A 55,598-nucleotide genomic window follows, 5' to 3' on the forward strand; every position below is an offset into this window, starting at 1 on the left:
TTGACCTGCAGCGAGACGGCTTCGTTGAACTGGAATGCCGGCCCGCCGTTGAGGCCGGTGAAGGTCTGGCCGTCGAGCTCGAAGGACACCGTCATCACCGAGCCTTCGGGGCGACCGTGGAACTCGAACCCGGCCTTGCCGTAATGGGTGAGGGCGATGATGCGCGAGTGCTCGAAGATCGAGCAGTAGAACTGCGCGGCGGCTTCGGCCTGTTGGTCGAACCACAGGCAGGGGGTGATGCGGTGGAGGTGCGGCATGACGATTCTCCTCGGCGGTGGGATCACGCTTGAGCAAGCGTAGTCAGCCCAGGGGCGTCTGGGGCTGCCGTAGATCGACAAAGCCGCTCGTCCTGGCCGCGAGACGGCTCAGGGGCGCATGCCCTGTTCGGCCGCCCAGGCGCTGGCCATGTCGATGAAGGCCCGCAGTTTCGGCTGGCTCTGGGTGCGTCCGGGAAAGTACAGGTACAAGCCCGAGCTCAGCGGCACGAACGGTTGCAGCACGCGCTCCAGGCGTCCGCTGGCCAGGTCGTCGGCCACCTCCAGGTCGCAGGCGTAGGCCAGCCCCTGTCCGGCTCGCGCGGCGGCGATCAGCAGGCCGCGGTCGTTGACCACCAGCGCGCCCTCGACGCCGACGGTGAAATCCCGCCCGTTGCGCCGGAACTCCCAGCGATGGGTCGTGCCCGAGGTGAGGAAGCGATAGCCGATGCCCTGGTGCCGGGGCAGCTCTTCCGGAGTCTGCGGCCTGCCGGCCCGGGCGAAATAGTCCGGAGAGCCGACGACCGACCAGGGCAGGTCCGACGTCAGGCGTACGGCGACCATGTCCTTTTCGATCGACTCGCCCAGGCGGATGCCGGCATCGAAGCCGGCGCTGACCAGGTCGACCGTGGCATCGTCCAGGGAAATCTCCAGGCGCACATCCGGGTAGGCCGCGCGAAAACGCGGGATCAGCGGTTCGAGCAACAGGCTGCCGGACAGCCGCGGCGCGGTCAGGCGCAAGGTGCCCAGCGGCCGGTCGCGGTAGCTGCCGAGCAGTGCCAGGGCGTCGCCGATTTCATTGGCCGCCGGGCGCAGGCGGGCGAACAGGCTGCTGCCGGCTTCGGTCAGGGCCACGCGCCGCGTGGTGCGCTGGAACAACAGCACGCCGGTGCGCCGCTCGAGGGTTTTCACCGCCTGGCTGACAGCGGTCGGGGTGACCCCCAGTTGCGTGGCGGCAAGGGTGAAACTCTTGTGTTCGGCGACGGCGAGAAACTCGGTGAGGCCGTCGAAAGGGTCCTGGTTCATCGCCCGCTCATTATGAATTGGAAGTTCATAGTGCTTGTAACACGAGGCCGTTTTTCCGGGTAATGTTCCTGCGTACCTTGTGCAGCACCTACTCCTTACAAGGTATCGATCATGACGTCGCAAACAACTTTCAAACGTGTCTGGCTGATCACCGGGGCTTCCCGCGGCATCGGCGCGAAAATCACCGCCGCGGCCCTGGCCCATGGCGACGCGGTGGTGGCCACCGCACGCAACGCGCAATCGCTCGTCGAGCGTTTCGGCGCCCAGCCGGGCCTGCTGGCGGTGCCGCTGGACGTCACCGACGAGGCCCAGGCTCGCGATGCGGCGCAGATCGCCGTCGAACACTTCGGGCGCATCGACGTGCTGGTCAACAACGCCGGCTTCGGCCTGCTCGGCGCGGTGGAGGAAGCCAGTTCGGACGAGATCCGCCGGGTCTATGAAACCAACGTGTTCGGCCTGCTCAATGTCACGCGCGGGGTGCTGCCGCACATGCGCGCCGCGCGCCGCGGCCATGTGATCAATATCTCGTCGATCGGCGGTTATGTGTCGGGGCCGGGCTACGGCGTGTACTGCTCGACCAAGTTCGCCGTCGAAGGCCTGAGCGAAGCCCTGTACGCCGAACTGGCGCCCCTGGGGGTGAAGGTCACGGTGGTCGAGCCGGGGTATTTCCGCACCGACTTCCTGGACGGCAATTCCCTGGTGGAGTCGCCGGCCAGCATCGCCGACTACGCGACGACCGTCGGCGAAGTGCGCCAGCAGGCCAAGGCCTATAACCAGCAACAACCGGGCGACCCGGACAAGCTGGCACAGGCGCTGCTGGCCCTGGTCGAGGCCGGGCACGCGCCGCTGCGCCTGCCGCTGGGCAGCGACACCCTGGCGGCTATCGCGGCGAAGAACGCCTACGTCGAGCAGGAAACCGCGGCGTGGCGGGCGTTGTCGGCGTCCACCGATTTCTGAGGCCACGGTCGCGACCCGCGGCCCTGCGCGAGCAAAACGGTCCTGCCGCCCACGCCGGGCGGCAGGGGCGAGCCCTGGCCGGCTGTCGGAAGTTGCGGCAAGAAGCCATCAGGGAGGGGGTGCAGAGGGGATTCCAGGCCCGCGGCAGCTACGCTGAAGCCAGATCCCCCCAATGGAATGGAGTGCGAGTGCGATGTTTTCACCCGATAAACCCGTCCAGGCACCGAGCGAGGTGCCTCAAGCCGAGGCGGACGATCCGTCGCGGCAACTGTTGCGCGAGCACAACCGTCGGGCCGAGCAGGAGCTGGCCGCGGTCCAGGTCGCCAACCTCGATGAGCTGACCCTGCTACCCAACCGGCACGGCTTCGCGGTGCTGGCGGGGGACGCGCTGGCAATCTGCAAGGACCTGAACCTGCCGGCGACCCTGCTGCTGTTCGATCTCGACGACCTCTACCGGATTGGCCAGGCCTATGGCCTGGACGAAGGCGCCGCGGCCCTGCGCACCTTCGCCGACGGCCTGCGCATCGCCTTTCGCGAAAGCGACGTGGTCGGGCACCTGGAGTACCAGCGTTTCGCGGTGCTGCTGAGCGGTTCCGAGCGGGTCGAAAAACTGGCGATCATCGCGCGCCTGCAAGAGATTCTCCATGAGCGCACCCGCACCTCGCAGTGTGGCTACGACATCAGCTTCAGCATCGGCCAGGTCGAGTTCGATCCGCAGCAGCCGGCGGATGTGGACAGCTTGCTGGCGCAGCGCTGAACCGGGCCGATCGCGCGCCCCGGCCGGCTACTCCTCGGGGTTCGCTTGGCCTTCGAGCCTGCTGCGCAGCTGGGTGATTACCCGCAACGCGGTTTGAATCTCTTCGACCTCGAGCCCGGCCGACAGGTCGTTGACCAGCGGGGTATACAAGCCGATGGCCTGGTTGAACGCCGTCGTGCCCTTGTCTGTCAGCAGCACCAGCTGCGCGCGCCGGTGATGGGGGTTGGGCTGGAATGTCACCAGCCCTTCCTTCGCCAGGTCGTTGACGATGCGCTGGACGTTCTGCCGATTGGCTTCCAGGTCCCGGGCGAGCCAGGCGACCGGCTGCGGGCGCTCTGCCGCCGCGATCGCCCCCAGGATCTGCCAGCGGGCGCTGGTCAGGCCCAGGGGCGCGACAATCCGGTCGCCCCAGGCCAGCGTCAGGTTGCTGGCGCGGAACATGCTGAGAATGAAGTCGGTCAGGACGGCCCCGGCCGGGGTGGGTTCAGGTTCGTGCATAACGCCAATATCCAGGCAAATTGATTTTTACAGCCTAATTGACATCACGATGTCAATTAGGCAATTTAGTTTCGTCTTGAATCCTAACACCTGGAGTCTGCCATGCCTCTTCTTCGCCCTATGGACCCCGCCTTTCCGATCGAACGCCAGATCGCCCTCGACGCCTCATCGGTGATCCTGGTGAACCTCTTCACCCTGGACCCGGCCGACGAACCGGCATTTCTGCAAGCCTGGCAAGACGATGCCCGTTTCATGAAGCAGCAGCCGGGCTTCATCTCTACCCAGCTGCATCGCGCCCTCGGTGACAGCCCGACTTACCTCAATTACGCCGTCTGGGAGTCGAATGGGCATTTTCGCGCGGCGTTCACCCATCCTGAGTTCAGGGCCAAGCTCTCGACCTATCCGTCTTCGGCGGTTGCGTCCCCGCATCTGTTCCAGAAGGTCGCGGTGCCGGGCGTCTGCGTCGCCTAGACCGGGCAGCGGCAGCAAGCCGATGCCCGGTCCAGGTTGCGCTTATTGGCTGGCCGGCACCAGGAAGGCCGCTTCCAGCAACTGCCGGGTGTAGGGGTGCTGCGGCGCGGCGAAGATCCCTGGCGCGTCGCCCTGTTCCACCACCTGGCCGTGCTTGACCACCATCAACTGATGGCTCAGCGCCTTGACCACCGCCAGGTCGTGGCTGATGAACAGGTAGGTCAGGTTGTACTTGGCCTGCAGCTTGCGCAGCAGCTCCACCACCTGGCGCTGCACGGTGCGGTCGAGGGCCGAGGTCGGCTCGTCCAGCAGGATCAGCGCCGGTTTCAACACCAGGGCGCGGGCGATGGCGATGCGCTGGCGCTGGCCGCCGGAGAATTCGTGGGGGTAGCGGTGCCGGGTGTCCGGGTCCAGCCCCACTTCCTTGAGCGCCTCGACGATGGCCTGTTCCTGTTCCTCCGGCGTGCCGATCTTGTGGATGCGCAGGCCTTCGCCAACGATCTGGCTCACGCACATGCGCGGGCTGAGGCTGCCGAACGGGTCCTGGAACACCACCTGCATTTCCCGGCGCAGCGGCCGCACCTGCTGCTGGGTCAGGCGATCGAGTGGTTGGCCCTCGAAGTGGATCGCGCCTTTGCTGGCGATCAGCCGCAGGATCGCTAGGCCCAGGGTCGATTTGCCCGAGCCGCTTTCGCCGACGATGCCCAGGGTCTGGCCCTGGGGCAGGCTGAAGTTGATGCCGTCCACTGCTTTCACATGGTCGACGGTGTGGCGCAGCAGGCCTTTCTTGATCGGGAACCAGACCTTGAGGTCTTCGACCTGCAGCAACGGCGGGCCGACCCTGTTGTTCGCCGGGCCGCCGCTGGGTTCGGCCGCCAGCAGTTCGCGGGTGTAGGGGTGCTGCGGCGCCTGGAACAACTCTTCGCACGATGCCTGTTCGACGATGCGCCCGCGTTGCATCACGCAGACCCGATGGGCGATGCGCCGCACCAGATTGAGGTCGTGGCTGATCAGCAGCAGGGCCATGCCCAGGCGCGCTTGCAGCTCCTTGAGCAGCTCGAGGATTTTCAATTGCACGGTGACGTCGAGGGCGGTGGTCGGCTCGTCGGCGATCAACAGCTCCGGCTCGTTGGCCAGGGCCATGGCGATCATCACCCGCTGGCGCTGGCCGCCGGACAGCTCGTGGGGCAGGGCCTTGAGGCGCTTGTGCGGCTCGGGGATGCCCACCAGTTCCAGCAGTTCCAGGGTGCGCCGGGTGGCGACCTTGCCGGTCAGGCCCTTGTGCAGGCCCAGCACTTCGTTGATCTGCTTCTCGATGCTGTGCAGCGGGTTGAGCGAGGTCATCGGCTCCTGGAAGATCATCGCGATGCGGTTGCCGCGGATATGGCGGATGGTCTTCTCTTTCTGGGTCAGCAGGTCGTGGCCGGCGTACTGGATGGTCCCGGACGGATGGCGGGCCAGCGGGTAGGGCAAGAGGCGCAGGATCGAATGCGCGGTCACCGATTTGCCGGAACCGCTTTCGCCCACCAGGGCCAGGGTTTCGCCGCGCTTGATGTCGAAGCTGATGCCCTCGACCACCCGCTGCTGGTGTTCGCCGACGACAAACTCGACGGCGAGGTCGCGGACTTCGATCAGATTGTCCTGATTCATCTCATTTCCTCGGGTCGAAGGCGTCGCGAGCGGACTCGCCGATAAACACCAGCAGGCTCAACATGATCGCCAGCACGGCGAAGGCGCTGATGCCCAGCCAGGGTGCCTGCAGGTTGGATTTGCCCTGGGCCACCAGCTCGCCCAGGGACGGGCTGCCGGCCGGCAGGCCGAAGCCGAGGAAGTCGAGGGCGGTCAGGGTACCGATGGCGCCGGTGAGGATGAACGGCATGAAGGTCATGGTCGAGACCATGGCGTTGGGCAGGATGTGGCGGAACATGATCGCGCCGTTCTGCATCCCCAGGGCCCTGGCGGCGCGCACGTATTCCAGGTTGCGCCCGCGCAGGAACTCGGCGCGCACCACGTCCACCAGGCTCATCCAGGAGAACAGCAGCATGATCCCCAGCAGCCACCAGAAGTTCGGCTGCACGAAGCTGGCGAGGATGATCAGCAGGTAGAGCACCGGCAGCCCGGACCAGATCTCCAGGAAGCGCTGCCCGGCCAGGTCGACCCAGCCGCCATAGAAGCCCTGCAAGGCGCCGGCGATGACGCCGATGATCGAGCTGAGCACGGTCAGGGTCAGGGCGAACAGCACCGACACCCGGAAGCCGTAGATCACCCGCGCGAGCACGTCGCGGCCCTGGTCGTCGGTGCCCAGCAGGTTGTCCGCCGAGGGCGGCGCGGGGGCCGGGACTTTCAGGTCGTAGTTGATGCTCTGGTAGCCGAAGGGGATCGGCGCCCAGACCACCCAGGCGTCCTTGGCCGCCAGCAGTTCGCGGATATACGGGCTCTTGTAGTTGGCTTCCAGGGGGAATTCGCCGCCGAAGGTGGTTTCCGGGTAGCGCTTGAGCGCCGGGAAATACCAGCCGCCGTCGTAGTGCACCACCAGCGGCTTGTCGTTGGCGATCAACTCGGCGCCCAGGCTGGCGCCGAACAGCAACAGGAACAGCCACAGCGACCACCAGCCGCGCTTGTTGGCCTTGAACAGTTCGAAACGCCGGCGATTGAGGGGGGACAGGTTCATCTCAGTGCTCCCGGCTGTCGAAGTCGATACGTGGGTCGACCAGGGTGTAGGTCAGGTCGCCGATCAGTTTCACCACCAGCCCCAGCAGGGTGAAGATGAACAGGGTGCCGAATACCACCGGGTAGTCGCGGTTGATCGCCGCCTCGAAGCTCATCAGGCCCAGGCCATCGAGGGAGAAGATCACCTCCACCAGCAGGGAGCCGGTGAAGAAGATGCCGATGAAGGCCGAGGGGAAACCGGCGATCACCAGCAGCATGGCGTTGCGGAACACATGGCCGTACAGCACGCTGCGCCGGGTCAGGCCCTTGGCCTTGGCGGTGATCACGTACTGCTTGTTGATCTCGTCGAGGAAGCTGTTCTTGGTCAGCAAGGTCATGGTGGCGAAGTTGCCGATCACCAGGGCGGTCACCGGCAGGGCCAGGTGCCAGAAGTAGTCGAGGATCTTGCCGCTCCAGCTCAACTGGTCGAAGTCGTTGGAGGTCAGGCCACGTAGCGGGAACCAGTCGAAATAGCTGCCGCCGGCGAACATCACGATCAGCAGAATGGCGAACAGGAACGCCGGGATCGCGTAGCCGACGATGATCGCCGAACTGGTCCAGACGTCGAAGTGGCTGCCGTGGCGGGTGGCCTTGGCGATCCCCAGGGGGATCGACACCAGGTACATGATCAGGGTGCTCCACAGCCCCAGGGAGATCGACACCGGGAGTTTTTCGCGGATCAGGTCGACCACCTTGGCGTCGCGGAAGAAGCTGTCGCCGAAATCCAGAGTGGCGTAGTTCTTGACCATGATCCACAGGCGTTCCGGCGCCGACTTGTCGAAGCCGTACATCTTCTCGATTTCCTTGACCAGGGCCGGGTCCAGGCCCTGGGCGCCACGGTAGCTGGAACCTGCTACCGAGACCTCGGCGCCGCCGCCGGCAATCCGGCTGGTGGCGCCCTCGAAGCCTTCGAGCTTGGCGATCATCTGCTCCACGGGGCCGCCGGGCGCGGCCTGGATGATCACGAAGTTGATCAGCAGGATGCCGAACAGGGTGGGGACGATCAGCAGCAGGCGCCGCAGAATGTAAGCCAGCATCTTATTGCTCCACGCCGGCCGGGGCGGCCTGTTCATTAATGTCCAGGCTCACGGCCGGCTTGGCGTCGGGCTTGATCCACCAGGTCTGGGTGCCGATGTCGTACTTGGGCGAGACTGTCGGGTGGCCGATATGGTCCCAGTACGCCACGCGCCAGGTCTTGATGTGCCAGTTGGGAATCACGTAGTAGCCCCATTGCAGCACGCGGTCGAGGGCACGGGCGTGGGCCACCAGGCTGGTGCGCGAGTCGGCGTTGATCAGGCCTTCCACCAGGGCGTCGATGGTCGGGTCCTTGAGGCCGATGAAGTTGCGGCTGCCGGGGTTGTCGGCACTGGAGGACTGCCAGTATTCGCGCTGTTCGTTGCCCGGCGAGTTCGATTGCGGGAAGCCGCCGACCACCATGTCGAAGTCCCGCGAGCGCAGGCGGTTGATGTACTGGGAGACGTCGACCCGGCGGATCATCAGGTCGATCCCGAGGTCGGCGAGGTTGCGCTTGAAGGGCAGCAGCACGCGCTCGAACTCGGTCTGCGCGAGCAGGAACTCGATCACCACCGGCTTGCCCTGGGCGTCGACCATCTTGTCGTCGACGATGCGCCAGCCGGCCTCTTGCAGCAGTTGGTAGGCCTTGCGCTGCTGGTCGCGGATCATGCCGCTGCCGTCGCACATCGAGGGCTGGAAGGCTTCGCTGAAGACCGGGTCGGGGATCTTGCCGCGCAGCGGTTCGAGGATCTGCAATTCGTCGGCGTCGGGCAGGCCGGTGGCGGCCATTTCCGAGTTCTCGAAATAGCTGCGGGTGCGGGTGTAGGCGCCGTTGAACAGCTGCTTGTTGGTCCACTCGAAGTCCAGCAGCAGGCTCAGGGCCTTGCGCACGCGCACGTCCTGGAACAGCGGCCGGCGCAGGTTATAGACGAAGCCCTGCATGCCGGTGGGGTTGCCGTTGGGGATCTGTTCCTTGATCAGCCGGCCCTCGGCGACCGCGGGGATGTTGTAGGCGTTGGCCCAGTTTTTCGCGCTCATCTCCAGCCAGTAGTCGAACTGCCCGGCCTTGAGCGCTTCCAGGGCCACGGTGTTGTCGCGGAAGTAGTCGGTGGCCATGACGTCGAAGTTGAACTGGCCGCGGTTGAGCGGCAGGTCCTTGGCCCAGTAGTCCTTGACCCGTTCGTAGCGCACCGAGCGTCCGGCCTTCACCTGCGCCACCTTGTACGGGCCGCTGCCAAGGGGAACCTCCAGGTTGCCCTTGGAAAAATCGCGGTGTTCCCACCAGTGCTTGGGCAATACCGGGAGCTGGCCGAGAATCAGCGGCAGCTCGCGGTTGTTGCTGTGCTTGAACTTGAAAAGCACCTTGAGCGGGTCTTCGGCGATCACGTCCGCGACGTCGGCGTAGTAGCCGCGGTACATCGGCGCGCCGGCTTTCATCAGGGTCTGGAAACTGAACACCACGTCCTCGGCGCGCATTGGATGGCCGTCGTGGAAGCGGGCCTCGGGGCGCAGGTAGAAACGCACCCAGCTGTTGTCCGGGGCTTTCTCGATCTGCCCGGCGACCAGGCCGTATTCGGTGAAGGGTTCGTCCAGGCTCTGGCGCATCAGGGTGTCGTAGATCAGGCCGATGTTGTCCGCCGACACGCCTTTGTTGATGAACGGGTTGAGGCTGTCGAAGCTGCCGAAACCCGCTTCGCGAAAGGTGCCGCCCTTGGGCGCGTCCGGGTTCACGTAGTCGAAGTGCTTGAAGTTCGCCGGGTACTTCGGTGGTTCGTTATACAGGGTCAGGGCATGTTGCGGGGCGGCCTGGGCGAGGCAGGCGATTCCCGCCAGCAGCACGCCGCCGGCCCGCAGGAGCAGGGCACGCGAGAGCATCATTGGGCTTTCTCCAGGGACTTCAGCCACCAGGCGCCGAGGCCCAGTTGGTAGGGCGGCGTGGTGACGAAGGCGAACCGGTTGCGGTACGCCAGGCGGTGATAGTTGAGGTACCAGTTGGGGATGATGTAGTGCTGCCACAGCAGCACGCGATCCAGGGCCCGACCGGCGGCCAGTTGCTCGTCGCGGTTTTGCGCGGCGAGCAGTTGTTCCAGCAGGTGATCGACGATGGGGTTGGCGATGCCCGCATAGTTCTTGCTGCCCTTGACCCCGACCTGGCTGGAGTGGAAGTACTGCCATTGTTCCAGGCCCGGGCTCAGGGTCTGGTTGAGGGTCATGAGGATCATGTCGAAATCGAACTGGTCCAGGCGCTGCTTGTACTGCGCCCGGTCGACGGTGCGCAGGCGCGCGTCGATGCCGATGCTGGTCAGGTTCTCGATGTAGGGCTGGAGGATCCGTTCCAGGTTCGGGTTGACCAGCAGCAGCTCGAAGCGCAGCGGTTGCCCGGCGCTGTCGACCAGGCGCTGGCCGTTGAGCTTCCAGCCGGCTTCGGCCAGCAGGCCCAGGGCCCGGCGCAGGGTCGAGCGCGGAATGCCGCGGCCGTCGGTCTGCGGCAGGCTGAACGGCTGGGTGAACAGGCTGGCGGGCAATTGCTCGCGGTAGGGCGAGAGCAGCAGCCATTCATGGCCCACCGGCAGGCCGCTGGCGGCGAACTCGCTGTTGGGGTAGTAGCTGGTCGCTCGCTTGTAGGCGCCGCTGAACAGGGTGCGGTTGGTCCACTCGAAATCGAACATCAGGCCCAGGGCTTCGCGGACCTTGGCGTTGGCGAAGGTGCTGCGCCGGGTGTTCATGAACAGGCCCTGGGTCTGCGTGGGAATCTGGTGCGCCACCTGGGCCTTGATGATGTCGCCGCGATTGACCGCGGGAAAGGTGTAGCCGTTGGCCCAGTTCTTCGCCTGGTGTTCGATATAGATGTCGAACTCGCCGGCCTTGAACGCCTCGAAGGCCACGTCGCTGTCGTGGTAGAACTCCACCGCGACCTTGTTGAAGTTGTTGAAGCCGCGATTGACCGGCAGGTCCTTGCCCCAGTAGTCCTTGACCCGCTCGAACACCAGCGAGCGTCCCGGTTGCACCCGGGTGATGCGGTAAGGGCCGCTACCCAGCGGCGGCTCGAAGGTGGTGGCCTTGAAATCGCGGTCCTTCCAGTAGTGCTGCGGCAGCACCGGCAATTCGCCCAGGCGCAGGATCAGCAGCGGGTTGCCGGCGCGCTTGAACACAAAGCGAATGCGCAGTGGGCCGAGGATGTCGACCCGCTGCACTTCCTGCAGGTTGGTGCGGTATTGCGGATGGCCTTCCTTGAGCAGCAGCCGGTAGGAAAACGCCACGTCGTAGGCGGTGATCGGCTTGCCGTCGTGGAAGCGCGCCTCGGGGCGCAGGTTGAACACCACCCAGCTGCGGTCCTCGCTGTATTCGACGGAGCGGGCGATCAGCCCGTAGCTGGAGGTCGGCTCGTCGCCGGACGGCGCGTACTGGCCAGTGCCGACCATCAGCGGCTCGTTCAGCTCGTTGACCCCGTACTGCAGGAAGTTCGGCGTGGCCACCGGGCTGGTGCCCTTGAAGGTGTAGGGGTTGAGGGTGTCGAAGGTGCCGAACGCCATGACCCGCAAGGTCCCGCCTTTGGGCGCGGCGGGGTTGACCCAGTCGTAATGGGTGAATTTCGTGGGGTACTTGAGCGTGCCGAACTGCGCGTAACCATGACTTTCAGTGATCGTTGCGCTTGCGGGAAAGCTCAAGGCCAGACTGATGAGGGACAGGAGGAGGGGACGCATCAAGGCAGAGATCCGATCCAGGCGGCTTGGGCTTGTTGCTCGGTACAGTAACAGCTTGTATCGACAGGAAAAAGGCCGCCCCCGAGCGGCCAGCGCATTTGCCCGCGGTCGCCGCCCAAAGGTACAGCCAGCCGACCCGTTTGCGGGGATCTGGCGGGCCTCGGAGGGCCTGCGGCCCTGGCGCAGCCTGCGGCAGCGGCTACAAGGGAATCAGCCCATACACGGGAATTCAACGGCCACCCCAATCCCTGTAGCCGCTGCCGAAGGCTGCGCACGACCGGTACGGTCGCCAGGATCTGACGGACACAGGAGGACCTTGGGCCCTATCGCAGCCTGCGACGGCTACAGATAGGGCTTGGGGGGAATCAATGAGGCAGGTAGACGGTCAGCATCTGGCCGGGCTTGAGAGCCTGGCCGGCGCGGGGGTTCCAGCGCTTGAGGTGCTGCATCTCGACGTTGAAGCGCTTGGCCACCATGTACAGCGAATCGCCTTGCTTGACCTTGTACTGGGTCGACTTCTTGTCGGCGCTGGCGACCATGGTTTTCTTGCCGGACGCCTTGGCGTTGGTCTTGGTGCTGGCTTTGCGGGTGTCCTGCATGACCAGGGTCTGGCCGACCTTGAGGTTCTTGCCGCTGAGCTTGTTCCAGCGTTGCAGGTCCTTGACGTCGACCTTGTTGGCCTTGGCGATCTGCGACAGGTTGTCGCCGCGCTTGACCCGGTAGCTGCGCTTGGCCTGGGCCATTTCGCGGCTGTCGGCCCCCTCGAACACCGGCTTGAACGAACGCTGGCTGATGAGTTCTTCGGGTTTCATGGTCGACAGGCTGGCGCTCAGCAGTTGCGCCTTGGACGTCGGCACCAGCAGATGCTGGGGACCGTCGATGGTGGTGCGCTGCTTGAAGGCCGGGTTGAGCTGGAACAGCTCGTCTTCGTCGATATTGGCCACCGCGGCGACCTTGGACAGGTCCATGCGCTGGTTGATTTCGACGACCTGGAAATAAGGTTCGTTGGCGATCGGGTTGAGGTTCACGCCGTAGGCTTCGGGCGCCAGCACCACCTGGGACAGGGCCAGCAACTTGGGCACATAGGCTTGGGTTTCGGCCGGCAGCGGCAGGTTCCAGTAGTCGGTGGGCAGGCCGAGCTTCTCGTTGCGCTCGATGGCCCGGCTGACCGTGCCTTCGCCGGCGTTGTAGGCCGCCAGGGCCAGCAGCCAGTCGCCGTTGAACATGTCGTGCAGGCGGGTCAGGTAATCCATGGCCGCGGTGGTCGAGGCGGTGATATCGCGACGGCCATCGTAGAAACGGGTCTGGCGCAGGTTGAAGGAGCGGCCGGTGGACGGGATGAACTGCCAGAGGCCCACCGCGTCGGCCCGGGAATAGGCCATCGGGTTGTAGGCGCTCTCGATCACCGGCAGCAGGGCCAGCTCCAGCGGCATGTTGCGTTCTTCAAGACGTTCGACGATGTAGTGGATATAGAGGCTGCCGCGTTCGCTGGCGTTCTCGAGAAACGAGGGGTTGCTGGCGAACCACAGGCGCTGTTGCTCGATGCGCGGGTTGACGCCGATGCCGTCCTGCAACTGGAAACCTTCGCGCATGCGCGCCCAGACGTCCTGGGGCAATTGCGGGCTGGGCTTCTCGCTCAGCCAGATGGGTTTCTGCTTGATGCGGGCGTTGAAATTCTGGGTATGCGAAGCGTCGGTTTGCGGGACGTGGCTCGTGCTCTGACAGCCCGCCAGAGTGGCGGACACAGCCACCGCGATGGCTTGAGCCAACCGCGTCAATGCGTCTGAATTGATGGATTTACGAATAGATGACGACATTGGCTGGAAGTAAGTTCCGGGCAAAAATGTCGGGCGATTCTAGAAAGCGCACCCGACGCGGTCAACCATTCAGAATTTTCGTATCAGACCCACCCCTGCTTAGAACGTATCTTTCCAGGCCCGCAACGCCGCAAAAACCGCACTCTGAGCCCGGTTATCGAGGCCGCTCCGTTCGTCCGCTTTTTGTTTAACGGATGTTTCGCCCGTGCGCAGGAACGGGTTGGTGAGTTTTTCCAGGGCCAGGGTCGAGGGCAGGGTCATGCGCCCGTTTTCCCGCAGTTCGCTGACTTTGCGCAGGCGTTCGGCGATGTCAACGTTGTCCGGTTCCACCGCCTGGGCGAAACGCAGGTTGCTCAGGGTGTATTCGTGGGTGCAGTACACCAGGGTGTCTTCGGGCAGGGCCGCCAGTCGGCTCAGCGAGTGGTGCATCTGTTCCGGCGTGCCCTCGAACAGGCGCCCGCAGCCGGCGGCGAACAGGGTGTCGCCACAGAACAGCAGGCCATGATGGTAGTAGGCGATATGGCCCAGGGTGTGCCCGGGCACCGCGTAGACGTCGAAGTCCCAGCCCAGGATGTTGGCCCGGTCGTTGTCGCTCAGCGCCACGTCGCGCCCCGGGATGTTTTCGTTGGCCGGGCCCCAGACCTTGGCGCCGCTGGCTTTTTTCAGCCGTTCGACACCGCCGACATGGTCGTGGTGGTGATGGGTCACCAGGATATCGCTCAGTACCCAGCCCGGGTGCCGGGCGAGCCAGGCTTCCACCGGCGCGGCGTCACCCGGGTCGACCACCGCGCAACGCTGATTGCGATGATCCTGTAACAACCAGATGTAGTTATCGGTGAACGCGGGCAGGGCACTGATCTGTATCATCGTTGGAGTCGCCAAGCGGAAAACATTGGCGCATCTTAGAACTTCTTGGCGGGTTGGAGAATGCAATGACCGATAAAGCGTTCGCTCAGGCCGATCCTGACTGGCTGGACCTGATCAGTTCGGCCCGTGAGTGGCTGTCCGGCCCCCTGGGGCAATTTCTCCTGGACGAAGAGCGGCGCATGCTCGACGACGAGCTGGGGCGTTTCTTCGGCGGTTACCTGGTGCATTACGGCCCGTCGGCGCAGACCCCGCCGGCAGCACCCCAGGTGCAGCGCAACGTTCGCCTGGGCGCGCCGCTGCCCGGCGTCGAGATCGTCTGCGAGGAACAGGCCTGGCCGCTCAGCGAGCATGCCGCCGATGTGGTGGTGTTGCAGCATGGCCTGGATTTCTGCCTGTCGCCCCACGGCCTGCTGCGCGAAGCCGCCAGCGCCGTACGGCCCGGCGGGCACCTGCTGATCGTCGGCATCAACCCCTGGAGCAGTTGGGGCCTGCGCCACGTGTTCGCCCACGACGCCTTGGGCAAGGCGCGTTGCATCTCCCCGTCGCGGGTCGCCGACTGGCTGAACCTGCTGGGCTTCGCGCTGGAGAAACGCCGCTTCGGGTGCTATCGTCCGCCGCTCGCTTCGGCGGCCTGGCAGGCGCGGCTCGCTGGCTGGGAGCGCAAGGCCGGCGACTGGCAACTGTCTGGCGGCGGCTTTTATCTGCTGGTGGCGCGCAAGATCGTGGTCGGCCTGCGCCCTGTGCGCCAGGTGCGCCGCGAACCGATGGGCAAGCTGGTGCCGTTGCCGATGGCCAAGGTCAACCGCCGGCACAGCGATCCTCCTCTTTAAATCAGTCGGGCCGAGCGGCCCGGCTTCGGTGTTGCCGATCGGCGATCGGCAAGCCACAGGTATTTTCGATTGGAAGTCTGGCATGAGCGATAGCGTAGAAATCTTCACCGACGGCGCCTGCAAGGGCAATCCTGGCCCGGGGGGCTGGGGCGCACTGCTGGTATTCAAGGGTGTGGAGAAGGAACTCTGGGGCGGCGAAGCCAACACCACCAACAACCGCATGGAGCTGATGGCGGCGATCCGTGGCCTGGAGGAGCTCAAGCGTGAGTGCCAGGTGCTGCTGGTCACCGACTCGCAGTATGTGATGAAGGGCATCAACGAGTGGATGGCCAACTGGAAAAAGCGCGGCTGGAAAACCGCGGCCAAGGAACCGGTGAAGAACGCCGACCTGTGGCAGCAGCTCGACGAGCAGGTCAACCGCCACCAGGTCACCTGGAAATGGGTGCGTGGCCATACCGGGCACCACGGTAACGAACGGGCCGACCAACTGGCCAACCGTGGCGTCGACGAAGTGCGCGGCTACAAGCAGGCTTGATGCCGCGCGGGGTACTTCGCGCCCGTCGTCAGTTGCAACGCAGCGGCCGTTCGAGCCGCTGCTTCACGTCCCGCATGGCGCGGGGCGAATCCACCAGCACCGCATCCATCTTCAGGCAGGCGGCGGCCCGGTAATCCTCGGCGCTGTTGACGCCGATCGCCAGCATCCCGACCTTGCCCGCGGACTGGAAACAGTCCACCGCCGCGGGCGTCCACAGCCTTGCGTCAACCTTGGAGCGGGCTTCGCCCAGGGTGAAGGTTTCGACCAGTTGCACCGGGCGCCGGTACTCGAAGGCCACCCACGTGCCCGGCGCGGGCGGCGCCGCGCAGTCATGGGCGAGGGCGACGCCGGCCAGCCGGTCGCGGGTGCCGTCCCTGGACTCGAACAGGCGGGCCTTGGGGTACTGCGCGAACGCCTGCTGATAACTGGCATCGGTGGAGTAGATCAGCACCCGGTTCCAGGCGTGCAGCCGCTCCAGCAACTGGGCGACGGCTTGGGCCTGGGGGCCGGCCGGCAGGGCCTTCATGTCGAGAATCACCGGCACGTTCTCGGGGATCGCCGCCAGCGCCTGTTGCAGCGATGGAATGGGCAGCGCCTGGGCGCGATAGGGAAAACTCACCTGGCCATCGGCCGCCGTGTGCTTGAAGTTCCAGCCGGCATTCAACTGTTGCAACTGCGCCAGGGTTTTCTCGCTGACCGTGCCGGATTGTCCGGTGTTGGCGCTGAGGTCGGCCGGGCGATAGAGCACCGGCACGCCGTCGCGGCTCAGTTGCACCGTGAGCCAGAGCATGTCGACCTGGTTGCGCAGGGCATTGTCGATGGCCAGCAGGGTGTTCTCCGGAAAGTCCGCGGCGCCGCCGCGATGGGCGACGATCAGCGGCGGCTGCCCAGCGTCGGGGCCGGTCGCGGGAAGGGAAGAGCAACCACTGATGAAGGCCGCGGCCAGCAGCAGTGGGATGATCTGTCGAGTTTCGGGCATGAGAGGCGATCTCCAAAGGTCCGGGGCTGGGCGGCGCCAATGCTGGCTCGCCCGAGTGGGCCGTACGGTAGCGCAATGGCCGCCGTTATTTAAACAAACGCGTCATGGGCGGGGCGAGTTAGCGCGGACGTAAGAAAGGCCGGCTCAAAGCGTGAGGATGGCACTGGCCAGTTGCAGGTCTGAGTAGGGCGCCGCCTCGAATCGCTGGCGAATATGCCGTAGGGCGGTCTCCAGTTGGGCGCCGCGAATATCACCGGCGCTGGCAACGAAGGCGGCAGCATCGGTCTTGGCCGCGAGCACCCGCTTGTCGTCCTTGAACGAACCGCTGAGGTTGGCGGTGTTGCGGGTCGAGCTGAGGGTCAGGCTCATGCCGATATCGGTACTGATCACCAGGCTCGTGGCCTGGCCGACGGAGGCCAGCAGGCAAGCGCAGAGCAGCAACGGCAGGCGGGTTTTTCGGGGTGTCATGACAGGGGCGGTCCGCTGGAAGTATCGCCGGGCACCCTAGCAACCCGCCGCGCGGCGAACTTTATGAGCTTTGCTAATGATTGTTAAAAACTGCACACGCAGGCGGCGCCGATCCGGCAGGCGCGTCATGTCGCGACGAGCGTGCTAAAATCCCGCGCTTTGAAACACTTCCAGCGTTGAGAACTGACCCTGATGGCCAACAGATCTGTTGTACTCGATACCGAAACCACCGGCATGCCGGTGACCGACGGCCACCGGATCATTGAAATCGGTTGCGTCGAGTTGATCGGACGGCGCCTGACCGGTCGGCATTTCCACGTCTACCTGCAACCGGATCGCGAGAGCGACGAGGGTGCGATCGGCGTCCACGGCATCACCAACGAATTCCTGGTGGGCAAGCCGCGCTTCGCCGAAGTCGCCGACGAGTTCTTCGAGTTCATCGAGGGTGCGCGGCTGATCATCCATAACGCGGCGTTCGACGTTGGCTTCATCAACAACGAATTCGCCCTGATGGGCCAGCACGACCGCGCCGACATCACCCAGCACTGCAGCATCCTCGACACCCTGTTGATGGCCCGGGAACGCCACCCTGGCCAGCGCAACAGCCTCGATGCCTTGTGCAAGCGCTACGATGTCGACAACTCCGGCCGCGAACTGCACGGCGCCTTGCTCGACTCGGAGATTCTCGCCGACGTCTACCTGACCATGACCGGCGGCCAGACCAGCCTGTCGCTGGCCGGCAACGACTCGGACGGCGGCGACGGCATGGGCAGCCGCGCGGGCGTTATCCGGCGCTTGTCGGCAGAGCGTCAGCCGGGGCGAATCCTGCGGGCCAGCGAGGCCGAGCTGGCCGAGCATCTGTCGCGGCTGGAAGTGATCGCCAAGTCCGCCGGCGCTCCGGCGCTCTGGACCCAACTGCTCGAAGCAGAGGCCCAGCAGTCGTAGTTGTCCGTGGGCGACCTTTTGTTACAGGAGGTCGTTGGCGGGGTTCCGCGCCGGCTCCCGAGCTTCTACCCTGAGATGATTGGCGGACGTTTGTCCGCCGCCTCAGGATGCCTGCCCCATGTATAAAGACCTGAAGTTTCCCGTCCTTATCGTGCACCGCGACATCAAGGCCGATACCGTTGCCGGCGACCGGGTGCGGGGGATCGCCAGGGAGCTGGAGCAGGAAGGCTTCAGTATCTTTTCCGCGGTGGACTACGCCGAGGGGCGCCTGGTGGCCTCTACCCATCACGGCCTGGCGTGTATGTTGATCGCCGCCGAAGGCGCCGGGGAAAACACCCATCTGCTGCAGAACATGGTGGAGCTGATCCGCTTGGCGCGGCTGCGCGCGCCGAACCTGCCGATCTTCGCCCTGGGCGAACAGGTGACCCTGGAAAACGCCCCGGCCGACGCCATGAGCGAGCTCAACCAACTGCGCGGCATTCTTTATCTGTTCGAGGACACGGTGCCGTTCCTGGCGCGGCAGGTGGCACGGGCCGCGCGCAATTACCTCGATGGCCTGTTGCCGCCTTTTTTCAAGGCGCTGGTGCAGCACACCGCTGACTCCAACTATTCCTGGCACACCCCGGGGCACGGCGGGGGCGTGGCGTATCACAAGAGTCCGGTGGGGCAGGCGTTCCACCAGTTCTTCGGCGAGAACACCCTGCGTTCGGACTTGTCGGTGTCGGTACCGGAACTCGGTTCGCTGCTCGACCACACCGGGCCCCTGGCGGAAGCCGAGGCCCGGGCGGCGCGCAATTTCGGCGCCGACCACACCTTCTTCGTGATCAACGGCACCTCGACCGCCAACAAGATCGTCTGGCATTCCATGGTCGGTCGCGACGACCTGGTGCTGGTGGATCGCAACTGCCACAAGTCGGTCCTGCACTCGATCATCATGACCGGCGCCATCCCGCTGTTCCTCTGTCCGGAGCGCAACGAGCTGGGGATCATCGGCCCGATCCCCTTGAGCGAATTCAGCCGCGAGTCGATCCAGGCCAAGATCGAGGCGAACCCGTTAACCCAGGGCCGGCCGCCCAAGGTCAAGCTGGCGGTGGTCACCAACTCGACCTACGACGGCCTGTGCTACAACGCCGAACTGATCAAGCAGAGCCTGGGCAACAGCGTCGAGGTGCTGCACTTCGACGAAGCCTGGTACGCCTACGCAGCCTTTCACGAGTTCTTCGAGGGGCGCTACGGCATGGGCACTTCGCGCAGCGCCGACAGCCCGCTGGTGTTCACCACCCATTCGACCCACAAGCTGCTGGCGGCCTTCAGCCAGGCCTCGATGATCCATGTGCAGGACGGCGGCGCGCGGCAACTGGACCGCGACCGCTTCAACGAAGCTTTCATGATGCACATCTCCACCTCGCCGCAGTACAGCATCATCGCCTCGCTCGATGTGGCCTCGGCGATGATGGAAGGGCCGGCGGGGCGTTCGCTGTTGCAGGAGATGTTCGACGAGGCCCTGAGTTTTCGCCGGGCCCTGGCCAACCTGCGCCAGCACATTGCCGCCGACGACTGGTGGTTTTCCGTCTGGCAGCCGCCGCGGGTCGAAGGGATCGAGCAGGTCCGCACCGAGGACTGGCTGCTCGAGCCCGAAGGCGAATGGCACGGCTTTGCCGGGGTCACCGACGACTATGTGCTGCTGGACCCGATCAAAGTCACGCTGGTGATGCCCGGGCTCACGGCCGGCGGTGCCCTGAGCGAGCGCGGGATACCGGCGGCGGTGGTCAGCAAGTTTCTCTGGGAGCGCGGCCTGGTGGTGGAAAAGACCGGCTTGTATTCGTTCCTGGTGCTGTTTTCCATGGGTATCACCAAAGGCAAATGGAGCACGCTGCTCACCGAGTTATTGGAGTTCAAGCGCAACTACGACGCCAACGCCAGCCTGGCCGCCTGCCTGCCGAGCATCGCCCGGCAGGACACGGTGCGTTACCAGGGCATGGGCCTGCGCGATCTGTGCGATCAGTTGCACGCCTGTTACCGCAGCAATGCCACGGCCAAGCACCTCAAGCGCATGTACACGGTGCTGCCCGAGGTGGCGATGAAGCCCGCCGACGCCTACGATCATCTGGTGCGGGGCGAGGTCGAGGCGGTGTCCATCGACGCCCTGCCCGGGCGGGTGGCGGCGGTGATGCTGGTGCCTTATCCGCCGGGTATTCCGTTGATCATGCCGGGCGAGCGCTTCACCGAGTCGAGCCGCTCGATCATCGATTACCTGGCGTTTGCCCGTACGTTCGATAGCAGCTTTCCCGGCTTTGTCGCGGATGTGCATGGATTGCAGCATGAAGATGAAGGCAATGGACGGCACTACACCGTCGATTGCGTCAAGGTATGAGGACGGTTTCCGCTATGCAGCCAATGATCAACCCCCAATACCCCGGCCTGTCGGTGCGGGTGGCCGACGGTGGTTTCGCCGCTTATGTCTGGAGCAGCGATTTCAGCTTCGAGGTCAACGCCTATGCCCAGGTCGAGAGCGGGCAGGTGGTGGCCCAGTGGCCATTGCGGCACGTCACGCCGTACCGCAAGTGCTACTGCATTGACCCCGAGGAGTTCGCCAGCTATCGCGATGCCGCCGACAGCGCGGTGTTCATGGCGTACCTGGACGACGAGCCGGTCGGCCATCTGGTGGTCAGCACCAACTGGAACGGTTTCGCCCATATCGACGAGCTGGCGGTACACGCGCCGGCGCGGCGCCACGGGGTGGCCAGGGCGCTGCTGGATGTGGCGCAGTTCTGGAGCCGGAAGAAAAAACTGCCGGGCATCATGCTCGAGACCCAGAACAACAACCTGGGTGCCTGCCGACTGTACGAGCGCTGTGGCTATGTGGTCGGCGGCGTCGATCACCTGCGTTACCGCGGGATCGACCCGACGACCGCCGAGGTGGCGATTTTCTGGTATCGATTGTTTGCCGACGAGCTGGCCCGGGAAACCGCGGACTAGCCGGCGAGCATGCCTTCGGCCTTTTCCGTGAGGGTTTGCAGCAGGGCTTCCAGGGTGGGCGACGGGACGTCGCCGGTGCGGGTCAGGGCGTAGAGCGTGACCGGGATCGGCGGCGAGAGCGGGCAAACATCGAGGCCGCTGTCACGGGCGCCGAGGGCGGTGAAGGGGTCGACGATGGCCAGGCCTTCGCCGGCCTCGACCATGCTGCGCATCATCTGGTGGGTCTGCACCCGGGTGTGGATGGTCGGGCTGGGGCGCAGGTTCTGCAGCTTGCCGTCGAGGGTCACGCTCAGCGGGTCCTGGCCTTCCAGGCCGACCATCGCCTGGCCCGCCAGGTCCGTCAGGGAAATGTACTTCTGTTTCGGTTGCAGCCAGCCATGGGGCGCCAGCAGTTGCAGCTTGCCCTGGGCCAGCGCCGCGCACTGGATATCGGGATGGTCGGGGTTGTGCAGGCTCAGGCCCAGCTCGCATTCGCGCAGCAGCAGGCTCTTGACCATGTCGCGGGTGCCCTGGCTGGCGAGGTTGCATGGGGTGTCGGGAAAGCGCCGGCGCAAGGCGGCGATGCTCTGCGGCAGCAGGCGCTGGGCCAGGGGCGGGGTGCCGATGATGCGCAGCGGCGGCGCCTGGTATTGCTTCAGGCTGTCGGCCAAGCGTTGCAGCGGCTCGAAGGCGTCATAGACGCTGGTGATCGCCGGCTGCAGCTCCCGCGCTTCGCGGGTGGCTTGCAGGCGGCCGCGAACGCTGGCGAACAGCATGAAACCCAGTTGCCCCTCGGCGTCGCGCAGGATAGCTTCCACTTCGGCCACCGGCAATTGCAGCAGCTCGGCAGCGGTGCCCAGGTGGGCGGTTTGCAGGAGCGCCTGAATCACTTCGATATGACGTAAACGCATGCTTGAAGTCCATGTCCAGCCGGTGAGGGATTCACGCTGAATCCTAACTCAAGTCGGTTCATCTGACTTCTGCCCATGACGGCACGTTACGAAGGAATGGCCTCGGGTTCGCGAACGAGGGTGATGCCCGACTGCACGAGCAAAAATTGGTTGTCGTCCAGCTTGTTGACGCGGTCGCCAATGGCCAGGCGGTAGGTGGTGACAGGCTCCGAGCCGGCGATGCCCTCTGGCGAGGGGATGGATTCCTGGAATTCATGCACCGAATAGACACGGCCTTCCGCGTCCCTTGCATGAAATTGTCCGACGAGTACTGCTGCCATCTTTAGAGCCTCTGGAGGTAAAACACTCAATTCGCGGTGCTGTAGACCGTATAGGGACGAACTAAGTTTAGCGACGTGAAAAAAATAGTCTGCCCCCCTGATCGCTGCCGTGGCGAGCCTGTAGATCTCGCGGATTTTCCTTCGCTTGGGGTGGCTGGAGGCGGGGTGGATCATCTATAACTAGCAGCTTCCTCAACCAGAAGTCGGGAATTCACTATGAGCAATGTCTACACCGTTGCAGTGCTGGTCGGCAGCTTGAGAAAGGCCTCGATCAACCGGAAAGTGGCGCTGGCCCTGGCGGAACTGGCGCCGGCCAACCTGAAGCTGAAGATCGTCGAGATCGGCGACCTGCCGCTCTACAACGAAGACATTGACGTGGACCCGCCGGCCGCCTACCAGGCGTTTCGCGAGCAGGTGAAAGCCGCCGACGCGGTGCTGTTCGTGACCCCGGAATACAACCGCTCGGTGCCCGCACCGTTGAAGAATGCCATCGACGTCGGCTCGCGCCCCTATGGCCAGAGCGCCTGGAGCGGCAAGCCGGGGGCGGTGATCAGCGTATCCCCGGGCGCTATCGGCGGCTTCGGCGCCAACCATCACCTGCGCCAGTCGCTGGTGTTCCTCAATGTGCCGTGCATGCAGCAGCCGGAAGCCTACCTGGGCGGCGCCGGTTCGGCCTTCGACGAGGCGGGCAAGCTGTCCGAGTCGGTCAAGCCGTTCCTGCAAGGCTTTATCAACGCCTACGGCCAGTGGGTCGAGCAGCACAAGAAACGCTGATTGCCACGCCACGGGAGTTGGTGCGCCGGCTCCCGCGACCGCCAGCGCAATCGCGGGCCTTTCCCTTCAATGTCACCTTGGGCGAGCGTAGCGGCGCAAGGTATCCTGAGCGCCCGCAGCGCCGGTCGCCTCGATGGTCGAGTGTGCCGCGCCGCTGAGTCCTTCCCCAATGTTCCCCGCTCAAGGCTGCCTGGCATGCTCACCGCTTCACTGATTTTCCTGCTGACCATTACCCTGGTGATCTGGCAGCCCAAGGGCCTCGGCGTGGGCTGGAGCGCGGTGTTCGGCGCGGTCCTGGCGCTGTTGTTCGGGGTGGTGCAATGGACGGATATTCCGGTGGTCTGGCAGATCATCTGGAACGCCACCGGCACCTTTGTGGCCTTGATCATCATCAGCTTGCTGCTCGACGAGGCCGGCTTTTTTGCCTGGGCCGCCCTGCATGTGGCGCGCTGGGGACGGGGCAGCGGTCGCCGGCTGTTTGCCTTCATGGTGCTGCTCGGCGCGCTGGTGTCGGCGCTGTTCGCCAACGACGGCGCGGCGCTGATCCTGACCCCGATCGTGATTTCCATGCTCCTGGCGCTGCAGTTCTCCCGGGCCGCGACCCTGGCGTTCGTCATGGGCGCCGGGTTCATCGCCGATACCGCGAGCCTGCCGCTGGTGGTGTCGAACCTGGTGAACATCGTCTCCGCGGACTTCTTCCATATCGGCTTCAACCAGTATGCGGCGGTGATGCTGCCGGTGAACCTGGTCAGCGTGGCCGCGACCCTGGCGGTGTTGCTGTGGTTCTTCCGCCGCGACATTCCGCGCACCTACAACCCCGAGGAACTGCAACCGCCGGCCAGCGCGATCCACGACAGGGCGACCTTTCTCGCCGGCTGGTGGGTGCTGGTGATCCTGCTGCTGGGCTGTTTCGCCCTGGAGCCGCTGGGCATTCCCATCAGCGCGATCTCGGCGGCGTGCGCGGCGTTGCTGCTGGGCATCGCCGCCCGGAGCCACAAGATCTCGACGCGCAAGGTGCTCAGGGAAGCGCCATGGCAGATCGTGATTTTCTCCCTGGGCATGTACCTGGTGGTGTACGGCCTGCGCAATGCCGGGCTGACCACCTACCTGGCCGGCTGGCTCGATCGCTTCGCCGACTACGGCATCTGGGGCGCGGCCATGGGCACCGGTCTGTTGACGGCCGTGTTGTCGTCGATCATGAACAACCTGCCGACGGTGCTGATCGGTGCCTTGTCCATCGACGCCAGCCAGGCCAGCGGGCTGGTCAAGGACGCGATGATCTACGCCAACGTAATCGGCAGCGACCTGGGGCCGAAGATCACCCCGATCGGCAGCCTGGCCACCTTGCTCTGGCTGCATGTGCTGGAGCGCAAGGGTATTCATATCGGCTGGGGCCGCTACTTCAAGGCTGGCATCGTACTGACCCTGCCGGTGCTGCTGGTGACCCTGGCGGCGCTGGCCGTGCGCTTGTCGGTGATGTGAAGGTTTCTGTAGGAGCCAGCGTGCTCGCGATGACGCCCTGAAGGCCGCCACCGAAACTTACCCCGTCCCCGGCACATTCGGCCACAGGTCCGCCACCAGGAACAGGCGTTCGGCCTCTTCCCAGTCGCCGGTGTGGGTTTGTGTCAGGCGTACCAGCAGTTGCGCCGGGGCGTGCGGGTCCAGGTCCTGCAGCCAGGCCTCTAGCTGCGGGGCGCTCCAGGTCTGTTCCGGCGGGTAACTGGCCGGTGCCAGCCAGGCCTGGCGTGGCAAGGGTTGCCAGCGCCCGGGCAGGCTTTGCGCGATAAAGGCCGGCCAGTCGCGCTGATGCAGCCAGCGCCCGTGCAGGTGCGCCGGGTGCGCGCCGCGAGGCGGTTGGGCGGTGCCGGGCCAGGGGTAGAGCAGGTAGCCGCCGAGCCACAGGTGCGCGCTGAAGTCCTGGATATCCAGGGCGGCGAGCACTTCCAGGCTGTCGGCCTGGGCCGAGATCGGCAACTGGTGTTCGTTCAGGTGCGCCAGCTTGCGGTCCAGGCGGTCGTGGCAGCCGGGGCCGAGCCATGACGCGGGGTCCGCGCCGTTGCCCTGCTGCGGGCCCAGGTAGAGCTTGATCGCCAGTTCCAGGTGATGAACCCCGTCGTGGTCGCGCAGCAGCATGTCCAGCTCGCCCAAGGTGTGGCCGGCGCGGCGGATCGGCAGGTTCGCCGCCAGCAGCTCGACGCCGGGCGCCTGCTGTACGGCAAATTGCCACAGGCGTTCGTAGTAGAGGCCCAGGCGCCGCGTCGGCCCGAGCGCCAGCCAGCGTTGCAGGGCGCGGCTGTCCTGGTCCTGCTGGCGCAGCCAGTGCGCCAGCAGGTGCGGCGTCTGCACCCAGTCGCTGCCGGCCAGCGGATGGCGTTGCGGCCAGGGCGTCTCGTCGAGCATCGGCGGCGCCAGGACGACCCAGGCCAGGTCGCGCACCTCGGGGCGGCGCAACTGGCGGGGGAGGTCGAGCAAGCCGGGAAACAGGATCATGTTGCGAGCATAGCGCCTAACGTCGCGGCTGAAAGGATTTTGTCTATGGCCGGCTTTCGCCCATAATCTCTGCTTTGCCCGTCCCAGAACCCCCGCAGGAGCCCCATGGAGCAATTTCGCAATATCGGCATTATCGGTCGCCTGGGCAGTTCCCAGGTGCTGGACACAGTTCGCCGACTGAAAAAGTTTCTGCTCGCCCGCCACCTGCACGTGATCCTCGAAGACACCATCGCCGAAGTCCTGCCTGGCCACGGCCTGCAAACCTCGTCGCGCAAGCTGCTGGGCGAAGTCTGCGACATGGTGATCGTGGTCGGCGGCGATGGCAGCCTGCTGGGCGCCGCTCGCGCCCTGGCGCGGCACAATATCCCGGTGCTGGGGATCAACCGCGGCAGCCTGGGTTTTCTCACCGACATCCGTCCGGACGAGCTGGAAGTCAAGGTCGCCGAAGTCCTCGACGGCCACTACCTGGTGGAAAACCGCTTCCTGCTGCAGGCCGAAGTACGCCGCCACGCCGAGGCCATCGGCCAGGGCGACGCGCTGAACGATGTGGTGCTGCACCCGGGCAAATCGACGCGGATGATCGAGTTCGAGATCTACATCGACGGCCAGTTCGTCTGCAGCCAGAAGGCCGACGGCCTGATCGTCGCCACGCCCACCGGTTCCACCGCCTACGCGCTGTCCGCCGGCGGGCCGATCATGCATCCCAAGCTCGACGCCATTGTGATTGTGCCGATGTACCCCCATACCTTGTCGGGAAGGCCGATCGTGGTCGATGGCAACAGCGAGCTGAAAATCGTCGTGTCCAAGGATTTGCAGATCTACCCGCAGGTTTCCTGCGACGGGCAGAACCACTTCACCTGCGCCCCCGGTGACACCATCACCGTCAGCAAGAAGGCGCAGAAACTGCGCCTGATCCATCCGCTGGACCACAATTATTATGAGGTCTGCCGGACCAAGCTCGGCTGGGGCAGCCGACTGGGCGGTGGAGGCGACTGATGCTAGATCCCGCGCGTAGCTACGACCTGATCGGTGACGTGCACGGATGCGCCCTGACCCTGGAACACTTGCTGGACCGGCTCGGTTACCACAAGCAGGGCGGCGTCTGGCGGCATCCGTCGCGCATGGCGGTGTTCCTCGGCGATATCATCGACCGCGGTCCGCGTATCCGTGAATCCCTGCATATCGTCCACGACATGGTCGAGGCCGGCCAGGCGCTGTGCATCATGGGCAACCATGAATTCAACGCCCTGGGCTGGAGCACCCCGGCGCCGCCCGGCAGCGGCCAAACGTTCGTGCGCGAACACACGCCGCGCCATGCCCGGCTGATCAACGAAACCCTGGCGCAATTCGAGCACCACCCTGGCGACTGGCACGATTTCCTGGCCTGGTTCTACGACATGCCGCTGTTCGTCGACGCCGGGCGGTTCCGCGTGGTGCACGCCTGTTGGGACGCCGGCCTGATCGCGCCGCTGCGAGCGCAATACCCCGACGGTTGCATCGACGAGCACTTTCTCCAGGCCTCGGCGGTGCCCGGCAGTTTCGCCAATACCGTGTTCGACCGCCTGCTGCGCGGTACCGACATGCGTCTGCCCGATGGCCTGACCATGACCAGCGGCGACGGCCTGACGCGTTCGTTCTTCCGTACCAAGTTCTGGGAAGACAACCCGCAGACCTACGGCGACATCGTGTTCCAGCCCGACGCACTGCCCGAGCCGGTGGCGCGCACGCCGCTGTCCTCGGCACAGAAAAACAACCTGCTGCGCTACGGCGTCGACGAGCCGATGCTGTTCGTCGGCCATTACTGGCGCAGCGGCAAGCCGGCGCCGATCCGCTCGAACCTGGCCTGCCTGGACTACAGCGCGGTGCTCTACGGCAAGCTGGCGGCGTATCGCCTGGACCAGGAAACCCGCCTGGACCCGAATAAATTCGTTTGGGTCGACGTCGAGCGGCCGGAGGTCGTGCAATGAGTGCCGTGGCGGTATTGCGTCTGCCGTTGAGCGTGGACTTGAGCGGTTTCGTCAAGCTGTTGCAGCGCATGCAGGTGCCGCACCGGGTCAGCGAGGAAGCGGGGGAGCAGGTGCTCTGGGTGCCGGACGCGATCAGCGCCGACGTGCGTTCGCTGTACGAGCGCTTCCCGGCCGGCGACCCCGAGCAGCAACTGGACATTCCCGAGGCCGGCACCGCCTTGCGCCGCCCGGGGTTCGTCGAGCAGTTGCGGCGCAGCCCGGCCACCGCACTGATCCTGCTGCTGAGCCTGGTCGTGGCGGCCGTGACCCTGCTCGGGGAAAACCTCGAGACCCTGCGCTGGCTGACCTTTCTCGAGTTCCGCGTGGCCGGCGACTACATCCAGTTCACGCCCCTGGCCGACAGCCTGGCGGCGGGGCAGTGGTGGCGCCTGGTCACGCCGATGCTGATCCACTTCGGTTTCCTGCACATCGCCATGAACGGCATGTGGTACTGGGAGCTGGGGCGGCGTATCGAAGCGCGCCAGGGCAGTATCAACCTGCTGGGCCTGACGCTGCTGTTCAGCCTGGTGTCCAACTACGCGCAATACCTGTTCGGCGGGCCGAGCCTGTTCGGTGGCCTGTCCGGCGTGTTGTACGGCCTGCTCGGGCATTGCTGGATCTACCAGTTGCTGTCGCCGAACCCGGCCTATCGCCTGCCTCGCGGGGTGCTGGTGATGATGCTGGTGTGGTTGCTGATCTGTATGTCGGGGCTGATCTCGATGATCGGTTTCGGTGAAATCGCCAACGCCGCCCATGTCGGCGGGTTGCTCGTCGGATGCCTCACAGGTTTGTTGGGCGGCTGGTACAGCCGCCGTAAACTGGCCCTCTAACGCTGGAGACCCTTTATGTCGTCCTTTATCGAAATGATCGAAAACATCACCCCGGACATCTACCAGAGCTTGAAGCTGGCGGTGGAGATCGGCAAATGGTCCGACGGCCGCAAGCTCACCGCCGAGCAGCGCGAGCTGTCGTTGCAGGCGATGATCGCCTGGGAAATGCACAACCTGCCCGAGGAGCAGCGCACCGGCTACATGGGCCCGCAGGAGTGCGCCTCGAAGTCGGAACCGGTGGCGAACATCCTGTTCAAGTCGGATGCCATCCATTGATCGAGATCGGCCGCGGCTCCATCAGTAAAATGTCGGCCCGCCTGGACGGGCCGAACGTGCAGTACGCCTTTCGTCTTGGCGACACCGAGGTGCCGGTCAACCCGTTGATCGGCAACACCCTGCGCCTGGAATACCTGGGGGCGATCCACTGCACCCATTGCGGGCGCAAGACCAAGACCAGCTTCAGCCAGGGCTATTGCTACCCGTGCATGACCAAGCTGGCCCAGTGCGATATCTGCATCATGAGCCCGGAACGCTGCCACTACGACGCTGGCACTTGCCGCGAACCGTCCTGGGGCGAGCAGTTCTGCATGACCGACCATGTGGTCTACCTGGCCAACTCGTCGGGGATCAAGGTCGGCATCACCCGGGCCACCCAACTGCCTACCCGCTGGCTTGACCAGGGCGCCAGCCAGGCGCTGCCGATCATGCGCGTGGCCACCCGTCAGCAGTCTGGCTTCGTCGAGGACCTGTTCCGTACCCAGGTGGCCGACAAGACCAACTGGCGTGCCTTGCTCAAGGGCGACGCACAGGCGGTGGACCTGGCCCAGGTGCGCGACCAGTTGTTCACCTCCTGCGCCGAGGGCCTGTTGGCCTTGCAGGAGCGTTTCGGCTTGCAGGCGATCCAGCCGGTCACCGATATCGAGCCGATCGAGATTCGTTACCCGGTCGAGCAGTACCCGGCCAAGATCGTCAGCTTCAACCTGGACAAGAACCCGATTGCCGAAGGCACGCTGCTGGGGATCAAGGGCCAATACCTGATCTTCGACACCGGTGTGATCAACATTCGTAAATACACGGCCTACCAGCTCGCCGTGCATCAGTAGAAGGATTCGACCCATGCGTACCGAACAACCGAAGATGATCTACCTGAAGGACTATCAGGCGCCCGAGTACCTGATCGACGAGACGCACCTGACCTTCGAGTTGTTCGAGGACCACAGCCTGGTCCATGCGCAACTGGTGATGCGCCGCAACCCCGCGCGCGGTGCCGGTTTGCCGCCGTTGGTGCTCGACGGCCAGCAGCTGGAGCTGTTGTCGGTGGCCCTGGGCGACCGCGAGCTGAGCGCCGCCGACTACCAGCTGGACGCCGACCATCTGACCCTGCAGCCAACCAGCGACGCCTTCACGGTCGACACCTGCGTCAGGATCCACCCGGAAAGCAATACCGCCCTGGAAGGCCTGTACAAGTCCAGCGGCATGTTCTGCACCCAGTGCGAGGCCGAGGGCTTTCGCAAGATCACCTATTACCTCGACCGCCCGGACGTGATGAGCCGGTTCACCACCACGGTGGTGGCCGAGCAGCACAGCTACCCGGTGCTGCTGTCCAACGGCAACCCGATCGCCAGCGGCCCGGGCGAAGACGGCCGGCACTGGGCGACCTGGGAAGACCCGTTCATGAAGCCGGCCTACCTGTTCGCCCTGGTGGCGGGCGATCTGTGGTGCGTCGAGGACAGTTTCCGCACGATGAGCGGCCGCGACGTGGCGCTGCGCATTTATGTCGAGCCGGAAAACATCGACAAGTGCCAGCACGCCATGACCAGCCTGAAGAAGTCCATGCGCTGGGACGAAGAAACCTACGGCCGCGAGTACGACCTGGACATCTTCATGATTGTCGCGGTCAACGACTTCAACATGGGCGCCATGGAGAACAAGGGCCTCAACATCTTCAACTCCAGCGCCGTGCTGGCCCGCGCCGAGACCGCCACCGACGCCGCGCACCAGCGGGTCGAGGCGATCGTCGCCCACGAATATTTCCACAACTGGTCGGGCAACCGCGTGACCTGCCGCGACTGGTTCCAGCTGTCGCTCAAGGAAGGTTTCACCGTGTTCCGCGACGCCGGGTTCTCCGCCGACATGAACTCGCGCACGGTCAAGCGCATCCAGGACGTGGCCTACCTGCGCACCCACCAGTTCGCCGAAGACGCCGGCCCCATGGCCCACGCCGTGCGCCCGGAAAGCTTTATCGAGATTTCCAACTTCTACACCCTGACCGTATACGAGAAGGGCTCGGAAGTGGTCGGCATGATCCGCACCCTGGTGGGCGCCGAAGGCTTCCGCAAGGGCAGTGACCTGTACTTCGAGCGACACGACGGCCAGGCCGTGACCTGCGACGATTTCGTCAAGGCCATGGAAGACGCCAACGGCATCGACCTCACTCAGTTCAAACGCTGGTACAGCCAGGCCGGTACGCCGCGGTTGGCGGTCAGCGAGTCTTACGACGCGACGGCCAAGACCTACAGCCTGACCTTCCGCCAGAGCTACCCGCAGACACCGGACAAGCAGGAAAAACAGCCGTTCGTGATTCCGGTCGAGCTGGGCCTGCTGGACGCCAAGGGCGCGCCGATTGCCCTGCGCCTGGCCGGTGAAAGCGCCGCGCAGGGCACCTCGCGGGTGATCTCGGTGACCGAAGCCGAACAGACGTTCACCTTCGTCGACATCGCCGCCCAACCGTTGCCGTCGCTGCTGCGCGGCTTCTCGGCGCCGGTGAAACTGAGCTTCCCCTACAGCCGCGACCAGCTGATGTTCCTCATGCAGCACGACAGCGACGGTTTCAATCGCTGGGATGCCGGCCAGCAGTTGGCCGTGCAGGTATTGCAGGAATTGATCGCCCAGCATCAGCAGGGCGCAGCGCTGGTCATGGATCAGCGTCTGGTCACCGTGCTGGGCACCGTGCTGGCCGACGACCGCCTGGACCCGGCCATGGTCGCGGAAATGCTCTCGCTGCCGGGCGAGGCTTACCTGACCGAGATCAGCGAGGTGGCGGACGTCGAGGCCATTCATGCGGCGCGCGAGTTCGCCCGCCAGCAACTGGCCGCCAGCCTGTACGACGCGTTGTGGGCGCGTTACCAGGCCAACCGCGAAGTCTCCCGCAGCACCGAATACATGGCCGAATCCGCGCACTTCGCCCGTCGCGCCCTGCAGAACATCGCGCTGTCGTACTTGATGCTTGCCGAGAAGCCCGACGTGCTGGCGGCGGCCATCGAACAGTTCGACGCCGCCGACAACATGACCGAGCGCCTGACCGCCCTGGCGGTACTGGTCAACTCGCCATTCGAGGCCGAGAAGGCCAAGGCCCTGGCGGTGTTCGCCGAGCACTTCAAGGACAACGCGCTGGTCATGGACCAGTGGTTCAGCGTCCAGGCCGGCAGCCCCTTGCCGGGTGGGCTGGAGCGGGTCAAGGCGTTGATGCAGCACCCGGCGTTCAATATCAAGAACCCGAACAAGGTCCGCGCCTTGATCGGTGCCTTCGCCGGGCAGAACCTGATCAACTTCCACGCGGCGGACGGCTCCGGCTACCGCTTCCTGGCGGACCTGGTGATCCAGCTCAACGGCTTCAACCCGCAGATCGCCTCGCGGCAACTGGCGCCGCTGACCCGCTGGCGCAAGTACGACAGTGCCCGCCAGGCACTGATGAAGGCCGAGCTGGAGCGCATCCGCGCCTCCGGCGAGCTGTCCAGCGACGTGTTCGAAGTGGTCAGCAAAAGCCTCGCCTGAGTGCATTCAGCCCAAGCCACGACTGCTGTTGTGGCTTGGGTTTTCAGTTGTTCAAATCTAACGGTTTCAATCGTTCGGGACGGAATTTCCTGCCCGTTCGATTGCGTGGGCGGTTATCTCTGGCTATTTGGGCCGGCGTGTACTGTTTGGCTTGATGGAAGCCCGGGAAGGCGGAAAGTCTTTAATGATGGACAAGTTTTTATATCGGTTCAGGCCTGCTGCAAGGCTGCTTGGCGGCAAGGATGATCAGGGCGTCGAACAACCGGGCGAGCTGGAAAACCTGGAAATCTATTTTGCCGCTCCCGAACAGTTGAACGACCCGCTGGAGGGGTACCGGGAAGTGTTCTGGGCAGGCGATACCCTTCTTTGGAAAAACTTGCTGAAGCATTATCTGTTGTTGCTGGCGTTGAAAAGCTGGGAACTCATGCTGCTGGGCGATGGTGAAAGATATTCCAATGCCCTGAAGGTTCATGCGCGTGTGTCCCGTCTGGAGCCGACTTGCGCCACGTGCTTTGCCGAAATGCTTGAGAAGCTGTTCGCCGATAGCGTTATCCAGTCTTACATCGCTGCGCTGAGCAAAGACCAAAGACGCTGTTACCAGCCTGAACTCATTCATCATCTTGTCCGGTTGCACCCCATTTTTCTGTCCGTGGTTTTCCAGGTGAACAAGGACACCTGGATCGGCAGCCTGCGTTACGAGCCGATGGCTGAAAATGCGGATGAAAAAAACGCTCGGTACTCGACTGAGCTTGCCCGGATTGCCTTGGAGGATACCGACGAAAAACGTTTCAGCTACTACCGTGAGGCTGCCTTGGACAAGGCGATGTTCGACATCATGATGGGTAATGTCGGACACCGGTTTTTCAGTGGCGAGAAGGCCGTGGGCATGAACTCCTTGATCCGCGAGTTTCCCCATGGGTTCGTCAAGGCCCTGGATGAACTGATGTACCCCAGATGGTACGTGGCCTGCTTTATGGACGAGTGCAGGAACTCATCGATCTGGGGCTCCTATGGCGGGAACCATAAGGCGATATGCCTGAAGTTCAAGGTCGACAGCCATCAGGCAGGGCACAGCCTGAAGTTGAAGATGCCCAAGGAAAGCCTGGACGACAGGCTTGTTTACGATTTCAAAAACATGCCTTTCCAGGAGGTTTCCTACAGTCGGGAGTTTTCCCATGTCGACTTTTTTCGAACGATGGGCAATACCTCGCCCGAGGCGCTGCTGGAGGATTGGCATTTCGATAGCAACCTCTTTTCTTTCAGCTCCAGTTTCGAATGGCTGTTTTCAGAAGACAGGCAGGCGACTGCCAGGCACTTCGAGAAATTCAACGCCATCTTGACCTCGAAACTCAGCCACTGGGAGTCGGAGAAGGAGTTCCGGATCGTGCTCAAGTCCAATATGGATCTGCGCGACGGGGCGAAAAGAAAGGTGCGGTACAAGTTCAAAAGCCTGGACGGTTTGATTTTTGGCATAGCGACCCCTGTCGCCGACAAGATCAGGGCCATAGAGGTCGTCAAGGCATTGTGTGACAAGCACAAGAGAAAGACTTTCAACTTTTACCAGGCCTATTACGATCCGGCCTCGAAAGCCATTGGTTATGACTTGCTCGACGTCTTGGGATTTCCCCGCACACTTACGTAGAACGCTGCTTGGCGCAGGCGCCCTTGATAAAGGCTCCATAGTGGCCTTTATTCATCATGGCGCCGAATGCCGGGCCATTCAGCTTTCCGCACCGGGCCGCCGGGTTAACAAAAGATAACGTGGCGTCGATTGTCAGACGTTTCTAAAGCCCGATAGGATAAGCCAGCTTCCGAAGGGGCTCTAGATTGCAGGTTTCAGGACGATGTCCGAAGCCAGCAGACCCCGAACGGCGCCCTGTAAAGGTTGAACGACCTAACAATAATAATGGGGGAGATGGTCTATGAGTGAGCCTGTCATGGGTGTGAGTTCCTGCCGCCCGCCGGCTTTGCGCAGATTTGCGTTGCTGGCTACAGCGCTCTCGCTGTTGGGGGTCGCCCTGTTGCCGGCTCCCGTCCAGGCTGCCGCCGCCGCGGCGGACACGGTCTATTCCACGGCATCGGCCAAGGCCAGCAAAGGCCTGATGCTCGACATCGCCCACGCCGGCCCGCGCCTGGTCGCGGTGGGCGACCGTGGGCACATTCTCTATTCCGACGACCAGGGCCAGACCTGGATCCAGGCCAAGGTGCCGAGCCGGCAATTGCTGACCGCGGTCTATTTCGTCGACGACAAGCATGGCTGGGCCGTCGGCCACGATGCCCAGGTGCTGGCCAGCGAAGACGGCGGCCTGACCTGGACCAAGCAATTCGAGGACCTCAAGCGCGAAGCGCCGCTGCTGGATGTCTGGTTCCAGGACACCCAGAGCGGTTTTGCCGTGGGCGCCTACGGTGCGCTGCTGGCTACCACCGACGGCGGCAAAAACTGGGAAGACGTCAGCGACCGCCTGGACAACGAAGACCAGTACCACCTCAACGCCATCGCCGCGGTCAAGGATTCCGGTCTGTTCATCGTCGGCGAGCAGGGCAGCATGTTCCGTTCCGCCGACTGGGGGCAGACCTGGGAGCGCCTGGAAGGGCCTTATGAAGGTTCGTTCTTCGGTGTGATCGGCACCGCCCAGCCCGCCACGCTGCTGGCTTACGGCCTGCGCGGCAACCTCTATCGTTCCACTGATTTCGGCAGCACCTGGGAGCAGGTCGAGCTCAAGGCGGCCCGCGGCAGCCTCGAGTTCGGCTTGTCCGGGGCGACCTTGCTCGACGACGGTTCGCTGGTGATCGTCGGCAATGGCGGCAGCGTGGTGCGCAGTACCGACAACGGCGTGACCTTCAGCGTCTACAACCGGCCGGATCGCATCTCCCTGGCCGCGGTGACGGCGGCCGGCAATGGCAACCTGATTCTGGCGGGGCAGGGCGGTGTGCGCTCGACCTCGGCGGACGGCGCCGATCTCGGAAAATAATCAGGGCAAGCAAGCCGGGCCAATAATAAGAAGGCGGGAACACTTCCATGAGCAGTCATCAAACCGACAAGGCGACGTTTCTCGAACGTCTGATTTTCAACAACCGCCCGGCAGTGATCGTCATCTGCCTGCTGGTCAGCATCTTCCTGTTCTGGCAGGCCACGCTGATCAAGCCGTCCACCAGCTTCGAAAAAATGATCCCGCTCGAGCATCCTTTCATCGAGAAGATGATGGAGCACCGCAACGACCTGGCGAACCTGGGCAACACCGTGCGTATCTCGGTGGAAGCCAAGGACGGCGATATCTTCACCAAGGACTACATGGAGACCCTGCGGCAGATCCACGACGAGGTGTTCTACATCTCCGGCGTCGACCGCTCGGGCCTCAAATCGCTGTGGAGCCCCAGCGTGCGCTGGACCGAGGTGACGGAGGAGGGCTTCGCCGGCGGCGAAGTGATTCCGCAGAGCTACAACGGTTCGGCCGACAGTCTCGATCTTTTGCGCAACAACGTGCTCAAGTCGGGGCAGGTCGGGCGCCTGGTGGCCAACGACTTCAAGTCAAGCATCGTCGACATTCCGCTGCTGGAGTCCTACCCGGACCCGGAAGACCAGGGCAAGCTGCTGGCCCTGGACTATCAGAAGTTCTCCCACCAGCTTGAAGAGAAGATCCGCGACAAGTTCGAGGCGCAGAACCCCAATGTGAAGATTCACATCGTCGGCTTCGCCAAGAAGGTCGGCGACCTGATCGACGGCCTGATCATGGTGGTGATGTTCTTCGGCATCGCCTTCCTGATCACCCTGGTGCTGCTCTACTGGTTCACCTGGTGCATCCGCAGCACCATCGCCGTGCTGATCACCACCCTGGTGGCGGTGGTCTGGCAACTGGGCCTGATGCACGCCGTGGGCTTTGGTCTCGATCCGTATTCGATGCTGGTGCCGTTCCTGATCTTCGCCATCGGCATCTCCCACGGCGTACAGAAAATCAACGGTATCGCCCTGCAATCCGGCGCCGCCGACAACGCCCTGACTGCGGCCCGGCGCACCTTCCGCCAGCTGTTCCTGCCGGGGATGATCGCGATCCTCGCGGATGCGGTGGGCTTCATCACCTTGTTGATCATCGACATCGGGGTGATCCGCGAGCTGGCCATCGGCGCGTCCATCGGCGTGGCGGTGATTGTGTTCACCAACCTGATCCTGCTGCCGGTGGCGATTTCCTATGTCGGCATCAGCAAGCGCGCGATCGAGCGCAGCAAGAAGGACGCGACCCGCGAGCATCCGTTCTGGCGCCTGCTGGCCAACTTCGCCAGCCCGAAAGTCGCCCCGGTGTCGATCGTCCTGGCCCTGCTGGCCTTCGGCGGCGGCCTCTGGTACAGCCAGAACCTGAAGATCGGCGACCTCGACCAGGGCGCGCCGGAGCTGCGCCCGGACTCGCGCTACAACAAGGACAACAACTTCATCATCAGCAACTATTCCACCAGCTCCGACGTGCTGGTGGTGATGGTCAAGACCGCGTCCGAAGGCTGCTCGCGCTACGAAGCCATGGCGCCGATCGACGAGCTGATGTGGAAGATGCAGAACACCGAGGGCGTGCAGTCGGCGATCTCCCTGGTGACCGTGTCCAAGCAGATGATCAAGGGCATGAATGAGGGCAACCTGAAATGGGAAACCCTGTCGCGCAACCCGGACGTGCTGAACAACTCCATCGCCCGCGCCGACGGCCTGTACAACAACAATTGCTCGCTGGCGCCGGTGCTGATCTTCCTCAACGACCACAAGGCCGAGACCCTGGACCGCGCGGTGCACGCGGTGCAGGAGTTCGCCAAGGAGAACAACAAGGACGGCCTGGAATTCCTCCTGGCGGCGGGTAACGCCGGGATCGAGGCGGCCACCAACGAGGTGATCAAGAAGTCCGAGTTGACCATCCTGGTGCTGGTGTACATCTGCGTGGCGGTGATGTGCATGATCACCTTCCGCTCCTGGGCGGCGACCCTGTGCATTGTCCTGCCGCTGGTATTGACCTCGGTGCTGGGTAACGCGCTGATGGCGTTCATGGGCATCGGCGTCAAGGTCGCGACCCTGCCGGTGGTGGCGCTCGGGGTGGGGATCGGCGTGGACTACGGGATCTACATCTACAGCCGCCTGGAAAGTTTCCTGCGCGCGGGCCTGCCGTTGCAGGAAGCCTACTACCAGACCCTGAAATCCACCGGCAAGGCGGTGCTGTTCACTGGCTTGTGCCTGGCGATCGGCGTGGCCACCTGGATCTTCTCGGCTATCAAGTTCCAGGCCGACATGGGCCTGATGCTGACCTTCATGCTCCTGTGGAACATGTTCGGCGCGCTGTGGCTGCTGCCGGCGCTGGCGCGGTTCCTGATCAAGCCGGAGAAGCTCGCCGGGCAGAAGGGCAACTCGCTGTTCGCCCACTAAGCCGCAAGGCTCCAGATAAAACCGCGACCCAGGTCGCGGTTTTTTTATGCCCGGACGCTGGACCGTGTAGCCGCTGCCGAAGGCTGCGCAAGGTCCGCAGGACCTTCTGCGATTTCAAGAACGGCGCCCGCTGCGCGGTCGTGCGCAGCCTGCGGCAGCGGCTACAGGGATCGCGGTGTACCGCGTCATGGCGTCCGACACCTGACGATGTAGCCGCTGCCGAAGGCTGCGCAAGGTCCGCAGGACCTTCTGCAATCTCAAGAGCGGCGCCCGCTGCGCGGTCGTGCGCAGCCAGTGGCAGCGGCTACAGGGGGCGCGGCATACCACGCGATGGCGTTCGACACCTGACGATGTAGCCGCTGCCGAAGGCTGTGCAAGGTCCGCAGGACCTTCTGCGATTCTGAGAGCGACGCCCGTTCGCAGGCTACAGGTTGGTTGTCCAAACTTTGCGATGCCACTACAGCCGCGCCGCGCCGGACCCGCTATCATGGCCGCTTTCCAACCGATGATTGATCGCCATGACTGCCCCTACAGACACCTTGCTGACTGCCCTCGAGACCTGCGACATGCTGGAAATCGACGGCCTGCATGCCTTCGATTTCACCCTGGACGAGCAGCAACTGCTGATCGAATGCATGGACGGCCGAGCGGCCAAACGCTGGAGTTTCAGCCGAGTGCAGGTAGGCGCCGCGACCTTCGACGAGGGCCTGCAAAGCTGGACCATCGTCGGCGATTCCGGCGAACACCGCCTGGTGTGCATGAGCGCTTTCAGTGCCCGCAACGATGAGGAAGACGAACATGAAGATGCGTAACTTCTGGCCACTGCTGATGGCTGGCAGCGTCGGCGCGATGTCCGTGCAGGCCGCGCCGGTCGAGACCCAGGAACTGCTGGTCGGTTCCTACACCCAGGGCCAGAGCGAAGGCATCTACCGCTTCAGGTTCGACGGCCGCACGGGCAAGATCGACGCCAAGCCGTTGCAGGTGGTCAAGAGCGCCAACCCGTCCTGGCTGATCCTGTCCAAGGACCAGAAGCAGCTGTTCGTGGTCAACGAGAACGGCCCGGGGCAGGTCGATCCGATCGGCCGGGTCAGCAGCTTCAGCATCGAAGCCAAGGGCCACAAGCTGAGCCCGATCAACCAGGTGCAGAGCCTGGGCAACGAACCGACGCACTCCAGCCTGAGCGGCGACGGCCGTTACCTGTTCGTCAGCAACTACTCGGTGGTCGAGGATCCGGGCGGCAGCCTGGCGGTGTTGCCGGTCGGCGCCGACGGCAAGCTGTCGCCGGTGGTCCAGCTCAGCAGCCACCCGGCCAGCCGGGTCAACCCCGAGCGCCAGGTCTCGGCCCACGTGCATTCGACGGTGTCGTCGCCGGACGGCAAGTTCGTGTTCGCCAGCGACCTGGGCGCGGACAAGGTCTTCGTCTACCGCTACGACCCCAAGGCCAATGCCGAACGTCCCCTGACCGCCGCCGAGCCGGCGTTCGTCGAACTGCCGCCGGGCAGCGGCCCGCGGCACCTGCTGTTCAGCGCCGATGGCAAGCACGCCTACCTGACCATGGAGATGAGCGCCCAGGTGGCGGTCTTCGATTACCAGGACGGCAAGCTGACCCAGACGCAGATCCTCGACTTGACCAGCGGCGGCAAGGACAAGAAGGCGGCCGGCGCGCTGCATGCCTCCAAGGACGGCAAGTACCTGTACGTCAGCAACCGCGGCACCGCCAATCAACTGCTGGTGTTCGCCATCGACGAGGCCAGCGGCCAGCTCAAGGAGATCCAGCGGCGCTCGGTGGAAGGCGACCACCCTCGCGAGTTCAGCCTCGACCCCAGCAACCAGTACGTGCTGATCGGCAACCAGAAAAGCAACGAGATCGTGGTGATCGAGCGCGACGCCAAGACCGGTTTCCTGGGCAAGACCGTGCAGAAATTGCCGTTCGATTCGCCCAGCGATATCAAATTCCTGGTGCGTCAATAGGCCGCAGGCCCCGGTTTTCGGGGTCTGAGCCGTTCTATTAATGACGCTGATATTCGCTACTGCTGGAAAAGATTTCAACACGCCGACCCTCGGGCGTAGTTTTGCTTCACGGCCCGGCGCTACAGGCTTCCGGGCAAACAAGCCGACTGAATACGAGGGTTATCCGCATGAACTTCAATCTCTTCTCCGTGATCGCCGCTTCCGCCATCTCCGCCAGTGTGGTCCTGCCTGCCAGTGCCAACGTGGAAATCAGCGAGAAAAAATCCGCCACCAACACCTACACCCAGAAATACCTGCAACAGAGCGCCAACTTCTACGCGGCGCTGGATCACAAGATCCAACACTGAAATTCCCTGCCTTGCCCTGGTATGCAGGAGCGAAGTCACTGCCCCCCTGAATGGATGCGTTCATCCAGCGAAAGGGCAGTGATGTCGCTCCTGTATCACCTGTCTGCGACGTTTTTCTCCTACCGGGCAAATTAGCTTGGTAATGTCACATCGCCATATGTTTAAATTTGACGCTAATTTATTGACTCCCTCCCGCTAAGGATCGAGAGCATGGCGATGCGTCTGGCAGTGGTTCTTCTGTTCCTCTATTCCACCCCGATTCTCTCGGCCGCGCAGCCTGTCGAAGGCGAGCCGGAAACCTCTCGCGAGCGCATGGCGAGCCTGCTGCAGGATTGATTCGCCGCGCTTTCACGATCAATCCAACTGATGGTGACTATGCACCGGGGTTGTTTTTGCGGCGGGCGCTTTTAGCCGATTCTGTGGGCACGCAAACATGCCCACGGAGACCACCATGGCCCGCTCGATCCTCCTCTCTGCCAAGCGCGGCGCCTATGTCGCCATTGGCCTGTACCTGGCCCTGGTGCTCCTGGTCAGTCTCTCGGCCCAGACCTCGTCGGCGGTGCAACCGCCGATCCAGGTCGCCTACCCGGCTATTCAGTTCGAGCACCGCGCGCCGGCTGCCGTGCACTCCGCCGAGGCGGGAGTGGCGCTGCTATGAAGGGACGCGGATTCTGGGTCATCGCCTTCCTCGCGTTCATGACCAATGGCGCCTCGTTGCTGGGGGTAGGGCAAGGTTCGGCGGGTTCGCTGGCCCGGGCCATCGAATGCAACCACAACATCGCCCACAACATTGAAACCGCCAAGGCCCTCGGCCTGCTGGCCGGCAACCCGCCCGCCAAACCCAAGGCCGCGTCTTTCGGTCCGTTCAGCGTCGATTGCTCGGCGTTGCAGATGTGCGGTGTGCTGGGCTGAACAATCCGCTGAAGCAACCCGATTCTTTGTAGGAGCGAGCTTGCTCGCGATCGATCCGTAACGACGACGCGGTGTGATGGCTAGACCGCTGCTGCGCAGCTATCGCGAGCAAGCTCGCTCCTACAGGGGACGTGGAGATGGCTCAGGTTTTGGCCATGACGGCGATAAACAGTTCGGATTCGAGAAACCGCTGTAGCCAGCGCTGCAAATGCGGGTAGGGCGCTTGCGCGAACCACTCGCGGTCGACGTGGGCGAATTGCCGCACGAAGGGCGCCAGGGCCATGTCCGCCAGGCTCGGGTGATCCGCCAGCAGGTAATCGCCCCGGCTCAACAGCTCATCCAACCGACGCAGAAACACCTCGCCCTGGGCGCGGTAATCTTCCATCGGCTGCTCGGGATAACGCTCGGCGTATTTGTAGCGGTTGAGGTGCTGCTTGAACGCCTGGTCGTTTTCCGCGATCAGCGCCTGCATGCTGTGCTGCGCTGGCGCATCGTCCTTGAGTAGCCAGTCCTGTGGATCGTGCCGGCCCAGGGCCCAGCGCATGATGTCCAGGCTTTCGTCGATCACCCGCCCTTCAACGCTGAGCACCGGCACCGTGCCCTTGGGCGACAGCGCCAGCATTTCTGCCGGCTTGGCCTTGAGGCTGACTTCGACGATCTCCAGCGGAACCCCGCTGTAGCGCAGGGCGATGCGGGCGCGCATGGCGTAGGGGCAGCGGCGAAACGAATACAGGGTATTCATTTCACCTCCAGGGTGCTCAGGCCGTTGCCCTGGCGGCGGACCTGGATCTGCACCGGAATCCGCTCGTGCATTTCCTGCACGTGGGAAATCACCGCCACCTTGCGCCCCTGGGCCTGCAGGCCGTCGAGGGCGTCCATCGCCAGTTGCAGGGATTCCGGGTCGAGGCTGCCGAAACCTTCGTCGATAAACAGCGACTCGATCTTCAGCGTGCTGGACGCCATCGACGCCAGGCCCAGGGCCAGCGCCAGGGACACCAGGAAGGTTTCGCCGCCGGACAGCGAATGCACCGAGCGCAGTTCGTCGCCCATCTCCGTGTCGAGCACCAGCAGGCCGAGCATGCTGCCGCCGCGCTTGAGCCGATAACGCCGCACCAGCTGACGCAGTTGCGCGTTGGCGTGGTGCACCAGCAGGTCGAGGTTGTAGGCCTGGGCGATCTTGCGGAAAGTGTCGCCGCTGGCCGAGCCGATCAGCGCATTGAGCCGCGCCCAGCGCTGCCATTCGGCGTAGGCCTGGGCGATCTGCTCGCCCAGCGCCCGGTTGGCGTCTTGCCGGCGCTGGTCCTCGCTTTGCCGGGCGCGCAGTTCGGCGCTCAGCTGTTCGCTGGCGGCCAGCTGGGTGTGGAGCTCGCCCAGGGCGTTGGCCAATTGCTCGGCGTCGAGCGGGCCTTGGTGCTGGGCTTGATGGGCGTGCAGGCGCTGTTCGCGTTCGGTCAGCAGGACCTTGGCCTGTTCCACCGCCTTTTCGTTGTTTTGCAGTTGCTGGCGCAGTTCGGCGACCTGCTGGTCGTCGAGGCCGAGCAAGTGTTCCAGGCCGCCGTCGTCCAGTTCCGGGTGTTGCTGGCGCCAGTCGGCGATCTTGCCGTCCAGCTCTTGTTGTTCGGCTTGCAGGGCCTGCAAGCGCTCCTGCTTGCCTTGCAGCTCTGCGCCCAGTTGCACCAACAGGCTGCGGACGTCCTGCAACTGCTGGGCAGCTGTCGTTTCCGCGCTGCGTGCCTGTTCCACGGCCTGTTCCAGGTGCTGCTGCCAGTGTTCGGCGCTGGCCTGTTCGCCCAGCAGCTGCGCGAGTTTGCCTTGCGCTGTTTGCTGCTGTTCGGCCAGGGCGGCGAAGTGCGCCTGGGCGGTTTGCAGTTGCTGGGCGCGGGTCAGCTGGCGGTCCTGTTCCTTGTCCAGGGCCAGCTGACGCTGTTGCTGCTCCTGCAACTCTTCCTTCTGCTGGTCGAGCTGCTCCAGGCGCTGCATGACCTGCTGGTCGATCTGCATGAAGGTCGCCGCCGGGTCGCTGCGCAGGGCCTCCAGGGTCGCGGCCGGCAGCAGGGTGGCGAAGGCCGACAGCTCGTCTTCCAGGCGCTGGCGGTCTGCGCCGAGCTGTTGTTGCTGTTGGGTCAAATGCTGAGTGGCCTGCTGGCTGGCCTCGACCGCGGCTTGCAGTTGCTGTTGCAGGCGCCCGGCATCCTTTTGCAGTTTCAGCAGCGCGCCCTGGCGTTGCTCGTCCTGCTGCAGGCTCTGGTTCAACTGGCCGAGTTGCTGGTTCAGCCAGGCGTCGCGCTTGCCGGGGTCCTGGTCGAGCAGGGCGGCGGACAGCGGGTGGGCCTCGAGGCTAGGCGCCAGGGCCTGTTGCTGCGCTGCCAATTGCTCCTGTTGCTGGAGGAATTCCTTTTGCTGGACGATCAGGCCGCTGACTTCGCTGCGCAACTGGGCGAGTTTTTCCTTGAGTTCGTCCACCGCCTTGAGGGCCGTGGCTTCCTCGTTTTCATCGTGGCGCCCGAGGCTCTGCAACAGCGCTTCGGGTTGATGGTAGGGATGCTCGTGGCTGCCGCAGACCGGGCAGGGCTGATCGTCCTGCAACTGTTCGCGCAGCTCTTCGACGCTGGCGCTGCGGGCCAGGCGCTGGCGTTCCAGCAGTTGCCGGGTGACCGTCAGGGTCTGTTCGGCGACCGTCAGCTCGGCCTTGGCTTGCAGGCCGACGCGGTTCAGTTCTTCGCGCTGATTGGCCGCGGTTTGCAGCTTGTCGGCCAGTTCGGCGCCACGTTTGTCCAGCTCTTGCTGGCTGCCCCAGAGTCGCGTCAGGTCTTCGTAGGCGCGCTGCTGCTTGCGGTTGTCTTGCAGCAGCTCGCTGAGCAGTTGCAGCTGCTCGGCCACTGCATGGGGCTCGGCGCCGGCTTCGCTGTACAGCAGCTGCAATTCGTCGCGTTGCGCGGCCAGCTGTTGCGCCGCGCTGGCGGCCCGTTGTTGCAGGCCGGGCAGCTCTTCCTGGCCCTTGTTCAGCCGGTTGCCGGCCAGCATCAGCTGTTGCAGGCGATCGCGGTAGGCGCTCCAGGCATCGCTCAACGGCGCCAGATGGGTGCTGTGCTCCAGTTGCTCGGCGATGCGCTGCAGGCGTTCGCCCACTCGCTGCTGTTGCTCCGTCAGCGCCTGGATCGCCTGTTGGCCTTGTTCGCTGGCCTGTTGCAGCTGGTCCTTGAGTGCGCCGGCTTCGCCGCAGGCCTTGCCCAGGTGGGCGAGGCTGCTTTGCTCGGCGAAGGCCTCGCGCAGCTGCGGGGTGCTGGTACTTTGTTGTTCCTGGGCGGTGAGCAGAGCGGCTTGGGCGGCGCTCAGTTGTTCCTGCAATTGGCCCTGGCGCTGTTGCTGTTCGTCCTGTTGCCGCTGCTGTTGCTGGATCTGTTCGTTTAACGGTGCCAACTGTCGGTGCAGTTCCGCCTGTCGGGCGAACTGATGGCGTTGCGGCGCCAGCTGTTCCAGGCGGGTCAGCCGGGTCCGTTCGCCGGCCAGGCCTTCCCAGGTGGCCTGAGCCTGTTGCAGTTGCTCGGCGGCGTTCTGTTGCTGCTCTTGCAACTGCTGCAGCTCCTTGAGCCAGGCATGTTGCTGTTCCAGTTGCTTGAGCTGCGCCTGCTGGCTCTTGAGCTGCTGCTGGGCGGCGTCGAAGCGCTGGTCCAGCTCGGCCCGGGCTTCGGGCTCCAAGGGGGTGACGCCGCTGGCCTGGGCCTTGAGGGCCTTGTGCTGTTCATCGGCCTCTTTGCTCTTGCTGTAGGCGCGCCGCCCGAGCTGGCTGTAGATCGAGGTGTTGGTGAGCTTTTCCAACAGCTCGCTGCGTTCCTTGTCGTCGGCCTTGAGGAAGGCGCTGAACTCGCTCTGGGCCAGCATCACCGCGCGGGTGAACTGCTCGAAGTTGAGCCCCAGCTTGGCCTCGATCAGTTGTTCGTAGTCGCGTTTGCCACTGGCCAGCAGTTGATTGCTGTCCAGGTCGTGCAGGCTTTGCTTGCTCGCCTGCAGCTTGCCGGTGGCCTTGTCCCGGGCGCGGTTGGTTTCCCAGCGGGCGCGGTAGCGATGGCCGTCGATGCCGACGAAGTCCACCTCGGCGTAACCGCTGCCGGTGCCGCGCCGCAGCAGGGTGCGCGGGTCGCTGGTGAGCAGCTCGCCGTCGACCTCCGGCACCTTGGTTTCGCGGCCGATATTGTTCAGCCGCGGCACGGTGCCGAACAGCGCCAGGCACAAGGCGTCGAGCAGGGTGCTCTTGCCGGCGCCGGTGGGCCCGGTGATGGCGAACAGGCCGGCGCTGGCCAGGGGCTCGGCAGTGAAATCGATCTCGAAGGGGCCGGCCAGGGAGGCGAGGTTCTTCAGGCGGATGGCGAGGATCTTCATGGCTGCTCCTCCTCGTGTTGCACTTCCTGGAGCAGTTGCGCGAAGTCCTTGAGGGTCTGTTCGTCCACCTCGCTGCCGTAGTTGTCCTGCCAGGCGCGGCTGAACAGGTCCTGCGGGCTGAGTTGGTCGAGCTCCACCAGTTGTGTGGCGTCGTCGTCGCGGCCGCCATGGCCTGCGTATTCGGCGGCGATCCGCACCAGGCGCACGGCCTTGCCATGCAGGGCGCTTTCCACTTGCTGGCGCAGGTCCGGTTGCGGCTCGTCCAGTTGCACCCGCACTTCCAGCCAGGGCTGGCGCTGCTCGTCGGCCAGCAGGTCGATGTCCGGCAGCCCTGCCAGTTGCAGCAGGATCTCGGCCAGCGGCGCCGGGCCCAGGCGTTGCAGGTTGACCGCGCGGGGGATCAGCCGCGGTTCGACGCTGACCAGGGTTTCGCCGTCGAGCTGGATATCGAGGATCTGGTGCGGGTAAGCGATTTCGGAGAACGACAGCGGGATCGGCGAACCGCTGTAGCGGATGCGTTCCTCGCCGTTGACCTTCTGCGGCTTGTGCAGGTGCCCCAGGGCCACGTAGCTGATGCTCGGGCCGAACAGGCTGGCAGGCAGGGCCTCGGCGTTGCCGATGATCAGGCTGCGCTCGGAGTCTTGCGATATCGAGCCGCCGGCCATGTGCGCGTGGCTGACGGCGACCAGCGCCTGGCCCGGCTGGCGCTTGGCGTTGGCCGCGGCAATCAGCCATTCGTGGACCTGGGCGATGCCCTTGAGGTAGTCGTCGCCCAACTGCGGTCCGGTGACTTCCGCCGGGCGTAGGAACGGCAGCGCCAGGCACCAGCCGGCAATCGCGCCGCTGGCGTCGGGCAGCGGCAGCAACAGGCGCTCGCTGTCGAGCTGGCCGTCGTCGAGCCACAACACCCGGCCCAGGGCATGGGTGCGCAGGCGCCGCATCAAGGGCGCCGGCAACTCGATGCGCGAGCCGGAGTCATGGTTGCCGGCGATCATCACGATGGTCAGGCCGGGCTGCTGTTCGTGGGCGCTGACGATAAAGTCGTACAGCCGCTCCTGGGCTTTGACCGGCGGGTTGACCGTGTCGAAGATATCGCCGGCGATCAGCAACACATCGGGGCTGTGCAACGCCAGCTGGCGCAGCAGCCACTCAAGGAAACAGGCGTGCTCGAAATCGCGTTCCTGGCCATGGAGGTTCTGCCCCAGGTGCCAGTCGGAGGTGTGAAACAGACGCAAGGCAAACTCCGCAAACCATCAGGTGAGCCGCAAAAGGAACGTGAGCGCGGCGTGAGGCGAGAGAGTTTACTGGCAAATCGGTTGTGGGGCGCGCTCGGATGGCCGATCGCGCAGTCGTTATTGGTGGCTGGCGGTCAGTGGCGGAGGAAGCTGGGCTGCCTGGGCGCGGGGGATCGGTTCCCAGGTCACCTGGATCCCGTTCGGCAGGCTGACCGGATCGCCCGTCGTGATGCTGATGGCGAAGGCCTGAACCACCTGCTCGTCGACAGTCCGGCCCAGTACGTAGTGTTCGTCGCGAGCCCTGTACCAGATCCCGCCCAGGTGCAGCCAGGTGTTGCCGCTGACATGGCGCGGGTAAAAGGCGCCGATGGGCCGCGCCAGGTCCTGCGCGCGGTTGCCGAACACTCTGTGGATCGCCGCGGTCAGCGGCAGCACTACGCCCTGGCTGTTCCGGCGGTGTTCGGCGTGGGGTCGATAAAACATCCATGGCTCCGCTGTGGCATGAGGTCATAGCTTTTATAGCTGAGAATTCCACGCTTCTCAGGCGAACGCCGACGCGATGAAGGCCTCCAGCGTGCGCTCTTCCAGGATCTCGATGGAGAAGTGGCCGAAACGCTTGGGCAGCCAGATGATGCGGGTCCCGGAAGGGGATTGCAGGTTGGCGCGGGTCAGGGGGTTGCCGTTCTCGTCTTCCGGCTGGACCCCGGAGGCGAGCAATTCGTCGTAGGCCAGTTCGATGTCCGGGGTCGAGTAGCAGTGGCGGTAGATCATGCCCTCGCCAGCGCTGTCCAGCAGTTGCTTGAGGTTGCCCGCCAACGGCTGGACCAGCATGAAACGCTCCTGGCCAATCAGCGCGACGGCGTAGCGCACATGCAGGCCGCCGCGTTCCCAGACAAGCGTGCTGGAGATCCGGGCTTTGAGGATCTGTGCGTAATAGGCGCAGGCCGCTTCCAGGTCCTGCACCAGGACGTCCACGTGACTGAACTTCAACTCCATCGAATTTCTCCCAACGAACCGGCCCCCATGGTAGCCAGGCCCGCTGCGGAATTCGACGGCTGTTTCCGACGTTATGCGCGGGTGGCGCGCCATCGGCGCCTGGTTCTCCATGTGAAGCTGGTATCATCCGGCGACTTGAAAACCCGGTAAAGCAGCATGAATCGTCGTAAAAAAATAAAGCAGTTGTTAACGGCACACGCGAAAAAGGCCAGTGCCAAATTGGCGCCGAAAAGCAAACCCAAGTACATCAGCAAGGCTGACCGCTTGAAGCTGGACGCCGAAGCCGGTCAAGACTCGACCCTCTCTCCCGAAAGCTGATCCCAGGCGCAGTACTGCGACAGGGCCAAACGGACATCAACGTGGGTAAATACCGAGCCCATAAGTCACCCAACTGACAAGCGATGTGCAGGCGGGATACAGCGCCATGCCGATGAGGCATTGCCCGACAAGGGTCCACCAAGGGTGACGTACTCGCGAGGTCCTGCCAGCAAGCCACCGCTCGGACAGTAGAAACAGCACCAGCATCAGCGGATAGGCAAACAGCCCGAACAGCCAAAACCCTGCGGTGTCGTCGCGTTTCATAAGCCAGGAAACAAATCCAAAGGCGAACGCGACCCACGCTAGGGAGAAAATCAACACTCTGACCACGATCATTTGACTGAACTCGCTTCCTGCGGTTGTTCCACCAGCGTAGCGAAGAGTTTCAGGCGCGTTCCATCTGACAAACGTCACGTCCCTTTCCCATTCCACTACGGCCGCACTGAGTCGCCCCAGTGTGATAGAGGCGCTGAGTGTCTGCTTTTGGCCGTCGACAACCTTCAACTCCCCAGCGTCACCCTTGGCGGATACCACGCGTCCGCAGTCGCAGATACAGCCTTTCAAGCAGGTGCTTGCCGCTCTGCCAACGGGCTGCCAGCCCGCGATCCTGGTACTCCTCGAACAGCTCGAAACGCGCCAGGCGCAGGCCGTCGATGTACCGCGCCAGGCAGTCGGGATGGGCCAGCCGGGACAGGGCGGCCTCGAGTACAGGATAGGGCTGGCTGGAGCGGACGACCCAACCCAGCTCGGTCTGCTCGGCGTTGCAGAACAGTAACTGGCAGCGGGCGATCAGTTGTTGTTCGAGCAGCGCGCCCAGCCGAGGGCGCAGCTGGTTGGACGGCAGGCTGGTGTTGCTCAAGTGGGTGACGAGCAAAAAACGCGTGTGGTAGGGAGTGCTCAAGATCCTGGCCTGCCTCGGTGGGAGAGAGCAGGGATTAGCTACTCTCGCCGCGCACTGCGGAATCAGACAATTCTGAAAGCAGCGGCCGGCCAGGGGCTCGCCGGCTTACTTCGGATACAGCGGCGGCAGGCTGCTGGTGTCGGCGACCGGGTCCTGCACGCGTTCGGCGATCGGGATGGTGCGGATCGCCCGCCACAGTTCCTCGCCTTGCCAGTACTGGCCGGTTTCGCTGTAGAGCGCGCCGTTCAGGCCGTCCAGGGCATCGGACAGGGGCACGAAGCGCGCCGCCATGTCGGCCAGGGTTTCCGGTTGCTGGCGAGCCCAGGCGTCGAGGGCCTGGCGGGTGGCCTGGGGGTCGTTGGCCAGGCAGGCGCGCTTGAGGTCGTCGAGCAGGGTCCGTGGGCTCGGGCCGGTCTGCGCGGCCCGCAGGATCGCCGGTTGCCAGCGCGCCCGCCACCACAGGCCGAAGCCCAGCAGGGTGGTGCAGGCGAAGATCAGGGTGCTGAGTTTCCAGGCCCAGAGGCTGCCGTCGTTGGCAGTGCCGTCGGCTGGTGTAGCACCGGCGGGCGTGTCGACCACCAGGCTCGGGTTGTTCGCCACTTGCAGGGTGCGCGCCGGCAGGCTGCTGCGTTCCAGGTGGTCTTCATGGGTGTTCCACCAGACCACTTCCACCGCCGGCAGCTCGATGGCGCCGCTGCGGTTGGGCACCAGGGCCTGGCTGTCTTCGCGGCTGCCGATCAACCCGCGGTCGCTAACCTGGCTGCTCAGTTGCGGCTGGTCCGGGTAGCTGCGCAGGCCGTTGGCTTCGGTGACCGGCAGCGGCGGCAGTTGCGAGCCGGACAGGCCTTCGGCCTTGAGGACCAGGCTGCGGGTCAGGGACTCGCCGACCTGGCTCTGCTCTGGCTCGGGGCTCCAGCTTTCCCCCAGGCTCAGGCTGCGGGCCGGCAGCCAGGGCGCGTCGGCCGGGTATTCGGCGGGCTTGGCCCGGACTGTCAGCGGCATCTGCGCGGAGCTGACGTGCATCAGCTTGCCCGGTTTCAGGCCCAGGGGCGCCGGGTTCTGGCTGTTCGCGGCGTCGGCCAGGGTGGCGCTGAAGGTCAGGGCCGGGATCTGCAGCACGCCGCTGTGCTGGGGAAAGATCGCGTAGCGGGTCTCGATCACGCCGTGGCGCACGCCGTTGATGACTTTTTCGTAGGTGCGCGGCTCGCCGAGCTGCTCGACCCGGGCATCGCTGATCTGCAACGGCGTCAGGCTGCTGTCGTCGTACAGCGACACCGAGTGGTAGATGTGCAGGGTCAGCACGGCCTGGGCCTGGACGTAGACGCTGTCCTGGTCGAGGCTGGCGTCGATGAACACCGGCTCCAGCGGCGCGCTGTCGTTGCGGCTCTCGCTTTGCAGCACCTGCAGGGAGATCGGCTGGCTTTGCACGTCGCCCAGTTGCAGGGCCGGGATCACTACGCTGCCGGTGGTCCGGGGCAGCAGGGTAATGATCCAGCGGGTGATGGCGCGGTTGTCGCCGCTGAGGCTGGTCAGCTGGTTGACCTGGCGCGTGCCCCGGACCTCGAACTGCGCTTGCAGGGGCGTGAGGTCGGGTTTGCCGAACAGCGTGACGTCGTTGGATTCCAGGGTCAGCTCGACGGTTTCCCCGGAGTTCACGCGGCTGCGGTCGACGCTGGCGAGCAGCCCTTCGGCCCGGGCCTCGAAGGCGCCGAGCAGCAGCGTCAGCACAAGCGTGAACGAGAGGGCGGTGCGGCGGGTCATCGAATTTTTCCCTGATCCTGATGTTGTTGCTGTTCGTACCAGAACTTGCGGCGCAGCAGTTCGCCCGGGTCGTCCGGGATCTTGCGCAGCCATTGTTCCAGCGCCTGGCGGTGCTCGCCGTCGAAATTGTCCTGGGCCTTGCGCAGCGGCGGCGTGGTGGTCTGCTCGTTGTCCAGTTCGCTGCCGGGCACCGTGTCGTTGCCGGGGGTGGCGACTTCCTCGTCGGTCGATGCCTCGGCCGTGGCCGGCTGCTCGGTCTGCGCTGGCGGCTGGCCCGGCGTCGTCGGGGCCTGGCTCGCCGCCCCGGCGGGCGGTTGCCGGGTTTCGTCGTTGTCGTCGGTTTCGCCCTTGGCCGGCGTTTCCGGTGGTTCCGGTTCGGCTTCTTGCAGCAGGCGTTCGACCAGGGCCTTGTTCTTTTGCGCCACCGCCAACTCCGGTTGCAGTTCCAGGGCCTGTTCGTAGGCGTCCAGCGCGGCGTCCAGCTCGCCGCTCCGGGCCAGGGCATTGCCACGATTGTAGTGGGCGCGGGCGTCGTTGCCTTCGGCGAAACGCTGAGCGGCAGCGGCATAGTTGCCGGCCTCGTACAGCGCCACCCCTTGCCACTGCGGGTCCTGGAAGTGCCTGGCCGCTTCGCCGGGCCGCTGCTGCTCCAGCAGGCGCTGGCCCTGTTGGTCGGGGCGCAACCACAGGTCGCCGAACTCGAAGGCATAGCTGGGCTGGGGCAGGGCGAACAGCAACAGCGGCAGGCAGAACAGCCAGCCGCGGCGCCCGGCGCAGGCGGCCAGCAGCAACAGCGGCAGGAGCAGCCAGTAACCCTGGTCGGCCCAGGTGTCCAGGCGCAGGGTCTGGCCGTCGTTGCGCAGGTTCTGCGGGCCGTTGAGCAGGCCCAGGCCGCGTAGGTCGTTGTCGTCCAGGCGCGCCGGGCGGTAACGGCCGCCGACGCTGCCGATGAATTGCTTCAGGCTCGGGCTGTCGAGGCGCGCCATGAGGATCGCGCCCTGGTCGTCCTTGAGGAAACTGCCGTCTTCCTGGGCCACCGGCGAGCCCTGGCGGCTGCCGATCCCCAGCATCAACAGTTGCGGCGCCTGGCCGCCGAGGGCCTGGCGAATGCCCTGGCGTTCCTGCTCGCTCAAGGACGAGCCGATCAGCAGGACCCGGCCCTGGCCCAGCGCGCCCTGGTCCAGCAGCTTCAAGGCCTTGTGCAGCGCCAGGTCGGCGCGCTGGCCGGGCTGGGGCATGATCGACGGCTTGAGGGCCTCGAGCAGATTGCGGCTGGTGGCCAGGTCGTCCGACAGCGGCACCAGGGTGTGGGCGCTGCCGGCATAGACCACGATCGCCGTCTGCGCATCGCTGCGTGCTTGCAGCAGGTCGAACAGTTTGCGCCGGGCCTGTTCCAGGCGATTGGGCGAGACGTCGTTGGCGAGCATTTCCGGGGTCAGCTCCAGCAGCACCACCAGCGGGTCGGCGGGTTTCTGGCTGGTTTGTTCCACCCGTTGCCAGCTCGGGCCGAGCAGCGCCAGCACGGCCAGGATCCAGGCCAGGCCGAGGACGATCCACGGCAGCTTGCTTTCGCGGCCGTTGCCGCCGCTGAGCAGGGCGGCATGAAAGGCCGGCGGCAGGATCATCTGCCAGCGGCCGGCGCGCTTCTGCCGATGCCACAGTTGCCATAGCAGCCAGCCGAGCAGCGGCAACAGCAACAGCCACCCGGGACGGAACCAGTGGGGCCAGAGTTCGGCCCAGAACGCGGCGTTCATCGGCGCCTCCGCAGGCGCAGGCGCTTGAGCCGTTCACGCCAGTGGGGCAGCGGTTGCAGGAAACGCCGGCGGCTGAAAAAACGTTGCAGCGGATGGTCCGGCCAGCGCTCGCGCACCACCAGTAGGACGCTCAGCAGCAGCGCCGCGGCCAGCGGCCAGCTGTACAGCGCCTGCGCCGGACGGGCCTGGGTCGGCTGCTGGGCCACCGGCTCCAGTTGGTCGAGGGTGTCCTTGATCGCTTGCAACTCCTGGCCGTCGCGAGCGCGGAAATAGCGTCCGCCGGTGGCTTCGGCGATCTCCTTGAGCGCCGGCTCGTCCAGGTCCAGGCTCGGGTTGACGCCGAGAAAGCCCAGGGTGGCGCTTTGCTCCGGGTCGGCGCCGATGCCGATCGGGTAGATCTTCACGCCTTCTTCGGCGGCCAGGCGAGCGGCGGTCAGCGGGTCGATCTCGCCGCCGTTGTTGGCGCCGTCGGTGACCAGGATCAGCACCCGGCTCTGCGCCGGCCGCTGGCGCAGGCGCTTGAGCGCCAGGCCGATGGCGTCGCCGATGGCGGTGTTCTTGCCGGCGATGCCGATCTTCGCTTCGTCCAGCCAGACGCGCACGGTACGCCGGTCGAAGGTCAGCGGCGCTTGCAGGTAGGCCTTGCTGCCGAACAGGATCAGGCCGACCCGGTCGCCCTCGCGGCTTTCCAGGAAATCGCCGAGCAGGTGCTGGACCAGGTTCAGGCGGCTGACGTCTTCGTCCTGCCATTGCATGTCGGGGAAGTCCATGGAGCCCGAGACGTCCACCGCCACCAGCAGGTCGCGGCCGCTGGCGGCCACCGGCAAGGGTTCGCCGAGCCATTGCGGGCGGGCGGCGGCGAGCAGCAGCAACGACCACAGGACAATGAACGGCGCCTGCTGGCGCCAGGTCGGCAGGTGGGTGCGGGCGCGGCGCTTGGCCAGGCCTTCCAGGTCGCTGAGGAAGCTGACCTTGAGCGCCGGCTCGCCGCTGTCGGCCACCGGCAGCAAGGCGCGCAGCAGCCAGGGCAACGGCGCCAGGGCGAAGATCCACGACCAGGCGAACTCAAACATGTTTGCGAATCCAGGTTTCCACCGCCTGGGTCAGGCCGGCGATGGCCTTGTCGTCCAGCTTGCACTCGGGCTTGTAGGCGCCTTCCACCAGCACCATCCAGCGCGTGAGGCCGGCCGCCGGGCAGCGGTTGTCAAGGAACGCCAGCCACTTGCGGCCGTTGAGGGTGTGGCTCTGGCTGTAGGGGTAATGGTTGCGGCACAGGCGCTTGAGCAGGCCGTTGAGTTGTTGCAGCCAGGCGCCGGCGGGCGCGCCGTCGTAGGGTTTGGGCAGCAGCGCCAGTTCGGCCAGGGCCGCCAGGCGTACCGGGTCCAGCGGCTGCTCGGCGCGGGGCAGGGCACGCTTGCGCGGCCACCGGCGCTTGAGCCGCCACAGGCCGAAACCCAGCAGCGGCAGCAACGCCAGCAGCAACCACCAGCCCGGCGCCGGCGGCCACAGGCCGATGGCGGGCGGGGCGAGCAGCGGTTGCAACTGCTCCAGGCTGCTCATTGGGCTTTCCCCGGGCGTTGCGGGTTGAGGTATTCGCGCAGTTGCTCGACCATTTCGCTCTGGGTGCTCAAGGGCATCAGCAGCACCCGCAGCTTTTGCGCCAGCCGTTCCCAGCGGGCGATGCGCGCTTCGCTCTGCGCGCGGTAGGCCTGGCGCAGTTCGTAGTTGAGGGTGTCCAGTTCCAGTTGCGCGCCGCGTTCGGCGAAACGCAGCAGGCCGGCGGCGGGCAGGGCGTGGTCCAGCGGGTCGGAGAGCGGCATCAGCAGCAGGTCGCAATGCCGCGACAGCAAGCTCAATTGTTGTTCGGCGGCGTCGCTCAGGGCGCGTTCGTCGCAGATCACGATCACCAGGCTGCCGGGGCGCAGCACTTCGCGGCCGCGGCGCAACGCGGTGCCGAGGGCGTCGCGCTCGGGTTCGGTCTCGCTGTGCAGCGACTGGTTGACCCGCACCAGGCGGTTGAGCAATTGCAGCAGGCTCTGCTTGCTGCGCCGCGGCTTGATTTCGTAGTGCTCGTCGTCGCCGAACACCAGGCCGCCGACCCGGTCGTTGTGCCCCAGGGCGGCCCAGCCGATCAGGCTCGCGGCCTGGGCGGCGAGCACCGACTTGAACATCAGCCCGGACCCGAAGAACAGCCGCCGGCTCTGCTCGACCATGATGAAGATCGGCCGCTCGCGCTCTTCGTGGAACAGCTTGGTGTGGGGTTCCTGGGTGCGCGCGGTGACGCGCCAGTCGATGCTGCGCACATCGTCGCCGGCCTGGTAGACCCGCACCTGGTCGAAGTCGACGCCGCGCCCGCGCAGCTTGGAGTGGTGCAGGCCGATCAGCGGGCTGCGCTGGCTCGGCGTGGAAAACAGCTGCACCTCGCGCACGCGGTGGCGCATCTCGATCAGTTCGGCGAGGCTGGTGCGGATGCCGGGGGCATCGACGGTGCTGGCGTTCATCGGGGTCAAGCGACGGCTACGACGTCGAGAATCCGCTGCACCACCCGGTCCTGGTCGATGCCGGCGGCTTCTGCCTCGAAGGACAGGATAATGCGGTGGCGCAACACGTCGAACAGCACCGCCTGGATGTCTTCCGGGCTGACGAAGTCGCGTCCGGCCAGCCAGGCGTGGGCCCGGGCGCAGCGGTCGAGGGCGATGGAGCCGCGCGGGCTGGCGCCGTAGGCGATCCATTCGGCCATCTCCGGGTCGAACTTGGCCGGGGTGCGGGTGGCCATCACCAACTGCACCAGGTATTCCTCCACCGCGTCGGCCATGTACAGGCCGAGGATTTCCTTGCGCGCGGCGAAGATCGCCTGCTGGCTGACCCGGCGCTCGGGCTTGGTTTCGCCGTTCAGCGCTTCGCCGCGGGCTTGTTGGAGGATGCGCCGCTCCACGGCGGCGTCGGGGAAACCGATCTTCACGTGCATCAGGAATCGGTCGAGCTGGGCTTCAGGCAGCGGGTAGGTGCCTTCCTGCTCGATCGGGTTCTGCGTGGCCATTACCAGGAACAGCGGCGACAGCTCATAGGTGCTGCGCCCGACGCTGACCTGGCGCTCGGCCATGGCCTCCAGCAGCGCCGACTGGACCTTGGCCGGGGCACGGTTGATTTCGTCGGCCAGCACCAGGTTGTGAAAGATCGGCCCTTGCTGGAACACGAAACTGCCGGTTTCCGGACGATAGATTTCGGTGCCGGTGATGTCGGCGGGGAGCAGGTCGGGGGTGAACTGAATGCGATGGAACTGTGCTTCGATGCCTTCCGCCAGATCCTTGATGGCCTTGGTCTTGGCCAGGCCCGGGGCGCCCTCGACCAGCATGTGGCCGTCGGCGAGCAGGGCGATGAGCAAGCGCTCGATGAGCTTTTCCTGGCCGAGAATCTGCGTTGAAAGAAAGGTTCGCAGCGCCAGTAGCGCTTCACGATGTTCCATCGATGACTGTTCCTGCAGAGGGTGACCGAAGGCGTTTGGATAACGCCAGGGCTGGGGGCGTTACTTTAATCCATCCGGGCCCCTGGCGACTAACGGCGGCTGGTAAATTTGTGCAAATAACCGTTAATTTTCCGCGCGCTGACGCGCCGCCCTCACGGCACGCCAGCGGCGGCGGTTCAGTTCTTGAAGCTGGAGTGCTTGCGGCCCTGGTCGCACAGGGCGAAGACCACCACCAGCACCCCCGAGACCGCGAGGATCAGCCCCACAC

General features: G+C 64.8%; 55 protein-coding genes (2 of these 55 cut by a window edge). 26 read left to right on the plus strand and 29 right to left on the minus strand.

Going from position 1 to position 55,598, the window contains the following annotated elements; all coding sequences use genetic code 11:
- Both BTN82_RS12980 and BTN82_RS12985 read right to left on the minus strand, forming a co-directional pair.
- A protein-coding gene (locus tag BTN82_RS12980) for a VOC family protein (RefSeq protein WP_075119514.1) crosses the window boundary here: on the minus strand, positions 1–257 show its 5' portion. The gene continues 247 nt to the left of window position 1, outside the view; the window shows 257 of its 504 coding nt (coding positions 1–257); it begins with the start codon at positions 255–257; its stop codon lies off the left edge, out of view.
- Between the two features lie 108 nt (positions 258–365).
- On the minus strand, positions 366–1,280 hold the full coding sequence (locus BTN82_RS12985; RefSeq protein WP_075119515.1) for a LysR family transcriptional regulator: 915 nt from the start codon (positions 1,278–1,280) through the stop codon (positions 366–368).
- Between the two features lie 111 nt (positions 1,281–1,391).
- On the opposite strand from BTN82_RS12985, the gene BTN82_RS12990 reads away from it, so the two are divergent.
- Positions 1,392–2,237, plus strand: coding sequence for an oxidoreductase (locus BTN82_RS12990; protein ID WP_075119516.1), 846 nt, complete (start codon positions 1,392–1,394; stop codon positions 2,235–2,237).
- A gap of 193 nt (positions 2,238–2,430) precedes the next feature.
- The gene (locus BTN82_RS12995; RefSeq protein ID WP_075119517.1) at positions 2,431–2,994 is read left to right on the plus strand and encodes a GGDEF domain-containing protein; all 564 of its coding nucleotides are present in this window, start codon (positions 2,431–2,433) and stop codon (positions 2,992–2,994) included.
- Between the two features lie 27 nt (positions 2,995–3,021).
- Here BTN82_RS12995 and BTN82_RS13000 read toward each other — a convergent pair whose 3' ends face one another.
- On the minus strand, positions 3,022–3,492 hold the full coding sequence (locus BTN82_RS13000) for a MarR family winged helix-turn-helix transcriptional regulator (RefSeq protein ID WP_075119518.1): 471 nt from the start codon (positions 3,490–3,492) through the stop codon (positions 3,022–3,024).
- A 102-nt stretch (positions 3,493–3,594) separates the two neighbouring features.
- On the opposite strand from BTN82_RS13000, the gene BTN82_RS13005 reads away from it, so the two are divergent.
- On the plus strand, positions 3,595–3,963 hold the full coding sequence (locus tag BTN82_RS13005; protein ID WP_081375463.1) for an antibiotic biosynthesis monooxygenase family protein: 369 nt from the start codon (positions 3,595–3,597) through the stop codon (positions 3,961–3,963).
- 42 nt (positions 3,964–4,005) lie between these two features.
- Here BTN82_RS13005 and BTN82_RS13010 read toward each other — a convergent pair whose 3' ends face one another.
- The 7 genes from BTN82_RS13010 to gloB all read right to left on the minus strand — a co-directional run bounded on the left by BTN82_RS13010 (position 4,006) and on the right by gloB (position 14,074).
- A complete protein-coding gene (locus tag BTN82_RS13010) occupies positions 4,006–5,613 on the minus strand; it encodes an ABC transporter ATP-binding protein (RefSeq protein WP_075119520.1) in 1,608 nt (535 codons plus the stop codon).
- A 1-nt stretch (position 5,614) separates the two neighbouring features.
- Positions 5,615–6,634, minus strand: a complete 1,020-nt coding sequence (locus BTN82_RS13015) for an ABC transporter permease (RefSeq protein ID WP_075119521.1) — start codon at positions 6,632–6,634, stop codon at positions 5,615–5,617.
- A gap of 1 nt (position 6,635) precedes the next feature.
- On the minus strand, positions 6,636–7,709 hold the full coding sequence (locus BTN82_RS13020) for a microcin C ABC transporter permease YejB (RefSeq protein ID WP_075119522.1): 1,074 nt from the start codon (positions 7,707–7,709) through the stop codon (positions 6,636–6,638).
- 1 nt (position 7,710) lies between these two features.
- Positions 7,711–9,564: an extracellular solute-binding protein gene (locus BTN82_RS13025; RefSeq protein ID WP_075119523.1), complete on the minus strand. Its 1,854-nt coding sequence runs from the start codon at positions 9,562–9,564 to the stop codon at positions 7,711–7,713.
- A complete protein-coding gene (locus BTN82_RS13030) occupies positions 9,561–11,390 on the minus strand; it encodes an extracellular solute-binding protein (RefSeq protein WP_075119524.1) in 1,830 nt (609 codons plus the stop codon). The genes BTN82_RS13025 and BTN82_RS13030 overlap by 4 nt, the downstream gene beginning before the upstream one ends.
- 365 nt (positions 11,391–11,755) lie before the next feature.
- Positions 11,756–13,207 (minus strand): transglycosylase SLT domain-containing protein, encoded by a 1,452-nt coding sequence (locus tag BTN82_RS13035; RefSeq protein ID WP_075119525.1) that lies wholly within the window; start codon positions 13,205–13,207, stop codon positions 11,756–11,758.
- Between the two features lie 99 nt (positions 13,208–13,306).
- Entirely contained in the window at positions 13,307–14,074 is a 768-nt protein-coding gene (gene gloB / locus BTN82_RS13040; RefSeq protein ID WP_075119526.1) for a hydroxyacylglutathione hydrolase, read from the minus strand.
- A 65-nt stretch (positions 14,075–14,139) separates the two neighbouring features.
- Between gloB and BTN82_RS13045 the strand changes: the two genes are divergently transcribed.
- Positions 14,140–14,904 carry a class I SAM-dependent methyltransferase gene (locus BTN82_RS13045; RefSeq protein WP_075119527.1) on the plus strand — a complete coding sequence of 255 codons (765 nt, stop codon included), beginning with the start codon at positions 14,140–14,142 and terminating at the stop codon, positions 14,902–14,904.
- Positions 14,905–14,986: 82 nt separating this feature from the next.
- Complete coding sequence (rnhA, locus tag BTN82_RS13050; RefSeq protein WP_075119528.1) at positions 14,987–15,439, plus strand: ribonuclease HI; 453 nt, start codon at positions 14,987–14,989, stop codon at positions 15,437–15,439.
- A 28-nt stretch (positions 15,440–15,467) separates the two neighbouring features.
- Here rnhA and BTN82_RS13055 read toward each other — a convergent pair whose 3' ends face one another.
- Positions 15,468–16,418 carry a glycerophosphodiester phosphodiesterase family protein gene (locus tag BTN82_RS13055; protein ID WP_075119529.1) on the minus strand — a complete coding sequence of 317 codons (951 nt, stop codon included), beginning with the start codon at positions 16,416–16,418 and terminating at the stop codon, positions 15,468–15,470.
- Positions 16,419–16,562: 144 nt separating this feature from the next.
- Positions 16,563–16,886, minus strand: coding sequence for a DUF2388 domain-containing protein (locus BTN82_RS13060; protein ID WP_075119530.1), 324 nt, complete (start codon positions 16,884–16,886; stop codon positions 16,563–16,565).
- A 192-nt stretch (positions 16,887–17,078) separates the two neighbouring features.
- Between BTN82_RS13060 and dnaQ the strand changes: the two genes are divergently transcribed.
- The 3 genes from dnaQ to BTN82_RS13075 all read left to right on the plus strand — a co-directional run bounded on the left by dnaQ (position 17,079) and on the right by BTN82_RS13075 (position 20,810).
- Complete coding sequence (dnaQ, locus tag BTN82_RS13065; RefSeq protein ID WP_075119531.1) at positions 17,079–17,831, plus strand: DNA polymerase III subunit epsilon; 753 nt, start codon at positions 17,079–17,081, stop codon at positions 17,829–17,831.
- Between the two features lie 118 nt (positions 17,832–17,949).
- Entirely contained in the window at positions 17,950–20,205 is a 2,256-nt protein-coding gene (locus tag BTN82_RS13070) for an Orn/Lys/Arg decarboxylase N-terminal domain-containing protein (RefSeq protein WP_075119532.1), read from the plus strand.
- A 14-nt stretch (positions 20,206–20,219) separates the two neighbouring features.
- Entirely contained in the window at positions 20,220–20,810 is a 591-nt protein-coding gene (locus tag BTN82_RS13075) for a GNAT family N-acetyltransferase (RefSeq protein WP_075119533.1), read from the plus strand.
- Here BTN82_RS13075 and BTN82_RS13080 read toward each other — a convergent pair.
- Both BTN82_RS13080 and BTN82_RS13085 read right to left on the minus strand, forming a co-directional pair.
- Positions 20,807–21,700 (minus strand): LysR substrate-binding domain-containing protein, encoded by an 894-nt coding sequence (locus BTN82_RS13080; protein ID WP_075119534.1) that lies wholly within the window; start codon positions 21,698–21,700, stop codon positions 20,807–20,809. The genes BTN82_RS13075 and BTN82_RS13080 overlap by 4 nt on opposite strands.
- Positions 21,701–21,786: 86 nt before the next feature.
- On the minus strand, positions 21,787–22,020 hold the full coding sequence (locus BTN82_RS13085) for a hypothetical protein (protein WP_075119873.1): 234 nt from the start codon (positions 22,018–22,020) through the stop codon (positions 21,787–21,789).
- Positions 22,021–22,236: 216 nt separating this feature from the next.
- Between BTN82_RS13085 and BTN82_RS13090 the strand changes: the two genes are divergently transcribed.
- A complete protein-coding gene (locus tag BTN82_RS13090; protein ID WP_075119535.1) occupies positions 22,237–22,794 on the plus strand; it encodes an NADPH-dependent FMN reductase in 558 nt (185 codons plus the stop codon).
- Positions 22,795–22,989: 195 nt separating this feature from the next.
- Positions 22,990–24,276, plus strand: coding sequence for an arsenic transporter (locus BTN82_RS13095; protein WP_075119536.1), 1,287 nt, complete (start codon positions 22,990–22,992; stop codon positions 24,274–24,276).
- 57 nt (positions 24,277–24,333) lie between these two features.
- On the opposite strand, the gene BTN82_RS13100 is transcribed toward BTN82_RS13095, so the two are convergent.
- Complete coding sequence (locus BTN82_RS13100; protein WP_148169535.1) at positions 24,334–25,284, minus strand: DUF1853 family protein; 951 nt, start codon at positions 25,282–25,284, stop codon at positions 24,334–24,336.
- A gap of 105 nt (positions 25,285–25,389) precedes the next feature.
- On the opposite strand from BTN82_RS13100, the gene BTN82_RS13105 reads away from it, so the two are divergent.
- From BTN82_RS13105 to BTN82_RS13170, 15 genes are all read left to right on the plus strand, one after another.
- Positions 25,390–26,280: an NAD(+) kinase gene (locus BTN82_RS13105; RefSeq protein ID WP_075119537.1), complete on the plus strand. Its 891-nt coding sequence runs from the start codon at positions 25,390–25,392 to the stop codon at positions 26,278–26,280.
- Positions 26,277–27,251, plus strand: coding sequence for a metallophosphoesterase (locus BTN82_RS13110; RefSeq protein ID WP_410002812.1), 975 nt, complete (start codon positions 26,277–26,279; stop codon positions 27,249–27,251). The genes BTN82_RS13105 and BTN82_RS13110 overlap by 4 nt, the downstream gene beginning before the upstream one ends.
- Positions 27,248–28,120 (plus strand): rhomboid family intramembrane serine protease, encoded by an 873-nt coding sequence (locus tag BTN82_RS13115; RefSeq protein WP_075119539.1) that lies wholly within the window; start codon positions 27,248–27,250, stop codon positions 28,118–28,120. Before BTN82_RS13110 ends, BTN82_RS13115 begins: the two co-directional genes overlap by 4 nt.
- A gap of 15 nt (positions 28,121–28,135) precedes the next feature.
- Positions 28,136–28,396, plus strand: coding sequence for a YeaC family protein (locus BTN82_RS13120; RefSeq protein WP_075119540.1), 261 nt, complete (start codon positions 28,136–28,138; stop codon positions 28,394–28,396).
- A complete protein-coding gene (locus BTN82_RS13125; protein WP_075119541.1) occupies positions 28,393–29,223 on the plus strand; it encodes a DUF2797 domain-containing protein in 831 nt (276 codons plus the stop codon). The genes BTN82_RS13120 and BTN82_RS13125 overlap by 4 nt, the downstream gene beginning before the upstream one ends.
- Before the next feature lie 13 nt (positions 29,224–29,236).
- Positions 29,237–31,894 carry an aminopeptidase N gene (pepN, locus tag BTN82_RS13130; RefSeq protein ID WP_075119542.1) on the plus strand — a complete coding sequence of 886 codons (2,658 nt, stop codon included), beginning with the start codon at positions 29,237–29,239 and terminating at the stop codon, positions 31,892–31,894.
- Positions 31,895–32,078: 184 nt separating this feature from the next.
- Positions 32,079–33,536 carry a DUF2971 domain-containing protein gene (locus BTN82_RS13135; RefSeq protein ID WP_075119543.1) on the plus strand — a complete coding sequence of 486 codons (1,458 nt, stop codon included), beginning with the start codon at positions 32,079–32,081 and terminating at the stop codon, positions 33,534–33,536.
- Positions 33,537–33,816: 280 nt separating this feature from the next.
- Positions 33,817–34,866 carry a WD40/YVTN/BNR-like repeat-containing protein gene (locus tag BTN82_RS13140; protein WP_075119544.1) on the plus strand — a complete coding sequence of 350 codons (1,050 nt, stop codon included), beginning with the start codon at positions 33,817–33,819 and terminating at the stop codon, positions 34,864–34,866.
- Between the two features lie 47 nt (positions 34,867–34,913).
- Positions 34,914–37,289: an efflux RND transporter permease subunit gene (locus BTN82_RS13145; protein WP_075119545.1), complete on the plus strand. Its 2,376-nt coding sequence runs from the start codon at positions 34,914–34,916 to the stop codon at positions 37,287–37,289.
- A 518-nt stretch (positions 37,290–37,807) separates the two neighbouring features.
- The gene (locus BTN82_RS13150; protein ID WP_075119546.1) at positions 37,808–38,101 is read left to right on the plus strand and encodes a DUF5629 family protein; all 294 of its coding nucleotides are present in this window, start codon (positions 37,808–37,810) and stop codon (positions 38,099–38,101) included.
- On the plus strand, positions 38,088–39,260 hold the full coding sequence (locus BTN82_RS13155) for a lactonase family protein (protein ID WP_075119547.1): 1,173 nt from the start codon (positions 38,088–38,090) through the stop codon (positions 39,258–39,260). The genes BTN82_RS13150 and BTN82_RS13155 overlap by 14 nt, the downstream gene beginning before the upstream one ends.
- 167 nt (positions 39,261–39,427) lie before the next feature.
- A complete protein-coding gene (locus BTN82_RS13160) occupies positions 39,428–39,607 on the plus strand; it encodes a hypothetical protein (RefSeq protein ID WP_075119548.1) in 180 nt (59 codons plus the stop codon).
- A 210-nt stretch (positions 39,608–39,817) separates the two neighbouring features.
- Positions 39,818–39,943: a hypothetical protein gene (locus BTN82_RS31535; protein ID WP_261792964.1), complete on the plus strand. Its 126-nt coding sequence runs from the start codon at positions 39,818–39,820 to the stop codon at positions 39,941–39,943.
- Positions 39,944–40,058: 115 nt separating this feature from the next.
- Complete coding sequence (locus tag BTN82_RS13165; protein WP_075119549.1) at positions 40,059–40,265, plus strand: hypothetical protein; 207 nt, start codon at positions 40,059–40,061, stop codon at positions 40,263–40,265.
- Positions 40,262–40,519, plus strand: coding sequence for a hypothetical protein (locus BTN82_RS13170; RefSeq protein WP_075119550.1), 258 nt, complete (start codon positions 40,262–40,264; stop codon positions 40,517–40,519). The genes BTN82_RS13165 and BTN82_RS13170 overlap by 4 nt, the downstream gene beginning before the upstream one ends.
- 142 nt (positions 40,520–40,661) lie before the next feature.
- Here BTN82_RS13170 and BTN82_RS13175 read toward each other — a convergent pair whose 3' ends face one another.
- The 5 genes from BTN82_RS13175 to BTN82_RS13195 all read right to left on the minus strand — a co-directional run bounded on the left by BTN82_RS13175 (position 40,662) and on the right by BTN82_RS13195 (position 47,130).
- Entirely contained in the window at positions 40,662–41,261 is a 600-nt protein-coding gene (locus BTN82_RS13175) for a glutathione S-transferase (protein WP_075119551.1), read from the minus strand.
- Positions 41,258–44,899 (minus strand): AAA family ATPase, encoded by a 3,642-nt coding sequence (locus BTN82_RS13180; protein WP_075119552.1) that lies wholly within the window; start codon positions 44,897–44,899, stop codon positions 41,258–41,260. The genes BTN82_RS13175 and BTN82_RS13180 overlap by 4 nt, the downstream gene beginning before the upstream one ends.
- On the minus strand, positions 44,896–46,134 hold the full coding sequence (locus tag BTN82_RS13185) for an exonuclease SbcCD subunit D C-terminal domain-containing protein (protein WP_075119553.1): 1,239 nt from the start codon (positions 46,132–46,134) through the stop codon (positions 44,896–44,898). Before BTN82_RS13185 ends, BTN82_RS13180 begins: the two co-directional genes overlap by 4 nt.
- Before the next feature lie 117 nt (positions 46,135–46,251).
- Positions 46,252–46,617 (minus strand): hypothetical protein, encoded by a 366-nt coding sequence (locus tag BTN82_RS13190; protein WP_075119554.1) that lies wholly within the window; start codon positions 46,615–46,617, stop codon positions 46,252–46,254.
- 57 nt (positions 46,618–46,674) lie between these two features.
- A complete protein-coding gene (locus BTN82_RS13195; protein ID WP_075119555.1) occupies positions 46,675–47,130 on the minus strand; it encodes a VOC family protein in 456 nt (151 codons plus the stop codon).
- Between the two features lie 156 nt (positions 47,131–47,286).
- Here BTN82_RS13195 and BTN82_RS13200 point away from each other — a divergent pair, with 156 nt between their 5' ends.
- Positions 47,287–47,448, plus strand: a complete 162-nt coding sequence (locus BTN82_RS13200) for a DUF2986 domain-containing protein (RefSeq protein ID WP_075119556.1) — start codon at positions 47,287–47,289, stop codon at positions 47,446–47,448.
- A 36-nt stretch (positions 47,449–47,484) separates the two neighbouring features.
- On the opposite strand, the gene BTN82_RS13205 is transcribed toward BTN82_RS13200, so the two are convergent.
- From BTN82_RS13205 to BTN82_RS13245, 9 genes are all read right to left on the minus strand, one after another.
- On the minus strand, positions 47,485–47,784 hold the full coding sequence (locus BTN82_RS13205; RefSeq protein WP_075119557.1) for a hypothetical protein: 300 nt from the start codon (positions 47,782–47,784) through the stop codon (positions 47,485–47,487).
- Between the two features lie 178 nt (positions 47,785–47,962).
- The gene (locus tag BTN82_RS13210; protein ID WP_075119558.1) at positions 47,963–48,349 is read right to left on the minus strand and encodes a hypothetical protein; all 387 of its coding nucleotides are present in this window, start codon (positions 48,347–48,349) and stop codon (positions 47,963–47,965) included.
- A 105-nt stretch (positions 48,350–48,454) separates the two neighbouring features.
- Positions 48,455–50,110 (minus strand): BatD family protein, encoded by a 1,656-nt coding sequence (locus BTN82_RS13215; protein WP_075119559.1) that lies wholly within the window; start codon positions 50,108–50,110, stop codon positions 48,455–48,457.
- Positions 50,107–51,864, minus strand: coding sequence for a VWA domain-containing protein (locus tag BTN82_RS13220; protein ID WP_075119560.1), 1,758 nt, complete (start codon positions 51,862–51,864; stop codon positions 50,107–50,109). The genes BTN82_RS13215 and BTN82_RS13220 overlap by 4 nt, the downstream gene beginning before the upstream one ends.
- On the minus strand, positions 51,861–52,937 hold the full coding sequence (locus BTN82_RS13225; RefSeq protein ID WP_075119561.1) for a vWA domain-containing protein: 1,077 nt from the start codon (positions 52,935–52,937) through the stop codon (positions 51,861–51,863). Before BTN82_RS13225 ends, BTN82_RS13220 begins: the two co-directional genes overlap by 4 nt.
- A complete protein-coding gene (locus BTN82_RS13230) occupies positions 52,930–53,424 on the minus strand; it encodes a DUF4381 domain-containing protein (RefSeq protein ID WP_075119562.1) in 495 nt (164 codons plus the stop codon). Before BTN82_RS13230 ends, BTN82_RS13225 begins: the two co-directional genes overlap by 8 nt.
- Positions 53,421–54,365 (minus strand): DUF58 domain-containing protein, encoded by a 945-nt coding sequence (locus BTN82_RS13235; RefSeq protein ID WP_075119563.1) that lies wholly within the window; start codon positions 54,363–54,365, stop codon positions 53,421–53,423. The genes BTN82_RS13230 and BTN82_RS13235 overlap by 4 nt, the downstream gene beginning before the upstream one ends.
- Positions 54,366–54,370: 5 nt before the next feature.
- Positions 54,371–55,330 carry an AAA family ATPase gene (locus BTN82_RS13240; protein ID WP_075119564.1) on the minus strand — a complete coding sequence of 320 codons (960 nt, stop codon included), beginning with the start codon at positions 55,328–55,330 and terminating at the stop codon, positions 54,371–54,373.
- 176 nt (positions 55,331–55,506) lie between these two features.
- Positions 55,507–55,598 carry the 3' end of an MFS transporter gene (locus tag BTN82_RS13245; RefSeq protein ID WP_075119565.1) on the minus strand. The gene runs 1,249 nt beyond the window's last position, so 92 of the gene's 1,341 nt are visible here — the last part of the coding sequence; the start codon falls outside the window, past its right edge; the stop codon is at positions 55,507–55,509.

This window comes from Pseudomonas chlororaphis (assembly GCF_001921865.1).
GTDB classification, from domain to species: Bacteria; Pseudomonadota; Gammaproteobacteria; order Pseudomonadales; family Pseudomonadaceae; genus Aquipseudomonas; species Aquipseudomonas chlororaphis_D.

Coding starts and splice junctions, on each gene's coding strand:
- BTN82_RS12985 (WP_075119515.1), bottom strand. CDS start 1,280: ATGAACCAGGACCCTTTCGACGGCCTCACCGAGTTTCTCGCCGTCGCC.
- BTN82_RS12990 (WP_075119516.1), top strand. CDS start 1,392: ATGACGTCGCAAACAACTTTCAAACGTGTCTGGCTGATCACCGGGGCT.
- BTN82_RS12995 (WP_075119517.1), top strand. CDS start 2,431: ATGTTTTCACCCGATAAACCCGTCCAGGCACCGAGCGAGGTGCCTCAA.
- BTN82_RS13000 (WP_075119518.1), bottom strand. CDS start 3,492: ATGCACGAACCTGAACCCACCCCGGCCGGGGCCGTCCTGACCGACTTC.
- BTN82_RS13005 (WP_081375463.1), top strand. CDS start 3,595: ATGCCTCTTCTTCGCCCTATGGACCCCGCCTTTCCGATCGAACGCCAG.
- BTN82_RS13010 (WP_075119520.1), bottom strand. CDS start 5,613: ATGAATCAGGACAATCTGATCGAAGTCCGCGACCTCGCCGTCGAGTTT.
- BTN82_RS13015 (WP_075119521.1), bottom strand. CDS start 6,634: ATGAACCTGTCCCCCCTCAATCGCCGGCGTTTCGAACTGTTCAAGGCC.
- BTN82_RS13020 (WP_075119522.1), bottom strand. CDS start 7,709: ATGCTGGCTTACATTCTGCGGCGCCTGCTGCTGATCGTCCCCACCCTG.
- BTN82_RS13025 (WP_075119523.1), bottom strand. CDS start 9,564: ATGATGCTCTCGCGTGCCCTGCTCCTGCGGGCCGGCGGCGTGCTGCTG.
- BTN82_RS13030 (WP_075119524.1), bottom strand. CDS start 11,390: ATGCGTCCCCTCCTCCTGTCCCTCATCAGTCTGGCCTTGAGCTTTCCC.
- BTN82_RS13035 (WP_075119525.1), bottom strand. CDS start 13,207: ATGTCGTCATCTATTCGTAAATCCATCAATTCAGACGCATTGACGCGG.
- gloB (WP_075119526.1), bottom strand. CDS start 14,074: ATGATACAGATCAGTGCCCTGCCCGCGTTCACCGATAACTACATCTGG.
- BTN82_RS13045 (WP_075119527.1), top strand. CDS start 14,140: ATGACCGATAAAGCGTTCGCTCAGGCCGATCCTGACTGGCTGGACCTG.
- rnhA (WP_075119528.1), top strand. CDS start 14,987: ATGAGCGATAGCGTAGAAATCTTCACCGACGGCGCCTGCAAGGGCAAT.
- BTN82_RS13055 (WP_075119529.1), bottom strand. CDS start 16,418: ATGCCCGAAACTCGACAGATCATCCCACTGCTGCTGGCCGCGGCCTTC.
- BTN82_RS13060 (WP_075119530.1), bottom strand. CDS start 16,886: ATGACACCCCGAAAAACCCGCCTGCCGTTGCTGCTCTGCGCTTGCCTG.
- dnaQ (WP_075119531.1), top strand. CDS start 17,079: ATGGCCAACAGATCTGTTGTACTCGATACCGAAACCACCGGCATGCCG.
- BTN82_RS13070 (WP_075119532.1), top strand. CDS start 17,950: ATGTATAAAGACCTGAAGTTTCCCGTCCTTATCGTGCACCGCGACATC.
- BTN82_RS13075 (WP_075119533.1), top strand. CDS start 20,220: ATGCAGCCAATGATCAACCCCCAATACCCCGGCCTGTCGGTGCGGGTG.
- BTN82_RS13080 (WP_075119534.1), bottom strand. CDS start 21,700: ATGCGTTTACGTCATATCGAAGTGATTCAGGCGCTCCTGCAAACCGCC.
- BTN82_RS13085 (WP_075119873.1), bottom strand. CDS start 22,020: ATGGCAGCAGTACTCGTCGGACAATTTCATGCAAGGGACGCGGAAGGC.
- BTN82_RS13090 (WP_075119535.1), top strand. CDS start 22,237: ATGAGCAATGTCTACACCGTTGCAGTGCTGGTCGGCAGCTTGAGAAAG.
- BTN82_RS13095 (WP_075119536.1), top strand. CDS start 22,990: ATGCTCACCGCTTCACTGATTTTCCTGCTGACCATTACCCTGGTGATC.
- BTN82_RS13100 (WP_148169535.1), bottom strand. CDS start 25,284: ATGATCCTGTTTCCCGGCTTGCTCGACCTCCCCCGCCAGTTGCGCCGC.
- BTN82_RS13105 (WP_075119537.1), top strand. CDS start 25,390: ATGGAGCAATTTCGCAATATCGGCATTATCGGTCGCCTGGGCAGTTCC.
- BTN82_RS13115 (WP_075119539.1), top strand. CDS start 27,248: ATGAGTGCCGTGGCGGTATTGCGTCTGCCGTTGAGCGTGGACTTGAGC.
- BTN82_RS13120 (WP_075119540.1), top strand. CDS start 28,136: ATGTCGTCCTTTATCGAAATGATCGAAAACATCACCCCGGACATCTAC.
- pepN (WP_075119542.1), top strand. CDS start 29,237: ATGCGTACCGAACAACCGAAGATGATCTACCTGAAGGACTATCAGGCG.
- BTN82_RS13135 (WP_075119543.1), top strand. CDS start 32,079: ATGATGGACAAGTTTTTATATCGGTTCAGGCCTGCTGCAAGGCTGCTT.
- BTN82_RS13140 (WP_075119544.1), top strand. CDS start 33,817: ATGAGTGAGCCTGTCATGGGTGTGAGTTCCTGCCGCCCGCCGGCTTTG.
- BTN82_RS13145 (WP_075119545.1), top strand. CDS start 34,914: ATGAGCAGTCATCAAACCGACAAGGCGACGTTTCTCGAACGTCTGATT.
- BTN82_RS13150 (WP_075119546.1), top strand. CDS start 37,808: ATGACTGCCCCTACAGACACCTTGCTGACTGCCCTCGAGACCTGCGAC.
- BTN82_RS13155 (WP_075119547.1), top strand. CDS start 38,088: ATGAAGATGCGTAACTTCTGGCCACTGCTGATGGCTGGCAGCGTCGGC.
- BTN82_RS13160 (WP_075119548.1), top strand. CDS start 39,428: ATGAACTTCAATCTCTTCTCCGTGATCGCCGCTTCCGCCATCTCCGCC.
- BTN82_RS31535 (WP_261792964.1), top strand. CDS start 39,818: ATGGCGATGCGTCTGGCAGTGGTTCTTCTGTTCCTCTATTCCACCCCG.
- BTN82_RS13165 (WP_075119549.1), top strand. CDS start 40,059: ATGGCCCGCTCGATCCTCCTCTCTGCCAAGCGCGGCGCCTATGTCGCC.
- BTN82_RS13170 (WP_075119550.1), top strand. CDS start 40,262: ATGAAGGGACGCGGATTCTGGGTCATCGCCTTCCTCGCGTTCATGACC.
- BTN82_RS13175 (WP_075119551.1), bottom strand. CDS start 41,261: ATGAATACCCTGTATTCGTTTCGCCGCTGCCCCTACGCCATGCGCGCC.
- BTN82_RS13180 (WP_075119552.1), bottom strand. CDS start 44,899: ATGAAGATCCTCGCCATCCGCCTGAAGAACCTCGCCTCCCTGGCCGGC.
- BTN82_RS13190 (WP_075119554.1), bottom strand. CDS start 46,617: ATGTTTTATCGACCCCACGCCGAACACCGCCGGAACAGCCAGGGCGTA.
- BTN82_RS13195 (WP_075119555.1), bottom strand. CDS start 47,130: ATGGAGTTGAAGTTCAGTCACGTGGACGTCCTGGTGCAGGACCTGGAA.
- BTN82_RS13200 (WP_075119556.1), top strand. CDS start 47,287: ATGAATCGTCGTAAAAAAATAAAGCAGTTGTTAACGGCACACGCGAAA.
- BTN82_RS13205 (WP_075119557.1), bottom strand. CDS start 47,784: ATGATCGTGGTCAGAGTGTTGATTTTCTCCCTAGCGTGGGTCGCGTTC.
- BTN82_RS13215 (WP_075119559.1), bottom strand. CDS start 50,110: ATGACCCGCCGCACCGCCCTCTCGTTCACGCTTGTGCTGACGCTGCTG.
- BTN82_RS13220 (WP_075119560.1), bottom strand. CDS start 51,864: ATGAACGCCGCGTTCTGGGCCGAACTCTGGCCCCACTGGTTCCGTCCC.
- BTN82_RS13225 (WP_075119561.1), bottom strand. CDS start 52,937: ATGTTTGAGTTCGCCTGGTCGTGGATCTTCGCCCTGGCGCCGTTGCCC.
- BTN82_RS13230 (WP_075119562.1), bottom strand. CDS start 53,424: ATGAGCAGCCTGGAGCAGTTGCAACCGCTGCTCGCCCCGCCCGCCATC.
- BTN82_RS13235 (WP_075119563.1), bottom strand. CDS start 54,365: ATGAACGCCAGCACCGTCGATGCCCCCGGCATCCGCACCAGCCTCGCC.
- BTN82_RS13240 (WP_075119564.1), bottom strand. CDS start 55,330: ATGGAACATCGTGAAGCGCTACTGGCGCTGCGAACCTTTCTTTCAACG.